The sequence below is a fragment of the Hansschlegelia sp. KR7-227 genome (genome assembly GCF_049446035.1).
Taxonomy (GTDB): Bacteria; Pseudomonadota; Alphaproteobacteria; order Rhizobiales; family Methylopilaceae; genus Methylopila.
The window spans coordinates 2,246,587-2,302,165 of the sequence record NZ_JBMSEA010000001.1 but is presented as its reverse complement, the minus strand read 5'-3'; the positions used below and the strand labels follow the sequence as shown (position 1 = coordinate 2,302,165).

Below are 55,579 nucleotides of genomic sequence, written 5' to 3'. Positions count from 1 at the left end.
CGCCTGGCGCTCGGCGCGACTTCGGAGGGCTTCGTGACATGCGAAGCGCTCGAGCAGGCCTTTGGTCCGCAAGAAATATCCGCATCCGTGCTCGAAGATGCGCTGGCCTATCTGAACGACCGAGGTCTTCGCGTCCTGAGCGAAAGCGAAATTGACGCGACGCCGCCTCCGCGCGGAACCGCGCTTCGAGTGGTCGGTTCGCATCCGCCGTCAAAGCCTTGGCCAGATCCGGCCTGACGCGGGTGGAAGACCAAGGACATGCTGTCAGCTCCAGCGCCAAGAAACTCGGGTTCTTCTGAGGCGTTCCTCCACAGGCGACTTCAGGGCGGCCTCCGGGCCGCCCTTTTTTCTGCGGGGATAGCGGTATCGCGGATGCGTCGCTGTCGCGGAGATGCGGCCCGCGCCGTATATCCTCGCTATGCCCTTCGCATTCGCGCCGTCGCGCCGCCTGATCTTCCGCTCCGCGCTGGTCGGACTGATCGCGTGCATCGGGCTCGCGCTTGGCGTCGTTGCGGTCGCCCTTCGCCTGTTTTCGCCCGAACCGGCCCACATCGGTGCGCCGCCCGCCGATCTCGCAGGCGCGGAGACGGTCGCGATTCCGTCTCGCTCTGGTTCCTCTCTGCGCGGCTGGTGGCTTTCCGGCCGAAAGGGGGCTGGCGCGGTCGTGCTCATGCACGGCGTTCGATCGAACCGGTTAAGTCTCGTGGCGCGCGCCCGGGTCCTGAGCCAAGCCGGCTACGGGGTCCTGCTCTTCGACTTCCAGGCGCACGGCGAAAGTCCGGGTCAGCACGTGACTTTCGGCCGCCTGGAATCGCTCGACGCGGCCGCTGCGGTCGGTTTCGTCCGGTCTCGGCTGCCGGATGAACGGGTCGCCGCCATCGGCCTGTCGCTGGGCGGCGCCGCGGCGTTGCTTGGACCGACGCCTCTCGCGGTCGACGCCCTCGTGCTCGAAGCGGTGTATCCCGACATCGGCGCCGCGGTGGCGAACCGTCTGGCCGCTCATCTCGGGCGGCCGGCCGGAATGGTCGTATCGGCTGTGGCGGCCCCGATCTGGCCGCTGGCGCTTGCAGTCTTTGTCGGCGTGCCGCCGGACGCGCTGCGGCCGATCGATCGCATTGGCGGCGTCGAGGTCCCGATCCTGATCGCTTCAGGCGTCGCCGACGACCGGACCACCATCGCCGAGACCCGCGCCCTGTTCGACCGCGCGACGGAGCCCAAGCGGCTTTGGGAAGTGGACGGCGCCGGCCATGTCGATCTGGAGCGACGCGATCCCGAAGCTTATTGGCGGATGGTTCTCCCCTTCCTGAGCGCGGCTCTGCGGCCGAATGCGCCGCCCCTCCAATCCTCCCGCTGATCCGTCAACGCAGTCTCCGTCAACCGCTCTTCACGAAATCCACGAACGCCCTGAGCGGCGGCGGCATGTGGCGGCGGCTCTGGTAGTAGAGCAGGGGGCCGGAGAACTCCTGCCACCAGTCTTCAAGCACCGGGACCAGCGCGCCGCTTGCGAGGTCGCGCGCCAGCGCCTCCTCGAAATGGCCGATGATCCCGAGCCCCGCGATCGCGGCCGCGATCTGCATCTCGAAGGTTGAGGCGACCAGCGGCCCCTCAGGCGGCACGCGGATGACCGCGCCGTCACGCTCGAACTCCCAGATCGCGAGCGCCTTGCTGCCGACGAAGCGGTGGCCGATCCGCGCGTGACGCAGCAGGTCGTGCGGGTGCGCGGGCGTCCCGCGCTCCGCGACGTAGGACGGCGCCGCCGCCATCACGAAGCGCTGGCGACGCGGGCCGATCGGGACCGCGATCATGTCGAGCGCCAGGCGCTCCTCGTAACGGACCCCGGCGTCGCAGCCCTCCGCCAGGACGTCGACGAAGCTGTCCTGCGCCGTCACGTCCATTCGCACGCCGGGATGACGCTTCAGGAACGCCGTCGCGATCGGCGGCAGGACGTGCCGCGCCACAAAGGTCGGCACGTTCAGGCGCAGCGTGCCCGTCGGCCGCGCAGGGTCCCCCGACGCCCCGTCAAGCGCGGCCGCGATCTCGGCGAGCGCGGGGCGCACGCGGTCGACCAGACGCGCGCCAGCCTCAGTCAGCGCGACGCTCCGCGTGGTGCGGTTGAGCAGGCGGGCGCCGACCGCCTCCTCGAGCCGCCGGACGGCCTCGCTCAGGGCCGACGCGGAGACGGTGCGTCGCTGCGCGGCCGCCCGGAAGCCCCCGGCATCCGCCACGGCGACGAGATGGGCGGCGTCGTTGAGGTTGAACTCCGACATTGTTCCGAATCCCGCACGGTCCGTACGTTGAAAGCGGGATTATCGCACAGCCGGCCCCGGCCCACATCGGCTCCAGACCACACGCAGGAGGATTGGATGAACACGCGCAAGCTCGGACGGACCGGACCGGGGACCTCGGCGCTCGGCCTCGGCTGCATGGGAATGTCGGGCGCCTACGGCCCGTCCGACCGGGCGGAGAGCGTGGCCACGATCCACGCCGCCCTCGACGCCGGCGTCACGCTGCTCGACACCGGCGACTTCTACGGCATGGGCCACAACGAGCTGCTGCTCGCCGAGGCGCTGAAGGGCCGGCCGCGCGACAGCTACCAGCTCAGCGTCAAGTTCGGCGCGCTGCGCGGGCCGGACCAGTCGTGGCTCGGCTTCGACGGCCGCCCGGAGGCGGTGAAGACCTTCCTGGCCTATTCGCTGAACCGGCTCGGGGTCGACCATCTCGACGTCTACCGCCCGGCGCGGCTCGATCCGAACGTGCCGATCGAGGACACGGTGGGCGCGATCGCGGACATGGTGAAGGCCGGCTATGTCCGCCACATCGGCCTGTCGGAGGTCGGCGCCGACACGCTGCGGCGCGCGGCGGCCGTGCACCCGATCGCGGATCTCCAGATCGAATATTCCCTGATCTCGCGGGGACCTGAGGACAAGATCCTGCCCGCGGCCCGCGAGCTCGGCGTGGCGATCACGGCCTATGGCGTGCTGTCGCGCGGCCTGCTCAGCGGAAACTGGGACCGGTCGAAGACGGGAGAGGGGGATTGGCGCAGCCACAGTCCGCGCTTCCAGGGCGCCAATCTCGACGCCAACCTTGCGCTGGCCGACGCGCTGAAGGTCGTCGCGGACGCGAAGGGGGCGAGCGTCGCCCAGGTCGCGATCGCCTGGGTCGCGGCGCAAGGGGACGACATCGTGCCGGTCATCGGCGCGCGCCGGCGCGACCGGCTGGCCGAAGCCCTCGGCGCGGGCGATCTTGCTCTCGGACCCGACGATCTCGCGGCGATCGAGCGCGCCGTCCCGAAGGGCGCCGCCGCCGGCGATCGCTACGCAACGGCGCAGATGGCCATGCTCGACAGCGAAAAGCCCTGAAGGCGGGGCCGATGACCTAAGGCTCTTCGGCCGCTTGAGCCGCGGGCGCGACGGTCGGCTGGACCGGCGACAGCCGGCCGGCGATCCCGCATTCGATGCTGACCGTCCCGGACGAACCGTTCGACGCGTAAAGCACGATCCTCGGCCGGCCCAGAGCGGAGATCGCGACCGGGCCGGAGCCGAGCTGGGCGGTGAACGTCCGGCCGTTCGGGTTGCTGATCGGGGTGAGGCCGAGAAAGAAGATCCCGTCGTTCTTGTCCGACTGAAGCTGAACGTGGCTCACGGTGGCGGTGCGGGACGAAAGGTACACCCGGCACGAGGCGTGGTTGACGGTCAGCGTCCGGTCGGCGCCGACCCGCGGGAACGCCGCCTCGCAGACGAGCCCCCCGCTGCAGGCCTTGTAGACGCTGCGCTGGTAGTACTGGCTCGGCAGCGCCGCCGCGGGCTGCGCCGTGACGGCGGCGACGAGCAGAAGGCCTGAGATCGCGCCGCGCATGCCGTTGCCTCCACGCCGTTTCGAGGATCATGATCCAAGGCCGGGCGCGCGCCAAGAGCGTCGGGAGGTAGACCTGCGCAGGGCTTTCCAACGCAGCCGGGGCGCGCCACCTTCCGAGGCGGAGGATTGAACCCATGACGTCAAACGTTCCGCTCCGCGTCGTCGCCACGCAGAAGGCGCTCGACCTGATCAAGACGCTGCAGGAGGAGCACGGCGAGATCCTGTTCCACCAGTCCGGCGGCTGCTGCGACGGCTCCTCGCCGATGTGCTACGGCCGCGGCGAGTACATGGTCGGCGACGACGACGTGAAGCTCGGCGAGGTCGGCGGCGTGCCGTTCTACATGAGCCCGTCGCAGTTCGAGTACTGGCGCCACACCCATCTCACGCTCGACGTCGTGCCCGGCCGCGGCGGCATGTTCAGCCTCGAGAACGGCCGCGAGGTGCGCTTCCACATCCGCTCGCGCATCTTCTCGGACGCCGAGGTGAAGGCGCTGGAAGCGGCTGAAGCCATGGCTGCGGCCTGAGCCGCCTCATCGGGCGCCAGCCTCCGTTCTTCGAGACGACGGCTGGCGCGCCCCCATAGTGAAGCTCGTCATGGTCCGGCTCGACCGGACCATCCACGCCGGGCGTCGTGCTCGACGCCGGCCATGGATCCTCCGGTCAAGCCGGAGGACGACGGAGGGGTCGGCCCGCTGAGCGCCGCGCGGCCTTGCGGCCCTGCAAGGCGACGGCGCTGGAAATCCGGCGGCGCGCGTACGATCTTCCGGCGGTCTTGAACGGCCGCGAGGAGCGCCAGACGCCATGAACATCGATCTCACCGGCAAGACCGCAATCGTCACGGGCTCCACCATCGGCATCGGGCACGCCATCGCGATCGGCCTCGCCAAGGCCGGCGCGTCGGTCGTCGTCAACGGACGCAAGCAGGACGCCGTCGACGCGGCGGTCGCGGCGATCCGAGAGGCCGCGCCGGGGGCGACCGTCAAGGGCGTCGCCGCCGATCTCGGCGCGAGCGAGGGCGCGGCCGCGCTGGTCGCCGCCGTGCCTCAGCCCGACATTCTCGTGAACAATGTCGGCGTCTTCAAACCGATGGACTTCTTCGACATCCCGGACGAGGAGTGGAGCCGGGTCTTCGAAATCAACGTCATGTCCGGCGTCCGCCTCTCGCGCGCCTATGCGCAGGGCATGGCGGAGCGCGGCTGGGGCCGCATCGTGTTCATCTCCTCGGAGAGCGCGATCAACATCCCCGTCGAGATGATCCAGTACGGTTTCTCGAAGACCGCCCAGCTCGCGGTCGCCCGCGGCCTGGCCAAGCGGATGGCCGGCACCGGCGTGACCGTGAATTCCGTCCTGCCCGGGCCGACCTTGTCGGAGGGCGTCGCCGAGATGCTGAAGGACGAGGTCGCCAAGACCGGCCAGAGCCTCGAGGAGGTGGGCGCCGCGTTCGTCAAGGCGCATCGGCCGTCGTCGATCATCCAGCGCGCCGCGACGGTCGACGAGGTCGCCAATATGGTGGTCTATGTCTGCTCGAAGGAGGCGTCCGCCACCACCGGCGCGGCGCTGCGCGTCGACGGCGGCACGGTCGACACGATCTAGCGGCGTCGCCGCCCCCGAACGCTGACGCCAAGACCACCAGCACAGGATGTGACCTTGCCCGGACCTCACCGCGCTCCGCTCGACGACGCCGCGCTCGACACGCTGTTCCGCACGGCGCGGACGCACAATTCGTTCCGCGACGAGCCCGTCTCGGAGACGACGCTGCGCGCGCTGTTCGAACTTGTGAAGATGGGGCCGACGAGCGCGAACGGCCTGCCCGGACGTTTCGTGTTCGTGACGTCGCATGAGGCCAAGGCGAAGCTGAAGCCCGCGCTCTCGGCGAACAACGCCGAGAAGACCATGAAGGCGCCGGTCACCGTCATCATCGCCCATGACCTCGCCTGGCACGAGAATCTGCCGCGCTTCTTCCCGCATGCCGACGCCAAGAGCTGGTTTGCGGGCAATGACGCGGCGATCGCGGAGACGGCTTTCCGCAACGGCACCCTCATGGGGGCCTATCTGATCCTGGCGGCGCGCGCCCTGGGCCTCGACACGGGCGCGATGTCGGGCTTCGACAAGGCCAAGGTCGACGCGGCGTTCTTCCCCGACGGCCAGTTCAAGACGAACTTCCTCCTGAACCTCGGCTATGGCGACGGCCAGAAGCTGTTCGAGCGGCTGCCGCGGCCGGACTTCGACGAGTTCTGCCGCATCGCCTGAGCCTGTCCGCGCGCGCCGGCGTTTTCCCGCCTGACGGCTGACGGGGGTCGACCGTCGCGTGGCGCGGCGGCGCCCTTGTCTGCTACTCAAGCGGCATGCGCGTTCTCGCCATCGACACCGCCCTCGGCGGCTGCTCGGTCGCCGTCGTCGACACCGACGACGAGGGCGCGGCGCTTTACGCGGTCTCGATCGAGATGGCGCGCGGCCACGCCGAGGCGCTGATGCCGGAAGTGGCGCGCGCGCTCGACGCCGCGGGCGGCCTCGCGCGGATCGAGCGCCTCGCCGTCACGGTCGGGCCGGGCAGTTTCACCGGGCTCCGGGTCGGGCTCGCCGCGGCGCGCGCGCTCGGCCTCGGCGCCGGCCTGCCGGTCGCCGGCGTCTCGACCCTTGTCGCGCTCGCGGCGCCGATCCTCGACGCCGGCGACGGCTCGGTTCCGGTCGCCGCCGCGATCGACGCGCGGCACGGCCGCGCCTTCTTCCAGTGCTTCGCAGGCGACGGGCGGGATCTGGTCTCCGCCCGGCTGATCGAGGCGCGGGACGCCGCGCGCGCGATGGGGGGCGGGCCGGTCCTCATCGTCGGCTCCGGCGCCGACCTCGTGCTCGCGGAAGCGGACGATCCTTCGATCGTGAAGGCCGATGCTCCGCACCACGCGCCGGACATCGTCTGGGTGGCGCGGCTCGGCGCGGCAGCCGACCCTTCGGCGGCCCCGCCGCGCCCGCTCTACCTCAAGGCCGCCGACGCGCACCCCCAGACGGGCGGGCGCATCGCGCGCCGGTAGGGCGAAAGCCGCATTGCGGTGACGGATGAGATTTCCTGCAATCCTCCGGCCCCGGCGCGCCGCGACAGCCGCGGCGACGTTTCGGCCGGCGCGACGAAGAGGCCTCATGTTCTGGCTGTGGTTCTGGGACGCCTATCTCGACCGGCGGATGGCCTGGGCGGTCGAACCCGCGAGGGCGGACGACATCGAGGATCTCGTCGCGATCCACGGCTCGGCCTTCGCGCGCGGCTGGAGCGCGCAGGAGATCGACCAGCTGGTGGCCGACCGCGCCGTGATCGCCTGCGTTCTCCGCCGCGAAGGCCGGTCGCGGCCGCAGGGCTTCGCGCTGTCGCGGGTCGCGGAGGACGAGGCCGAAGTGCTGTCGATCGCGGTCGCCGAGGCGCGGCGCGGCACGGGCGGCGGACAGGCGCTGCTCGGCCGTCATCTCGGCCGGCTCGCGGGCCACGGCGTGCGCCGGGTCGTGCTCGAGGTCGACGAGGACAACACGCCGGCGCTCAGCCTCTACGAACGCTTCGGCTTCGAGAAGGTCGGGCGCCGCCCGGCCTACTACGCCCGCGCGGACGGAACGCGCGGCGCGGCCGCCGTGCTCGCCCTCGAACTGCCGTGACGGGCGCCGGAAGCGGCCGCGGTTTACGAGTCTTGCCGCCGATCCTATAAGCGACCCTCAGAGCGCGCCGCGCCGCGCCATCGGCCGCGAGACCACGGGACTGACGCCGACGTGTCCACGCCGAAACCTGAATCGATCGAAATCCTGTGCGCCCTGAAGGGCATGCGCATGACGGAGCAGCGCCGCGTGATCGCGCGCGTCGTCGAGGACGCCGTCGACCATCCGGACGTCGAGGAGCTCTACCGCCGCTCAGCCGCCATCGATCCGCGGATTTCGATCTCCACCGTCTACCGCACGGTCAAGCTGTTCGAGGACGCCGGCATCATCGCCCGGCTCGACATCCGCGACGGCCGATCCCGCTACGAGCCGGCGCCGGATGAGCACCACGACCATCTGATCGATCTGCGCTCGGGCAAGATCGTCGAGTTCCGCGACGAGGAGATCGAGGCGCTGCAGGCGGCGATCGCGAAGCGGCTCGGCTATCGGCTCGTCGACCATCGGCTCGAGCTCTACGCCGTGCCGCTCGACGACGAGAGCTGACGGCCATGGTCCGCCGCCGCATCCGGGCCGTCGTCTCGGCCCTCGTGCTGATCCCCGTCGTCGTCGTCCTCGGCCCGGCGCAACTGCTCCTGATCCGGCTCGGGTCGCCGCTCGCGCAGACCATCCCCCTGATCTTTCACCGCCTCGCAATGAAGGTCGTCGGGGTTCGCGTTCGGATGATCGGCGAACCCTCCCGGCTGAGGCCTCTGCTGATCGCCTCGAATCACTCGTCCTGGCTCGACATTCCCGTCCTGGGGTCGGTGTCGAGGATGTCGTTCGTCGCGAAGTCGGAGATCGCTGACTGGCCGGTGTTCGGCACGTTGGCGCGTCTGCAGCGCACGATCTTCGTCGACCGCGCGCGCCGTTCGGCGACGGCGTCGGTCAACCGCGAGATGGCGGACCGGATGGTGTCCGGCGTGCCCGTCATCCTGTTCGCCGAAGGCACGTCGAGCGACGGCAACCGGGTGCTCGCCTTCCGCACCTCGCTGCTCGGCGCGGCGCGCGCGGCGCTCGCGAACGGCGGCGGCGAGACGGTGGCGGTGCAGCCTGTATCGGTCGCCTACACGCACCGCAACGGCCTGCCGCTCGGGCGGCTCGGCCGCCCTTTCGTCGCCTGGTACGGCGACATGACCTTCCTGAACCACCTCTGGTCGATCCTGCGGGACGGCGCGATCGACGCGACCGTCACCTTCGGCGATCCGATCCTGGCCGACGCGGCCACCGACCGGAAGCGGCTCGCCGCCGAGGTCGAGCGGACCGTGCGCCGCATGACGACCGACGCGCTGCTGGGCCGGCCCAAGGGCGAACGCGCGGTCGACGCCGCCGGCGCGCCGCCGGTCGAAGCCGCCGTCGTGGCCTGAGCGCAGCCCATGATCGACGCAGTCCTCAAGGCGGCGCGGCAGACGCTGTCGCCGCCCTTCCGGGCGGTGCTCCTGAAGTCGCTCGCGATCACGGTCGCGACGCTGATCGCGGCGTGGTTCGCGCTCGATTTCGCCGCGGACCGGCTGCTGACGCTGCAGAACGCCACGCTCAACCAGATCGCCCACATCGTGGCGGGCTTCGGCGTCGCGTTCGGGCTGCTGTTCCTGATCGCGCCGGTGACGGCCGCGGTCGCCGGCCTGTTCCTGGACGACGTCGCCGAGATTGTCGAGCGCACGCACTATCCCGGCGAGCCGGCCGGAGCGCCCCTGCCGCTCGCCCGCAGCCTGTGGCTGTCGCTGCGCTTCGCGCTCGTCGTGCTCGGCCTCAACCTGCTGATGCTGCCTTTGCTGTTCCTGCCCGGGATCAATCTGGCGGCTTGGCTCGGCGTGAACGGCTATCTGCTCAGCCGGGAGTATTTCTCGATGGCCGCGCTGCGCTTCCGGTCCGAAGCCGACGTGACGGCGTTGCGACGGCGCAACAGGCTTAAAGTCTTCTTAGGAGGGCTCGTGGTGGCGGGGCTGGCGGTGGTGCCCTTCGCGAACCTCCTGACCCCGCTGTTCGCCACGGCCTTCTTCGTCCATCTGCACAAAAGGGTGAGCGCGGACGAGGCGACGCGGTTGCGGTCCCGCGGTCCTGCGAACCTGCCGCGACCGTAACGCCCCTTAAACCTGCCGCAATCAAAGTCCACCCGGGGTGGTAGGGGACGGTCGATCCGCGAGGCGGCCGCAAGCGTGCGTGACGAGGTTTCGGATCGATGGCGATCGGACGGCGTTCCGAGCGGGACGAACGGCGCGAGCCGCGCTTCGACGCGAGCTCGGGGCCGGCGACCGATCTTCGGCTGACGCCGGAGGATCGGCCGGCCGGCGGCTTCTTCCGTCGCGGCAAGGCGTCGAACGGAGAACGCTTCGATCCGCCGGAGGACGACCTCAGGGCGGACGGCCGGCGCGAACCGAATTTCGGCGGCCCGAGCGACCGCGCGGCGCCGGCCGGCGACCGCGAAAAGCTGTCCTACTGGGCCTGGGTCATGGGTCGTAGCCGCCCCGCCCGCAAGCGCGGCGGATCCGGGGGCGGGTCCGGCGGACGCCGGAAGCCGCGGCGCAGCCTGCTCGGCCGGCTCGTCGCGCTGGTCTTCGTGCTTGGAATCTTCGGCGCGGCGGCCGGCGGCGGGATCGTCGCCTATTACGCGTCGAGGCTGCCGCCGATCCAGGATCTCGAGATCCCGAAACGGCCGCCAAACGTCGTCATCGCCGGACTGGACGGCAAGCCGATCGCCAATCGCGGCGAAACCGGCGGCGCCTCCGTGCCGCTGTCGGAGATGCCGAAATTCGTCCCGCAGGCGTTCATCGCGATCGAGGACCGGCGCTTCTACGACCATTGGGGCGTCGACGTGTTCGGCCTCGCCCGCGCGGTCAAGGCCAACATCGAGCGCGGCGGCGTCGCGCAGGGCGGCTCGACGCTCACCCAGCAGCTCGCCAAGAACCTGTTCCTGACGCCGGCGCGCTCGCTCGAGCGCAAGGTGCAGGAAGCCGTGCTCGCCTTCTGGCTCGAACGCAAGTTCGGCAAGCAGAAGATCCTCGAACTGTACCTCAACCGCGTCTATTTCGGCGCGGGCGCCTATGGCGTCGAGGCGGCGTCGCAACGCTATTTCGGCAAGTCCATCCGTCAGGTGAACGTCTCGGAGGCCGCGACGCTCGCGGGCCTCGTCAAGGCCCCGTCGCGGCTGTCGCCGTCGAACGATCCGGACGCCGCGCGGGCGCGCGCCGACGTCGTGCTGCAGGCGATGGCGGAGGAGGGCTACCTCACCCGCGACCAGGCCAACCGCGCCTTCAAGGTCTCGCCGCCGTCGCCGGCCCCGAAGCCCGAGGGCGCCGTCGGCTACGTCGCCGACTGGGTGATGGAGCAGCTCGACGGGCTGATCGGCCTGTACGACGAGGACCTGGTCGTCGAGACCACGATCGATCCGGCGCTCGAGGCCGAGGCGGAGAAGGACCTCTCGGAGGCGATCTCCAAGCGCGGCGCGAAGCTCGGGGTCAGCCAGGGCGTGCTCGTCGCCCTCGAGCCCGACGGCGCGGTGCGGGCGCTGGTCGGCGGCCGCTCCTACGCGCAGAGCCAGTTCAATCGGGCCGTGACCGCGAAGCGCCAGCCCGGCTCGGCCTTCAAGCCCTTCGTCTATCTGACGGCGCTTGAGCTCGGCATGACGCCGTCCACCGTGCAGGTCGACGCGCCGGTCAAGCTCAAAGGCTGGAGCCCGGAAAACTACACCCGCCGCTACGCGGGCCCGATGACGCTGACCAGCGCGCTGTCGCGCTCGATCAACACGGTCGCGGTCCGGCTCGGCATGGAGGTCGGGCCGGAGAACGTCGCCCACACGGCGGCCCGGCTCGGAATCACCTCGCCGATGGCGCCGAACGCGTCGATCTCGCTCGGCACCTCGGAGGTCACGCCGCTCGAACTCGCAGCCGCCTACGCGCCGTTCGCGAATGGCGGCATGGAGGCGAAGCCCTATGTCGTCACGTCGGTGAAGACGGCGGACGGCGAGACGCTGTTCCGGCGCAAGCCGGAGCCGCCGAAGGAAGTGGTCGACCTCGAGCGCGTCGGCATGATGAACGCGATGCTGGGCGAGACCCTGCGCACCGGCACGGCCCGTTCGGCGAAGCTCGCGGGCTGGCCGGCCGCCGGCAAGACCGGGACCAGCCAGGATTTCCGCGACGCCTGGTTCATCGGCTACACCTCGCGGATGGTGACGGCCGTGTGGTTCGGCAACGACGACAACTCCCCGACCAAGCACGCCTCGGGCGGCGGCCTGCCCGTCGAGGTGTGGAGCCGCTTCATGACGCGCGCGCATGAGAACGCGCAGGTGGCGGAGCTGCCGGGCGACTGGGCGCCGCAGGTCGCGGGCTATCAGGAACCCGGCGACGTCTACCAGACCGGCCCGGGCGGCGGCGGCCAGCCCGCGCCCGAGGACTACCCGCCCGAGGGCCGCATCGTGCGCGAACGCGCGCCCCGCGGCGACGGCGGTCCCTTGCGCGAACCTCTCGGCTTCCTGAAGAAGCTGTTCGGCGGCTGACGCTGGCGCTAACGTCTCGCCCGGCCTGCGAGGCCGCGCGGAGCCCAGCCATGAGCGATCCCGAGACCCGAGCGCCGAACGTGTTCCCGGCGTTCAAATACGCCGACGCCCCGGCCGCGATCGAGTGGCTCGAAAAGGCGTTCGGCCTGACCCGCGGGCTGGTCGTGCCGGCGCCGGACGGCGGGATCGCCCATGCCGAGATGTCGATCGGCGCCGGCGGCGTGATGCTCGGCTCGCTGCGCGAGCCTTCCACCGAAGACCCTTGGGCCGACGCGCCGTTCGGCCTCTATGTCGTGGTCGACGACATCGAGGCCCATTACGAGCGGGCGAAGGCCGCGGGCGCGGAAATCGTCGAGGAGATCAACGACACCGACTTCGGCTCGCGGCAGTACTCCGCCCGCGATCCCGGCGGCGTCATCTGGTGCTTCGGGACCTATCGTCCGGGCGACGAGGGGGCGTGAGGCGGTCGGCCGGCTTGCGCCGCGCGTCGCGCCGACTAGAGTGCGCCGCCATCGCCCTCCCCGTGATTTTCTGGACACCCCGATGCCTGAGCCCAAGAGCGTGAAGAAGGTCGTCCTCGCCTATTCCGGCGGCCTCGACACCTCCGTGATCCTGAAATGGCTGCAGACGACCTACCAGTGCGAGGTCGTCACCTTCACCGCTGACCTCGGGCAGGGCGAGGAGCTGGAGCCCGCGCGCAAGAAGGCGGAGCTGCTGGGCGTCAAGCCGGACAACATCTTCGTCGACGACCTGCGCGAGGAGTTCGTCCGGGACTACGTTTTCCCGATGTTCCGGGCGAACACGGTCTATGAGGGCCAGTATCTGCTCGGCACCTCGATCGCCCGGCCGCTGATCGCCAAGCGCCAGATCGAGATTCTCAGGGCGACCGGCGCCGACGCCGTCTGCCATGGCGCGACCGGCAAGGGCAACGACCAGGTCCGCTTCGAGCTCGCCTATTACGCGCTGGAGCCCGACGTCACCGTCATCGCGCCGTGGCGCGAATGGGATCTGACGTCCCGCACGAGGCTGATCGAGTTCGCGGAAGCGCACCAGATCCCGATCGCCAAGGACAAGCGCGGCGAGGCGCCGTTCTCGGTCGACGCCAACCTGCTGCACTCCTCCTCCGAGGGGAAGGTGCTGGAAGATCCGGAGCTCGCGGCGCCGGAGGACGTCCACATGCGGACGATCTCCCCGGAGGACGCGCCGGACCAGCCGACGCTGATGCAGATCGCCTTCGAAAAAGGCGACCCCGTCGCGATCGACGGCGAGGCGCTGTCGCCCGCCGAGATCCTCACGCGCCTCAACGAACTCGGCAAGGCGAACGGGATCGGCCGGCTCGACCTGGTCGAGAACCGCTTCGTCGGCATGAAGTCGCGCGGCGTCTACGAGACGCCGGGCGGCACGATCCTGCTCGCGGCCCACCGCGCGATCGAGTCCATCACGCTCGACCGCGGCGCGGCGCATCTCAAGGACGAGCTGATGCCGCGCTACGCGGAGCTCATTTACAACGGCTTCTGGTTCTCGCCGGAGCGCGAGATGCTGCAGGCGGCGATCGATCATTCCCAGACCGAGGTCTCCGGCGTGGTGCGGCTCAAGCTCTACAAGGGCAACGTCATCGTGCAGGGCCGGTCCAGCCCGAACTCGCTCTACGACCAGGATCTGGTGACCTTCGAGGAAGGCGCCGTCGCCTACGACCATCGCGACGCTGCGGGCTTCATCAAGCTCAACGCCCTGCGGCTGAGGACGCTCGCCGCCCGCCGCCTCAAGCGGGGCGGTTGAAAGCGGAGGGCCCGCGGACCGAGAGGCGATCGGGGAGGGCGAAATGACGTTCTCGCTGAAATCCCTCGGCCGGCTCGCAGGCCTCGGTCGCCGACCGGCGCAGGCGAAGCGCGATCTGCCGGCCGCCCAGGACGTCGACTTCATCCCCGCGGCCGATCTGCGCGTCGAGGTCTGCCCGCTCTGCGGCGATCGGTCGGCGGGCCGGCTCTCCGTCTATCCCGCGCTTGACGGCCGGTTCCGCGGCCGCATCGTCTGGTGGTGCGAGTCCTGCGGCTCGGGCTTCGTTCCGAACGCACGGGCGCTGATCGCGGATTACTACGCCGCCGCCTACGCCGCCGAGATCAAGCGGGATCGGGCGCTGTCGCCGGAGGCCTACGCCGATCCCGCGACGCGGGCGGCGTCGCCCGCGATCGCCCGCCACCTCGCGCGCGTCGACCAGCAGATTGCGGCGCTGCGGCGGCTCGGCGGGGCCTTCGACGCCGTACTCGATTACGGCTCCGGCCCCGGCTACTTCCTCCGGGCGCTCGACCCGACCGTAAAGCTCGCCGTCGAGCCGGACGCCGCCTCGCGCCCGCATCTCGACGCCATCGGCGCGCGGGTCACGACGCTCGACGCCGTCGAGCCCAGCTCGCTCGACCTGATCATGGCGTCCCATGCGCTCGAACATCTCTGCGCCGAAGACCTCATGGCGACGCTGCGCGCGATGAAAGCCGCCTTGAAGCCGGACGGCCTGCTCTATGTCGAGGTTCCCCAGGGCGCGCTCTCCGCGCTCCGGCTGGCCTACCGCCACGAGCCCCACACGATTTTCTTCTCTCCGCCCGGCCTCGAGCAGGCGGTGCGGCGAGCGGGCCTGACGATCGTCGAGCGCTTCTACCGCTCCCCCGGCCGCGGCCGGCGCCGCGCCAACGCGATGTGGGCGCCGGACCGGCAGGATCCGTTCCAGGCCGAGATGGGCGGCGGCATGACGGTCGTCGCCCGGCGGCCACCCGGGCGCGCGGCGCCATGATCCAGGGCCTCATCCGGCGGCTGACCGGCCGGTCGCGCGCTCGCGTCCTCTATCTCCATGTCGGCCCGCACAAGACCGGCACGACCTCGATCCAGGCCTGCCTGCGCCGCAACGCCGCCCGGCTCGCGAAAGAGGGGTACGTCTACCCCGTCACGCCCCGCGCCGACGGAATCATTCTTCGGAACCACTCCCCCCTCGCCAGTCTCGGCGCGTCCAGCGCCGCCCCGCTCGGCTCGGACGGGCCGTGGCGGTCCATCGCGGAACTTCTCGCCCGGCATGACGGCCCCGTGGTGCTGTCGACCGAACTGTTCGCCGGCGCCTTCCGCGCGCCGCGCGCGCTCGGGCGGGTGGTCGATCTCGCGGAACGTCACGGCTACCGCGTCGAGGCGCTCGCCTATGTCCGCGACCAGCCGGCCTGGCTCAACTCCTGGTACGCCCAGATCCAGAAGCGCCTTGAGGCGTCGATCGGCTTGCGGGGCTTCGTCGAGTCCGCCGCCCGCCGCGGGCTGGTCGACCCCTGGGCCTATCTGAAGCCCTATCTGGACGAGCCGCGCATGACGCTGCAGGTCGTCTCCTTCGAGCGCGCGATCGAGGCGGGCCTGGAGCGCGACTTCCTCGCCCGCATCGGCCTGCCGCGGCCGGAGGACGTTCCCGTCATCCGCCACGCCAATCCGAACCCAGGCGCCAAGACGGTCTTCGCCGCCCAGCGGATCATGGCGCGCTCGCCCGTAGCGCCGGTGCGCCTGCCCCATCATGCGAGCGCCGAGCGCGCCTTTCGATCGGCCTATGAGGGGCTGGACTGGGCCGCGCGACCCTATGTCGGGTTCGACGCCGCGACGGCCGACGCGATCCGGGCCCGCTACGCGGAGGGCAATGAGCGCCTCGCCGATCGCTTCTTCTCCGCGACCTGGCGCGAACTCGCGCCGGCGAAGACGACGGAGCGCAGCGTGTACGACCCGCGCGCGGCCACTCCGGCCGAGCGGCGCGAGATGCGCGACGTGGTGGAGAAGGTGAGGGCCCTTCTCGGCGCCGAGACCCTGTCGGAAGCCCCGGCTCCGCAAAAGGCGCGGGCCTGATCCGTCCGCTCGCCGGCGCCTTTGTGTTCGGAACGGGCGTTTCATTGGCCGTGCGGCGCGCGCGGTCTTGCGTTTTCGGGCTGTCTCCCGCATCTGTGGCGCCGCACAAATCTCAGACACCGACAGAACGCCCGCAAAACGCCGCCGCGGGCTCCAAGGCTTTCGTCCCATGAAACTCCACAACATCGCGATCATCGCGCACGTCGACCACGGCAAGACCACGCTGGTCGACAAGATGCTGCAGCAGTCCGGCTCGTTCCGCGAGAACCAGCGCGTCGCCGAGCGCGTGATGGACTCGAACGATCTTGAGAAGGAGCGCGGCATCACCATCCTCGCCAAGGCGACCTCGGTCGTCTGGAAGGACACGCGGATCAACATCGTGGACACGCCGGGCCACGCCGATTTCGGCGGCGAGGTCGAGCGCATCCTGTCGATGGTCGACGGCGTGATCGTGCTGGTGGACGCCGCCGAAGGGCCGATGCCGCAGACCAAGTTCGTGGTGTCGAAGGCGCTGAAGATCGGCCTGAAGCCGATCGTCGCCGTCAACAAGGTCGACCGGCCGGACGCCCGGGCCTCGGAAGTGATCAACGAGGTGTTCGACCTGTTCGCGGCGCTCGACGCGACCGACGAGCAGCTCGACTTCCCGATCCTCTACGGCTCCGGCCGCGACGGCTGGCTGGCGCCGACGCCGGAGGGCCCCAAGGACCAGGGCCTCGCGCCGCTGTTCGATCTCGTGCTCCGCCACGTGCCGCAGGCGAGGACCGAAGAGGGCGCCTTCCGCATGCTCGGCACGCTGCTCGAGGCGAACCAGTTCCTCGGCCGCATCATCACCGGCCGGATCATCTCCGGCACGGTGAAGCCGAACCAGACCGTCAAGGTGCTGTCGCGCGACGGGGCCGTGGTCGAGAACGGCCGGGTCTCCAAGATTCTCGCCTTCCGCGGCATCGAGCGGACCGCGATCGACATCGGCGAGGCTGGCGACATCGTCTCGATCGCAGGACTCGTGAAGGCTTCGGTCGCCGACACTTTCTGCGATCCGTCGATCGACACGCCGATCCAGGCGCAGCCGATTGATCCGCCGACCGTGTCGATGACCTTTCTCGTCAATGACAGCCCGCTCGCCGGCACCGAGGGCGACAAGGTGACGAGCCGCGTGATCCGCGACCGCCTGCTCAAGGAAGCCGAGGGCAACGTCGCGCTCAAGGTGGAGGAGTCCAAGGACAAGGACTCGTTCATCGTCTCCGGCCGCGGCGAGCTGCAGCTCGCCATCCTGATCGAGACCATGCGTCGCGAGGGCTTCGAGCTCGGCGTGTCGCGTCCGCGCGTCGTCCTGCAGAAGGACGAGGCCACCGGCGAACTCGTCGAGCCGATCGAGGAAGTGGTGATCGACGTCGACGAGGAGCATTCCGGCGTCGTCGTGCAGAAGATGTCGGAGCGCAAGGCCGACATGCTGGAGATGCGGCCGTCCGGCGGCAACCGCCTGCGGCTGGTGTTCCACGCGCCCACCCGCGGTCTGATCGGCTACCAGGGCGAGCTGCTGACCGACACCAAGGGCACGGCGATCATGAACCGCCTGTTCCATTCCTACGGCCCCTTCAAGGGCGAGATCGCCGGCCGCAACAACGGCGTGCTGATCGCGAACGAGGCCGGCGAGGCGGTCGCCTACGCGCTCTGGAACCTCGAGGACCGCGGCCCGATGATCATCGAGCCGGGCTGGAAGGTCTATCAGGGCATGCTGATCGGCATCCACAGCCGCGACAACGACCTCGAGGTCAACGTCCTCAAGGGCAAGAAGCTGACGAACATCCGCACCCAGTCGAAGGACGAGGCGGTGCGGCTGACGCCGCCGATCCGCATGACGCTCGAGCGTTCGCTCGCCTGGATCCAGGACGACGAGCTGGTCGAGGTCACGCCGAAGTCGATCCGCCTGCGCAAGCGCCTGCTCGACCCGAACGAGCGCAAGCGCGAAAGCCGTAAGGCCGAAGTCGAAGTCGCCTGATCCGACGGCCCGAAGCGCCGCCCGCCCGCGGCTTGACCGCGCGCGGGCGGTTGCTGCACCGGCCGGGCACTTTCCCCGCGCGCAGGACATCCAGCATGCACACGACGTCGCTCGAACACATGACGCGCTGCATCGAGCGCTTCATGTCGAAGGATCGCGACTACGTGGTGGTGGATTTCGGCTCGCGTCAGGGCCAGCCGCACAAGCCGACCCACAAGACGCTGTTCGAGGGCTACCGGCACAGATATGTCGGCGTCGACATCGCCGCGGGCGACAATGTCGACGTGGTGATGGCCAAGCCCTATTCGATCCCTTTGAAGAGTCGGAGCGCGGACATCGTCATTACCGGCCAGGTGTTCGAGCACGTGCCGTTCATCTGGGCGTCGTTCCTGGAGCTCGTGCGGATCCTGAAGCCCGGCGGCTACATCTTCATGACGGTGCCCTCGCGCGGCCACCGTCATGCCGTCCCCTATGACTGTTGGCGCTACTATCCCGACGCCATGCGCGCTTTGGCGGCCTTCGGGCAGGTCGAGCTCTGCGTCGCGACGACCGACTTCCCGCCGGTCGCGCCGGGCGGCAAGCGCAGCGATTACCGTCGGATTCCCGCCCGCGAGTATTGGGGCGATACGGTCGGCGTGTTCCGGAAGACGGCCGACCATCCGCGGCTGCGCGTCGCTTTGGTGCGCGAGGTCGTGAAATGGTGGGCGAACCGCACGGCGGAGCTGAAGCCGATCCCGCGCGGCCCCCGGCCTGTCGCGACGGCGGCGCCCGGCGCGCCCAAGCCGGCTGACGAGCCGGGCTAGCCGTCCTTTCCCGATTGTCAGAACCGGTCCAGCGGGGCGCGCTCGCCAGGCGGCTGTCCCGACAAGGGCGCCTGAACCCCACAGGTCCGGTTCGGCAGCCGCGCCAAGAGCTGTGCGGCGACGCGGCGCTTCGCCGCCACGCGGTCCGCGTCGGCGGCGGTCATCCGTCCGTCCGGCTCGGCGAACGCGCCGAGCGCGCCGTGTTCGACCGGCCGGAACGGCGAGCCGAGCCCGAGCACGAGGTCGTGCTTCGCGCGGTAGAAGGCCGAGCGGGCGGCGTAGCGCCCGGTCATGCCCACGCGCGCGGCGATGAGATGGGGGTGGAAGCGGCAGGTCAGCATGGCGTCCTGCGGGGCGACCGGGATGCTCTGGTTCAGCAGGCGATGGGTCCCGTAGCGCTGGATCTCGGGAAACTCGGCCGACAGTTCGGCGAACAGCTCCGCGTCCACCCGCGAGCACGTCCAGAACACCACCTTGTCGAAGGCGGCGAACAGGTCGCGGATCGCTTGGCTCCCGGCGCCGCCGAACAGGGCGGTCCGCTGCCAGCCCGACAGATGCAGCCAGCGCGACGCACGGTTTTGGGGAACGACCGGCTGCAGGAAGGCGTCGTCGAGCCCCGCGATCAGCTCCGGGCGCGCGCCCACAAGCGTCTGCATCGCGTCGAACGACAGCGCGTCGCGGCATTCGAGAAGGTCGAAATCGTCGACGATCGAGCGAAAAGCCGCAGCGTCGGCGGCGTTCATGTCCACGAAGGGGCCGAGACCGAGGCCCGTGCCCACAAGCGGGACGCCCAGGAGCCGCTTCAGCTCCGACGCCGCCGCAAGCAGCCGCGTCGCGTTCCGCCAGACGCCCGAAGCGTAGCCGCCGCCGCAGACATGGATCATGGACACCTTGGCGAAGCCGTCCTCGTTCGCCCGCGCGAAGCCGCGGCCGAGCCGGGCGAAGTCGGCATAGCCCCGGTCGAGGCCCTCGCCGTGACGCGGGATGCGGGAGACGAAGGCGACGTCCCCGAAGCCCGTGAGCAGCCTCTCGCTCGGCCCCGCGCCGCGCCCGTCGATGGTGATCGGGCCGTCGTAGCCCGCCGCGCGGTAAAACCGCAGCCAATGCGCGACGATCAGTTCGTCGCCAAAATTCGGTCCGCCGTTTCCGGCGATCAGATACAGCATGAGGCCGCCTCGAGACGCCGCCCTATTAATCTATAGAAATGATATATTGAATGGTATGGTGGCGCAAGCGAGCTTGAGCCGGCGCCATCGGGCGCCAGCTGAAGGCTCGGGACAGGATCGTAGGGAGAGCGGGATGGCCCTCAGACGCGGCGCAGGCTCGGCGACGCGTCCTGCGCCGCCGGAAGGCTCACCAGTTCACGCCGAACGTGTAGGCGACGCCGAGACCCACGGTGAGCGCGTTCTTCGACCCGAGGGTCTTGGCGACGGGGCTCTTCGCGGCGTCGCCGGTCAGCCGGTCGTAGCCGCCGAACAGGGTGGAGCTCCAGTGCTCGGTCCAGTCATAGGTGACGGCCGATGCGAAGCCGACCGACTTGATCCCGCCATCCGCCTTGTAGGGAGACACCCGGCCGTTGCGCAGCGCTTCCGGCCCGTTGACGCCGTAGTAGGTGTCCATGAACTTGCCGTCGCCGATCTCCATGCGGGGGCCGACGGAGATCACGAGGCGGTCGAAGCGCTCGATCCAGTCGGCCGAGACGTTGCCGACGAAGCCGCTGTGTCCCCAGACGCCGTGGCGAAGCTCGCCGCGCACGCGGATCTTCTCGTAAGGGTAGAACTCGACGAACAGGCCGGGCTCGATCGCCCAGTCGATGTCGCGCATGCCGCGGAACTTGTGGTCGTCGCTGGAGTCGCGCTCGCCGCGGATCCGCGCGACCGGCCCGGCCTGGAACCACGCGGTGTCGAGCACGGGGAAGCCGAAACCATCGTCCGGCGCGCCGAATTTCCAGGGCTGGTTGGGGCGGCGGACGCTGAGGCCGGGCATGCCGGAGACGCCGTATTTGCCCGAGCCTTCGAATTTCGGGCTGATCGTGCCCGTCGCCTTCAGCGTAACAAGCCAGCCATCCTGCTGGATCGCTTCGACCGCGACCGGCGTTTCGATTGCGATGTCGGCGGCGAATGCCGGGGCGGCGCCGACCAGAAGGGGCGCGGCGACGAAGGCGGCGGCGGGGAGAAGACGCATCGTGACGGAACCTGTGGCGTGACGGCGGGCTGGGGGCGACCCGCACCGAGATATGGCCGGAGCTTCGGCGTTCGTCAGTCGAAAACAAAAGCTGCCGGCAGAATGCCGGACAAGCGTTGCCGAACAGTCACCGCTTGGGGTGATGCGGCGGCGGCGCGTTCTGCGCTATATCCGCGCCGATGAACGCGCCGATGACACCGCCGCGAAACCCTTCGCGGCCCCCAAAACGCTACGGGCCCGGCGGCGACGCGCCTTATGACCTCGCCATCATCGGCGCAGGGGTGAACGGCTGCGGCATCGCGCGCGACGCCGCCGGCCGCGGACTCTCGGTTCATATCTGCGACAAGGGCGACATCGGCGGCGCGACGTCCTCGGCGTCGACCAAGCTGATCCATGGCGGGCTGCGCTACCTCGAGCGCTTCGCCTTCCGGCTGGTCAGGGAGTCGCTGCGCGAGCGCGAGACGCTGCTCAGGATCGCGCCGCATCTCGTCCGCCCCATGCGCTTCGTGCTGCCGCACCATGCGGGCCTGCGTCCCTGGCCGGTGCTCCGGCTTGGCCTGTTTGTCTACGACCGGCTCGGGGGACGCCGCCGGCTGCCGGCGAGCCGCGCGATCGATCTTGCGCAGGACGTCGCGGGCGCGGCGCTGAAGCCCGGCTTCTCGCGGGCCGTCGAATATTCCGACTGCTGGGTCGACGACGCCCGCCTCGTCGTGCTCAACGCGCTCGACGCCGCCGAACGCGGCGCGGTCGTCGCGCCCCGAACCCGCTGCGTGTCGGCCGAGCGCGTGGGCGGTCTGTGGCGGGTGACGCTCGACGGACCGGACGGCGTCGAGATCATCCGCGCGCGGGGGCTCGTCAATGCGGCGGGTCCCTGGGCGGCCGAGGTGCTGGCCGGCCCGATCGGCTCGAACGCCCCGTCCAAGATCCGGCTGGTCCGCGGCAGCCACATCGTGGTCCCGCGGCTGGTCGACCATGACCGGGCCTATCTGTTCCAGCAGGCGGACGGGCGTGTGGTGTTCGCCATTCCCTACGAACGGGACTTCACGCTGATCGGCACCACGGACGTCGACCATGTCGGCTCGGCCGACGACGTCGCGATCTCCGAGGAGGAGATCGCCTATCTCTGCGCGGCGGCCACCCGCGCGTTCCGGCGGCCGGTCGAGCGGGAGACCATCGTCTGGACCTATTCCGGCGTGCGGCCGCTCTATGCCGACGGCGCGGTGGCGGCGCAGGAGGCGACGCGCGACTACGTCCTGGAGCTCGAGACCGGCGGAGGACGGCCGCCTCTGCTCTCGGTGTTCGGCGGCAAGCTCACGACCTATCGCAGGCTCGCCGAAGCGGCGCTCGGGAAGCTCGCGGGCGTGATGGCGATCCCGAAGGACGACTGGACCGCGGGATCGCCGCTGCCCGGCGGCGACCTGCGCAAGGCCGGCCTGCGCGGTCTGAGGGCCCGGCTGCTGCGCGATCATCCCTATCTGGACGAGGCGCACGCCGAGCGGCTCGCCCGCGCCTATGGAACGCGCGCCCGTCAGATCCTGCGCGGCGCGACATCCGCCGACGACCTCGGGCGCAGCTTCGGCGCGGATCTCACCGAGCGCGAGGTGCGCTACATGGTCGAGCGGGAATGGGCGATGACCGCCGACGACGTGCTCTGGCGGCGCAGCAAGCTCGGCCTCAGAATGACCGCCGAAGAGCGCGCCGCGCTCTCCGTCTATATGGGCGAGCTCGTGTCCGTCCCGGTCTGAGGCGAGCCGCGTGCGCGCGTCGCGCGCGTCGCCGGTTGCGCGCATGTCCGGAGGCTTGAATGCCGACCCATCTGCTTGCGATCGACCAGGGCACCACCTCGACGCGCGCCATCGTCTTCGACGGCGAACTCGTCCCTGTCGCGAGCGCGCAGCGCGAGTTCCGGCAGATCTATCCCAGGCCGGGCTGGGTGGAGCACGATCCCGAGGACATCTGGGCCTCGACCGTCGCGACGGTGTCGGAGGCGCTGGCGCGGGCGAAGCTGCGCGCCGCCGACGTCGCGGCGCTCGGCCTCGCCAACCAGCGCGAGACCGTCGTCGTCTGGGAGCGCGCGACGGGCGCGCCGATCCACAACGCCGTCGTCTGGCAGGACCGGCGCACCGACGCGGTCTGCGCCAGCCTCAAGGCGGAGGGGCTGGAGTCCGAGATCACGCGCCGCACCGGCCTGCTGCTCGACCCGTATTTCTCGGCGACGAAGCTCGGATGGATTCTCGACCACGTCGAAGGCGCGCGGGCGAAGGCGGAGGCCGGCGAGCTGCTGTTCGGCACGATCGACGCCTTCCTGATCTGGCGGATGACCGGCGGCCGCCGGCACGTCACCGACGCCACCAACGCATGCCGCACGCTGCTCTACGATCTCGCGACCGGCGGCTTCGACGACGGCCTCGCCGCGACCTTCGGGGTCCCCATGGCGATGCTGCCCGAGATCGCCGACAGCGCCGGCGATTTCGGCGAGACGCTTCCCGAACTGTTCGGGGGCGCGATCCGGATCGCGGGCGTGGCGGGCGACCAGCAGGCCGCGACCGTCGGCCAGGCCTGCTTCGCGCCCGGCATGGCGAAGATCACCTACGGCACCGGCGCCTTCGCGCTGCTCCACACCGGCGACGCGCCTGTGGCCTCGCGCAACAAGCTGCTCACGACCGTCGCGCTCCAGCTCGGCGGCCGCCGAACCTTCGCGCTCGAAGGCGCGATCTTCGTCGCCGGCGCCGCGGTGCAGTGGCTGCGCGACGGGCTGAAGCTGGTGCGCGAGGCGGCGGAGACCGACGCGCTCGCGCGCGCCGCCGACCCCGGCCAGGACGTCTATCTCGTGCCGGCCTTCGTGGGCCTCGGCGCGCCCCACTGGGACGCCGGCGCCCGCGCCGCCCTCATCGGGCTGACGCGCGGAACGGGCGCCGCCGAGATCGCCCGCGCCACGCTGGAGAGCGTGGGCTACCAGACCCGCGACCTGATCGAAGCGATGCGCGCCGACTGGCCGGACGCCGGTCAGGTCGTGCTTCGCGTCGACGGCGGCATGGCGGCGAGCGACTGGACCCTGCAATTCGTGGCCGACGCGCTCGACGCCCCCGTGGATCGCCCCGCCATCAGCGAGACGACGGCGCTGGGAGCGGCCTATCTCGCAGGGCTCGCCGCGGGACTTTGTCCCGAACCGGATGAGTTTTCGAAGAGCTGGCGGCTCGATCGGCGTTTCAAACCGGCGATGGACGCCGCGACGCGCGAGCGGAAGCTCGCGGGCTGGGCCGACGCCGTGGAGCGCGTGAAGACGCGCTGAGGCGCGAGCGCCGCCGACAGGTTCGCGGCCGCCGCGCGGCGAGGTCAGTCGAGGGCGTAGCTGCGGCCGCGGTAGATCAGGGGCCGGACGGCCGGCGCGGCGATCCGAACGGCGTCGATCTCGACGAACAGGGCGGCGTGCGTGCCGACCACGGTTTCCTGCGCGATGCGCCCGTCGAACACGGCGAGCGCGTCGCGCAGCGTCGGCGCGCCCGTCGCGAGCGTCCCCCAGTCGCCCTCGCCGAACCGTCCGTCGTCGCGGCCGTGCGACGCCCGCGCGAAGGTCCGGGCCAGCGCCTCATGCCGCGCGGCGAGCGCGTTCACCGCCATCACGCCGTTCGCGACCGCGAGCCTGTGCGCGCGGCTTCCGGTCTTGAGGCACACGATCAGCGTCGGCGGCTCGTCGGTCAGGCTCGCGACCGAGGTGGCGGTCGCGCCATGGCGGCCGGCCGGGCCGTCGGTCGTCACGACATGGACGGTCGCCGCCAGGCGAGACATCGCCTCGCGGAACCGCAGCGCGTCTTGCGGGAGATCGGTCAATCCAGCTCTTTCCGGAGGCTTCGCGCACCCGCTGAGGGGTCGTTCCCGCATCTAGCGCATTTTCGGTCGCGCGCGCGACTGGCGGCCGTCCTTTGGTCGGCCTAGTTTCCGGACCCCAGCCTCAGGACGCCCCTCAGGACAGCTGTCGATGCAGACCTTCTACGTTCAGATCAAATGCGAGCTCGGCCGGACCTATGAGGTGGCGGAGACGCTCGCCGATCAGGAGCGCCACTCCGAGATCTACTCGACCGCGGGCGATTACGACCTGATCGTCAAATACCACGTGGAGGACGGCGTCGACGTCGGCCATTTCATCGGCGAGCAGGTCCACGCCGTGCCGGGAATCCGCGACACCTACACTCTGATCACGTTCAAGGCGTTCTGACGAAAGGAAACGGGCCGCGTCCTCGGCGACGCGGCCCGTGTCTCGTCGGCGCTGGGGCGGGTGTCAGCGGGTGATCTTGTGGCCCCAGACGTTCAGCATCTGGCCCGTGACCACGTAGCGCGACGAGGCCGCGTCATGACCGAAGATGGTCGGCTCGCTGGCGCCGCGGCGCATGTCGGCGCTGCGGGACGTGTCCACCATCCGGGCTTGGACGCGATCGAACGTGGCGCTCGCGGCGGGCTGGTTCTCCGCGAAGGCGGCGCCGGAGGAGGCGGCCAAGGCGACGGCGGCAAGAGCGATCTTGAGCGTATTCATGACGTAGTTCTCCTGTTGCCGCCCGCGTTCTGCGCGGGCGAGCGTTAAGTGGACGAAAATGTCGAAGACCTTTCTTATAGAACGACAGATCAAACAGTTCGGGGGTCGGATTGTCTTGGGGGTTTGGCTCCCGGTGCGTCGTCTCTGCATGCTCTACTGCAGGAGTCTTCGCAGCCTGTAGGCGGGGTGTTACGGGCCAAGGTGATCACGTGACCGTGAGTCGTCGACCCGCAAGCTCTAAAGCTTGAGCGTCACCGACCGCACCTGCGGGTCGTCGGGATCGGGAGCGATCTCGAAGCCGAGCTCCCGGCAAAGCGCCAGCATGGACGCGTTTTCGGTCAGCACCTGACCGGTCACGGTCGTCAGGCCTTCACGGCGGGCGAGGCGGACCAGGGTGCGCATCAGCCGCCAGCCGAGGCCGCGGCCCTTGAGGTCGGAACGCAGCAGGATGGCGTATTCCCCGGTCTCCACGTCCGGGTCGGATTCGAGCTGCACGACGCCGAGCATGGCGTCCGCGGCGTCGAGCGCGATCAGCGCCATGGTGCGGGCGTAGTCGATCTGGGTGAGCCTGGCGATGAAGGCGCGGGGGACTTGCCGCACCGGCGTGAAGAAGCGCTGACGCAGATCCTCCGGATCCATGGCGCGGAAGAAGGCCGCGACCTTGGGCTCGTCTTCCGGCCGGATCGGCCGCACGAACACCTCGGTCCCGTCGCCGAGCGTGAAGGTCGACTCGAACTCCTTCGGATAGGGCCGGATCGCAAGTCGCGCGTTCGCAGGGCCCGGGCCCGTGTTGCGCTGGGCCTTGGCGACGCGGATGCGGGCGTCGAGCGCCATCGCCCCGCGCGGCGTCGCGACCAGCGGGTTGACGTCGAGCTCAAGGATTTCCGGCATGTCGGCCGCGAGCTGGGCGAGCTTGACCAGCACCAGCGCGACGGCGTCGCGGTCGATCGGCGCCCGGTCGGCATAGGCCGAAAACAGCAGGCCGGCGCGGGTGCGGCCGATGAGCTCGCGGGCGAGCCCCATGTGGAGCGGCGGCAACCCGAGCGCGACGTCGCGCAGCGTCTCCACCGCGCCGCCTCCGGAGCCGAAGGCGAGCACCGGCCCGAAGACCGGATCGTCGGCGAAGCCCGCGAACACCTCCTGCCCGTCGGCGGGGCGGAGCATGGGCTGCACCATCAGGCCCTCGATGCGGGCGTTCGGCGACCGCTGCGCGACCTGAGCCAGCATGAAGCGGGCCGCCTCTTCGACCGCCTCCGGGCTTTCGAGGCCGAGCCGGACGCCGCCGAGACCCGACTTCCGCGTGATGTCGGGCGAGACGATCTTGAGGACCGCGCCGCCCGGGCCGATCAGCCCGCGTGCGACCTCCGCCGCCTCCTCGGGCGTCGCCACCACGGCGTGCGGCAACAGCGGGACGCCATAGGCGCCGAGCACCTCCGCCACGTCGGTCGGCGACAGCCAGGCGCGGCCGCGGGCGATGGTCTCGTCGATCGCCGCGCGCGCGCGCTCGACGTCGGGCGAGAACTCCTCCGGCGCCGACGGCGGCGTCTCGGTCAGCGCGGCCTGCGCCTCGACATGGGCGACGAGGTGCATCAGCCCTTCGACGGCCGCTTCCGGCGTGCGGAAGAACGGCACATGCGCGTCCTCGAGGATCCTTCGCGGCGTCGGCTGTGAGCCGAGGAAGGCGGCGAACACCGGCTTCGGCGGGTAGCGGCGCGCGCGAGCGCGCTTCGTGGCCGCGACGACGGCCTCGGCGCAGGCGTCGGCGGGCGAGATCGCGCTCGGCGCGTGAATGGCGAGCGCCGCGTCGACCCCCTCGTCGGCGAGCGCGGCGTCGAGCGCCTTCTCGTAGCGTTCCGGGCCGGCGTCGCCGCAGAGATCCGTAGGGTTCGCGGGAGACCCGTCGGAGGGCAACGTCGCCGCCAGGCTGGCGACCGTCGCCTCGCTGAGCGTCGCCGGCGCGCCGCCGAGATCGACGAGCCGGTCGACCGCAAGAACGCCGAGGCCGCCGCCATTCGCCAGGATGGCGATGCGCTTTCCCGGCAGCGGCGCGACGCGGGCGAGGGTCTCGGCTGCGGCGAACAGTTCGGCGAGGCTCGACACGCGCAGCAGGCCGGCGCGGCGGAAGGCGGCGGAGTAGACCGCGTCGGGCGTCATCAGGGCGCGGACATGGCTTGCGGCCGCCCGCGCGCCGGCCTCATGACGTCCGCCCTTCACCACCACCACGGGCTTGATGCGCGCGGCCGCGCGGGCCGCGGACATGAAGCGCGGCGCGTCGACGATCGCCTCGAGATAGAGCAGGATCGCGCGCGTCCGCCGGTCGGTGGCGAAGTGGTCAATCAGATCGTCCACGTCGACGTCGACCATGTCGCCGAGCGCGACCACGCCGGAGAACCCGACGCCGCGGGCGTTCGCCCATTCGACGGTCGAGGTCATCACTCCGCCGGACTGCGAGAGCAAAGCGAGGTCGCCGGGGCGGGCGCGCGCCGCCGTGCTGGCGTTCAGGCCGACATGGGGCGCGAGCAGGCCGAGGCAGGCCGGCCCCACCAGGCGAAGGCCCGCGCGGCGCGCAGTCTCCTGCGCCGCCTTTCGAAGCGCGCCGTCGTCGCCTCGCATGCGCGTCACCACCACCGCCGCCCGCGCCCCCGCCGCGCCCGCGGCGTCGAGGATGCCCGGGACGACGCCGGCCGGCGCGGTCACGACGACGAGGTCGGGGGGAGAGGGAAGGTCTGCGAAGCGCGCGACGGAGGCGAGCCCGTCGATCTCGGCATGCTCGGGATTGACCAGGCTCACGGGTCCGCCGAACCCGCCCTCACGCAGATTCTTGAGGATCGCCCGGCCGACGCTGCCCGCGCGCGGACTGCCCCCAGCGAGGGCGACCGAACGCGGGGCGAACACGGCGTCGAGGTTGCGGGAGGTCATGGCGCCTCATGTCGGCCGGTCGCCGAGCGAGGCGACCCAGCCCACCATAGCGCGAAGCGGCGCGCGGCGTCGGCCGACGACCCGTTTGCCCCGAGGGACGGTTAAGGCTGCGTCGACGCCGGCGGATCGCTTGCGGGGAACGAGTCGTCGAGCTCCTCGTCGAGCTTGTCGTCGTCGTCCTCCTCCTGGGGCGTCTTGGCGGGCGTGTCCGACGGGGGCTTGTCCGGTTTGCGCTCGTCGGGCCGCTCGTCTCCGCCTTCCGGCGTGTCAGCGTCGACATTGAGCGTCGAGCGGACTTCGACGGGGGAGGGCGTCGAGCCGGCGGGCGCCGCCGCGGCGGTCCCGTCCGCTTCAGCGGAGCGAGCCGCCGGGTCGATCAGCACGATGTGAAGTCTGCGCGGTCCGTGCGCGCCCATCAGCAGGATCTGCTCGATGTCCGCGGAGCGCGAGGGGCCCGTGATCCAGTTCACCGCGCGCGGCATCAGCCCGTCTCCGTAGCGGGCGCGCAACCGCGTCCAGACATCCTCATAGGTCGCCGCGACGTCGGCGGCGTCGAGCACGACGATGTGGTTGTCGGGAAGAAAGTTGAGCGTGGTCGGGTTGTCCGGTCCCGACGCCAGCACGAGGGTGCCGGTCTCGGCGACGCCGCCGAAGGCGGCGCTTACGGCCGATTCGTCGTCGCCGAAGGAGCGCCCGGTCGAAACGCCGAGCGCCGTCTTCGCCCATGGCAGGCCGCTGAGCCGCGGGTCGTCGCCGCGTCGCACGGTCGGAGCCAGATTGTGGCCGCGCAGATAGTCGGCGACGGCCGCGGGAACGTCGTGGGGGCCAGCGACGACGCTGAGCGTCGCCGCCGAGGCTTCGGCCATCGCGATGAAGAGCTCGACCCGCTGCGCCGCCGACTTGCCCTGGGCGCGGGCCGGCAGAACGCCCGGAGCGCGCCTTGCGAGCCGCTCGGCGACGATCGCCGCGCGCGGGGCCTCAAGCCCGTTGACGCCGAGCGAGCGGCGGATCGTGGAGAAAACCTGTTCGCGCGGCGTCATCTGGTCGTCCTCTGTGCGTTCCAGCGCGCCTGGAAGGTCCCGCCCTGCGGCGCGGCGAGGTCCCGGCTGTCCGTCCAGCCGCCGGCCAGCGGCAGCGACCGGAACCGTCCCTTGCGTCGTCCGAGCAGCGACAGCGCTCCCATGCCGATCCGGCTCGCCATCCGGTAGAGCGCCGGGCGGCGCGCGAAGAACGCCCAGAGCTTCAAACCGGAACGCACGGGGGCCGGTGAAAGGTTCCGCTCGAACTCGCGCTCCCGCCAGTGCCGCATCAGCTTGGGCAGCGGGATCCGCACCGGGCACACGCTCTCGCACCGCCCGCAGAAGGTCGAGGCGTTCGGCAGATGGCCCGCTTTGTCGACGCCGATCAGCGAGGGCGACAGCACCGCGCCCATCGGCCCGGGATAGACCCAGCCGTAAGCGTGGCCGCCGACCGCGTGGTAGACGGGGCAGTGGTTCATGCAGGCCGCGCAGCGGATGCAGCGCAGCATCTCGCGGAATTCGCCGCCGAGCATCGACGACCGGCCGTTGTCGAGCAGAACGACATGATACTCCTGCGGCCCGTCGACGTCCTCGGCGCGGCGGGGGCCGGTGGAGAAGGTCGTGTAGACCGTGATCTCCTGGCCCGTGGCCGAGCGGGCGAGCACGCGCAGCAGCTGGCTGACGTCCTCCAGCGTGGGCACGAGCTTTTCGATCGACGCCAGCACGATGTGGACCTTGGGCAGCGTCTGGCTGAGATCGCCATTGCCCTCATTGGTCACGATGATCGAGGTGCCGGTCTCCGCGACCAGGAAGTTCGCGCCGGTGATCCCGACATCGGCCGCGAGGAACTTCGCCCGCAGCATGGCGCGCGCTTCCGCCAGCAGCGATTCCGGCGCGTCGAGGTCGCGGTCGGCCGGCAGCTCGGTGTGCGCCGCCCGGAAGTTCGCCTCGATCTGGTCCCGGTTGAGGTGGATGACCGGGGCCACGATGTGGCTCGGCCGCTCCCCCCGCAGCTGGATGATGTACTCGCCGAGGTCGGTCTCGACCGGCTGGATCTCGGCGGCTTCCAGATGGGCGTTGAGGTCGATCTCCTCGGAGATCATCGACTTGCCCTTGGCGACCGTCCGCGCTCCGGCGCGCCGGCAGATGTCGACCACGATCTTCGACGCGTCGGCGGCCGTCGGCGCGAAATGCACGTGGCCGCCGGCCGCCTGCACCTTGGCCTCATAGGCCTCGAGGTAGAGGTCGAGATGGGCGAGCGTGTGGTTCTTGATGTCGCGCGCGGAGTCCCGCAGCGCCTCGAATTCGGGAAGCTTGTCGGCGGCCTTGCGGCGCTTGCCGATGAAGCCGGTCTCGACATTGCCGAGCGCGCGCTGCAGCGCCTCGTCGCGCAGGGCGTGGTGAGCGTTGTCCTTGAAGGCGGGCGATGTCGGGACGTGGATGGTCATCAGTCGGGCAGATACTCGTCGTCACGCAGCTGAGCGAGGGTGAAAGGGCATTCGGCGGGGAAGGACTTCAGGGGAAGCTCGGTTTCGGCCGCGGCCTCGCGACGCGCGCGCCGGTAGGCTTTCGTCACGAGAACGCTCGCCTCCGCCGCGAGCGACGGGTTCTCGTCCTCCAGGTCTTCTATATCGCCGCGTTCGCGAACGATCGTGACGGCCCATGATCGACTGCGATGCGTCGGTTGATGACGCCATTTCAAGAGATGGAGGATCAGCACCCGATAACTCGACTGAAGCGCCCGCCGTCTTTCACGGCCCATGGACTCGACCTCTTCGATGAGGTGGGGGAGATCGAGCTCCGTGAAGCGCGCCTCGCGCAGCAAGGAGGACTGTCGCTCCGTCCACAAGGCGAAGTCTTCGTCGTAGCCGGCGGACATCGCGCGGACGGGACGTTCTTTGACCTCGGCCATAGGCGCCTCCCTGAACGAGCGCACCGATCCTACCACGTCACCGCCGCGCCGGCTCGCCGATGGCGGGCTCGTCGCCCATGCCGGCGAGCACCTCGGCGACGTGGCGCGCCTGCACCGGGCGGCCGAGGCGCTGGAGCTTGCCCGCCATGTTCATGAGGCAGCCGAGATCGCCGGCGAGCAGCGTGCCGGCGCCGGAGTGGCTCACATTGTCCGCCTTCTTCGAAACGATCGCGTCGGAGATCTCGCCGTATTTCACGGCGAAGGTGCCGCCGAAGCCGCAACAGACGTCCGGGTCCTTCATCTCCGCGATCGTCAGCCCGTCGACGCTCTCCAGCAGCTTGCGCGGCTGGCCCTTGATCCCGAGCTCGCGCAGGCCCGAGCAGCTGTCGTGATAGGTCACGGCGCCGTCGAAGCGCGCCGCGACCTTCGTCACGCCGCGGACGTCAACCAGGAAGCTGATCAGCTCATGCGTCTTGGCCGCGAAGGCGTCGGCGCGACGGGCGAGGTCGGGTTCGTCTGCGAACAGTTCCGGAAAATGCTTCTTCAGCTGGCCGGCGCAGGAGCCCGACGGCGCGACGACGTAGTCGACGCCCTGGAACGCGTCCATCACCTGCAAGGCGAGAGCGCGGGCGGTGCGGCGGTCGCCCGAATTGAACGCGGGCTGGCCGCAGCAGGTCTGCGACGGGACCACCACCTCGCAGCCGGCGTCCTCGATGAGCTTGGCCGCGGCGAAGCCCACCGAGGGGCGGATGAGGTCGACGAGGCAGGTCGCGAACAGACCGACCCGGGGACGGGCCTCATGCGATTGAACCACTTGAAACGGCTCCAGACACGCGGACAAATGCAAGACGGACGAAGCGGATGGCGACCATGGCCTCGCGCGGCGGCCGAGCGCAAGAGCGGGGCCGCTCTGCCCGATTCGGCTATCTCTGGCGCTCTCGGTGATATATCAGTGCCGCGCGTCCGCCCCGCCTGCGAAGGCGACGAGAAGAACAGGACGAAGGAGGAGACGATGACCGGCATCGCGATGCCCGACCCCGATCCGCGCATTCTCGCCCGCCGCGACGCCATCGTCGCGGGCCTGCAGGCGATCGTGCCGGGCGAGGGGGTGATCTCCTCGCTGGACGAGCGCCGCGCCTTCGAGACCGACGCGCTCACCGCGTACCGCCGGACGCCGCTCGCCGTCGTGCTGCCCTCCACGACCCGGCAGGTCGCCGAGGTGCTGGCCTTCCTCGACAAGGAGGGCGTTCCCGTCATTCCCCGCGGCGCCGGCACCTCGCTCGCCGGCGGCGCGCTGCCCCAGGAGGACGCGGTCGTGATCGGCGTCGGCAAGATGGCGGCGGTGCTCGACGTCGACCTCGCGAGCCGCACCATGCGGGTGCAGACCGGCATCACCAATCTCGGCGTTTCGGCTGCGATCGCGCATGAGGGCTTCTTCTATGCGCCCGACCCCTCCTCGCAGCTCGCCTGCACCATCGCGGGCAACATCGCGATGAATTCGGGCGGCGCGCATTGCCTGAAATACGGCGTCACCACCAACAATCTGATGGGCGTGACCTTCGTCACGCTGAAGGGCGAGATCGTCGAGATCGGCGGCGACGCGATGGACGCGCCCGGCCTCGACCTGCTCGGCGTGATCTGCGGTTCGGAAGGCCAGTTCGGCATCGCGACCGAGGCGACCCTGCGGATCCTGCCGATGGCCGAGGGCGCCCGGCCGATCCTGTTCGGCTTCGACACCAGCGAGGCGGCGGGGGCCGCGACCGCGGCGGTGCTCGCCGCCGGCATCGTGCCGGTCGCGATCGAATTCATGGACAAGATCGCGATCGACATCTGCGAGGACTTCGCCCATGCCGGCTACCCGATGGACGCCGGCGCCCTGCTGATCGTCGAGGTCGAAGGCTCGCCCGCTGAGATCGACGAGCAACTCGCCCGCATCGGCGAGATCGCCGCCCAGCACGGCGCGACCTCGTCCCGTCAGGCCAAGACGCCGGCCGAGGCCGCCGCGATCTGGAAGGGCCGCAAGTCCGCCTTCGGCGCCATGGGACGCATCTCCGACTACATCTGCATGGACGGCACCATCCCGACCGGCCGGCTGCCGGAGGTGCTGACCCGAATCAGCGCGATCTGCGACGCAGCGGGGCTCAAGGTCGCGAACATCTTCCACGCCGGCGACGGCAATCTGCACCCGCTGGTGCTGTACGACATGAACGATCCGGTCTCGCTCGCCAAGGCCGAGCGCGCCGGCGAGGACATCCTGATCGCCTGCGTCGAGGTCGGCGGCTGCCTCACCGGCGAGCACGGCGTCGGCATCGAGAAGCGCGAGCTCATGACGACGCAGTTCACCCACGCCGAACTGGTCCAGCAGATGCGAGTGAAGTCCGCCTTCGATCCGAAATGGCTGCTCAACCCGGCGAAAGTCTTTCCGCTCGCGCTCAGCGCCGATCTAAGGACGGCAGCATGATGGGCTTCGGCGGGACGGCGCCGTCCGGGGAGCGTCCATGACCGACGTCGTCGCTCCCCTCGACGAGGCGGGGATCGAAGCCGCGATCCACGACGCGGCCGCGCAGAAGGCGCCGATCGTGATCAGGGGCGCCGGCACCCGCTCGGGGCTCGGCCGCCCGGTCCAGGCGGCGACGACCCTGACGACCGAGCGTCTCACCGGGATCACCTTAATCGAGCCGTCCGAGCTCGTGGTGGCGGCGCGCGCCGGCACGCCGGTGGCGGAGGTCGAGGCGGCGCTGGCCGAGAAGGGGCAGCGGCTCGCCTTCGAGCCGTCCGATCTCCGCGCGCTCTACGGGACCTCCGGCGAGCCCACGGTCGGCGGGCTCGTGGCGACCAACGCGTCGGGCCCGCGCCGCGTCTACGCGGGCGCTGCGCGCGACGCGCTGATCGGCGTGCGGCTCACGACCGGCCGGGGCGAGACCATCCGCTCGGGCGGGCGGGTGATGAAGAACGTCACCGGTTACGACCTCGTGAAGCTCGCGGCCGGCTCGCACGGCACGATCGGCGTGGTCACCGAGGCGACCTTCAAGACGCTTCCGATCCCCGAGACCGAGACCACGCTCGTGCTGGAGGGCCTGGATGACAGCCGGGCGGTCGAGGCGCTGTGCGGCGGGATGGGCTCGCCCTTCGAGGTCACCGGCGCCGCGCATCTCCCGGCGACGGCGGACGCGGCGGCCCGCACCCTGTTCCGGCTGGAGAACTTCGAGAGTCAGGTGCGCTATCGCGCCGGCGCGCTGGAGGCGCTGCTGAAACCTTATGGAGCCGCGAGCCGCCTTGATCGCGACGCGTCCCGGACGCTCTGGCGGCAGGTGAGCGACGCCGCGTCGCTCCTCGGCGATCCCGGGCATGCGGTGTGGCGGGTCTCGGTCGCGCCTCCGCAGGCGGCCGAGGTCGTCGCCCGTCTGGGCTCTCTGGTCGCGGCGCATCTCTACGACTGGAGCGGGGGGCTGATCTGGGTCGCGGTCGCGCCCGGCGACGACGCCGGGTCCGCGCGGCTTCGGCCGATCGTCGCGGCGGCGCGCGGCCACGCCACGCTCGTGCGGGCCTCCGACGCCATCCGGGCGGCGATCGACGTGTTCGAGCCGCAGCCGGCTGCGCTCGCGCGGCTGACGCGCGAGGTCACGGCCGCCTTCGATCCGGCCGGCGTGCTCAATCCGGGACGTATGCATGCGCTCCGGACTTAGCCTCCCGGCGCCCGCGCCCTTGCGCGTCTTTGACGGCCTGATCGCGCTGCTGGTCATCGCGGCCTTCGCTTTGGCGTTGATGGCGATGGGCCGGCCGGCGATCTGCGTTTGCGGCCATGTGGAGCTCTGGCACGGCGCGGCGAACGACGCGGGCACGTCCCAGCACGTCTCCGACTGGTACTCGCTCTCGCACGTGATCCACGGCTTTCTGTTCTACGGCGGCGCGGTGCTCGTGTGGCGGCGGCTCGGAAAGCCGCTGCCGCTCGCCGCCGCGCTGTTCCTCGCGATCGCGATCGAAGGCGGCTGGGAGCTCGTGGAGAACAGTCCCGCCGTGATCGAGCGCTACCGCGCCACGACGGCTTCGAACGCCTACGCCGGCGACAGCGTCCTGAACTCGGTCACGGACATCGGCTTCATGGTGGTCGGCTTCTGGCTGGCGCGCGTGTCGCCGACATGGCTGATCGTGACCGCGGCCGTCGCTATGGAGTTGCTCGCGCTCTATGTCATCCGCGACAATCTCACCTTGAACGTCCTCATGATCGTCTGGCCGCTGGACGCGATCCGCGACTGGCAGGCGGCAGCGCGATGAACAAGGACACGTCTGCGTGGAGACGGACGAGCGGCGATGGGCGCACCCAGCCGGATCCTGACCGGCCTTGCGCTCGCTCTCGCGCTGACGGGCGCGGCGCGCGCCCAGTCCTGTCCGCCGATCGACGGGACGATCGGGCAGGTCCTGGCGGAGACCGCGAGCGCGCGCGCCGACGTTACCGACCGCTTCGCCTGTCATTTCCCGGCCGGTCAGACGTTCAACGAAACCGCCGTCCTGCTCGATCGCAACGGGTTCGATCTGCTGAACCCGACGGAGCCCAGCTTCTTCCGCTGGCGCGCGGGGGGCGAAGAGTTCACCTCGCGCCGCTTCGTCGGCGCCGCCGAATTCCGTGTGACGCTGCAGTTCGTCGACAAGAAGATCGCGCGCGTCTCGGCGCAGTATTTTTCGGCCCGACGGTGATCCGCCGCGGCCTCAAGCCCGGCTGAAGTCCCATGCAGACCACCTTCGCCCCCGAACGTCTCGCAGCCGATCCGCAGCTTGCGACCTCCGAGAAGATCCTGAGGACCTGCGTGCATTGCGGGTTCTGCACCGCGACGTGTCCGACCTATCTCCTGCTCGGCGACGAGCTCGACAGCCCGCGCGGACGCATCTACCTGATCAAGGAGATGCTGGAGGAGGACAAGCCGGCGACGCCGCAGATCGTCAAGCACATCGACCGCTGCCTCTCCTGCCTCTCCTGCATGACGACCTGTCCGTCGGGCGTGCATTACATGCACCTCGTCGACCATGCCCGCGCCCATATCGAAAAGACCTATGAGCGCCCGTTGGCCGACCGGCTGATGCGCCGGCTGCTGGCCTTCGTGCTGCCTTATCCCGGACGGTTCCGGCTGGCGCTCGCGGCGGCGTTCTTCGCGAAGCCTCTCGCGCCCTTCCTGAAGGGTCCGCCAGCGCTCGCGCGGCTCGGCGCCATGCTGAGGCTCGCCCCGTCGCGTCCCGCGCTGAGGTCCGGAAACGAGGGGCCGGGCGTGTTTCCCGCGCTCGGACAGCGCAGGGCGCGCGTCGCGCTGCTGCAGGGCTGCGCGCAGCCGGTGCTGGAGCCCTCGATCAACGAGGCGACGGTCCGCCTCCTGACCCGCCATGGGGTCGAGGTCGTTCAGGCCAGGGGGGAGGGGTGCTGCGGCGCGCTCGTCCATCACATGGGCCGCGAGGACCAGAGCCATGCGCAGGCCAGGCGCAACGTCGACGCCTGGACGCGCGAGATCGAGGAGGGCGGGCTCGACGCCATCGTCATCACCACCTCCGGCTGCGGCACGACGATCAAGGACTACGGCTTCATGCTGCGCGAGGATCCGGCCTATGCGGCGAAGGCCGCGCGGGTCTCGGCGCTCGCCAAGGATTTTTCGGAGTTCGCGGCGACGCTCGACCTGCGCCCGGCGCGCGAGACCGGCCAGACGATCGCCTATCACTCCGCCTGTTCGCTCCAGCATGGCCAGCAGGTCAAGGACGAGCCGAAGGCGTTGCTCAAGGCCGCAGGCTTCCGCGTCAAGGAGCCGACCGAAGGGCACATCTGCTGCGGGTCCGCCGGCACCTACAACATCATGCAGCCCGAGATCGCGGCGCGCTTGCGCGACCGCAAGGTGGCGAATCTGGAGCGCGCCCAGCCGGAGGCGATCGCCGCCGGAAACATCGGCTGCCTGACCCAGATCCGGTCGGGAACCGGCGTCCCTTGCGTCCACACGGCCGAACTCCTGGACTGGGCGACGGGCGGCCCGCTGCCGGAGGCGCTCGAGGGCCGTGGTTTCGAACGCCTGCCCCAGGCGGCGGAATAGGCCGAAAACGCCCCGATTCCGCCGCCGCGTCGCCTTCAAAGGCCCTTGCGGCCTTCCGAGCCTCTGCACATGTCGACGGGAGACGCTTCGTCGAAGGGCTTTGGAGCTCGCGCCATGAACGACCAGGAACGCAACCTCATCGCCGGCCTGTTCGCGCGCCTGCGCAGCGCGCAGAACGCCTATCGCGACCCCGCCGCGGAGGCCTACATCGCCGAACAGGTGGCGCAGCAGCCCTACGCCCCCTACGCCATGGCGCAGACCCTGCTGGTGCAGAACCAGTCGCTCGAGGCCGCCAACGCCCGGATCGCCGAGCTCGAGCAGGAGCTCGAGGGCGCGCGGGACGCGGGCGGAGACGATCGCGCGTCGCCCTGGGGGCCGCGCGCCGGCGAGGCGATGGGCCGGCCCATGGACGCCCCGTTCGGCGGCGGCGGCCAGCCGATGGGCGCGCCCGGCAGGTTCGGCGGTCTGTTCGGCGGCCAGGACAATCAGCGCCAAGGCTATGGCGGGCCGTCGTCGCAGCCTTACGGCGCACAGCAGCAGCCCGACGGCTCGCCGAACCAGAGCTACGGCGCCCCGCAGGCGACCCCGTCGGGCGGCGGCTTCCTGTCGGGCGCGCTGCAGACGGCGGCCGGCGTGGCCGGCGGCGCGCTGCTCTATCACAGCCTGAGCTCGCTGTTTGGCGGGGGAGGCGAGGCGAAGGCCGCCGAGGCCGCGCCGGCCGCGAACGACGCCGCATCCCCTCTCGCCGACGCCTCCGCTTCGGCGCCCGATGCGGGCGCCGGCGAAGGGGGATGGTTCTCCGGCCTGCTGGACGGCGTGGGCTCGCCCTCGGACGGAGACGACGGCGGGGACGACGGGTCTGCGGACGACGGCGGCGACGGCGACGGCTGGCTTTAGTCGCCGGCAGTCGCAACCGAACGCCGCCTCGATCGTTGAGGCGGATCGAAGGGGCATGACACGCCGGCGCGCCCGCGCGCCGGTCTTCGAGACAATGGAGTCAGGGCATGGCCGCTGACCGCACGCGTGAACGAAACGACACCCCGCCCGCCGCGCCGGAGCTGTCCGCCGCGCAGGACGGGTTCGACCGGGCCCTCGGCGCCCCCGCCGAGGACGAGATGGACGACGGCGATACGACGTCGGAGGATTCCGGGGTGAGCTTTCTCGACCGCTTCATCACTCCTGAGCGCACCTGGCGCTGAGGCGACCGCTCAGCCTGAGAGCAGCCTTTCGATCGCGCGCTTCGCCTCGTCTTTTGTGTCCGCGCTGAGGCGCAGCGCCGAGGCGACCTTCAGGAAGTCGAGCAGGGTGATCCTGTCCACCTTCGGGCGGATCAGGACGTCCGGCCCGCCTTGGGCGACCTTCCCGGCCACGATGGTCGACTGCATGATCTGGATCGCGCCCAGCATGCAGACGAAGGCGTTCGGCGGCGTGGGCCCCGACATCACCGGCCCGCCGGTGACGTCGACGGCGATCACGGCGTCGACGCCTTTGAGCGCGTCGAAAGGCAGCGGATTCGTCATCGCGCCGTCGATCAGCGTGCGCCCGCGGTGGAGGACCGGCTTGAACAGGCCCGGGATCGCCGCCGAAGCCGCGATCGCCGGCAGCAGCGGGCCGTCGCGGAGGACGACCTCCGCCCGTCCGAAGAAGTCCGTGGCGATCGCCTGGAAGGGGATCGCCAGATCTTCGAAGCGCTCGGGGACGCCCGGCGGCAGGAACTGCGGGATCAGCGCCTCCGCGTCGAGCAGCATCGGGTTGAGCGAACCTGTCCCGAACAGGTCCGAGATCCGGCCGACACGCGCCTTCATCACCTTGGCGAGCGTCTGTCCGCGATTGGAGAGCTGCGCGAGCGTGTGCTCCCGCAGGTCGCGGCCGCTCAGGCCCGCGGCATAGCAGGCGCCCATCAGCGCGCCGATCGACGCGCCGGCGATGGCCGCGGGCCGCACGCCGAGCTCGTCGAAGGCTTCGAGCACATGCAGATGGGCAAGGCCCCGGGCGCCGCCGCCGCCAAGGGCGAGGCCGATCCGGCGTTCGCTCGGCGACGTCATGCGAACAGGTCGTCCTGCGCCGTCCCGGGCTCCGACCGCGGCTTCGGGGGCCGGCGCCCCGTCGGACGCGCGGCGGCGCCGTCGCCCGGGCTCGCCCCGGCGCGTTCGCCGTCGGCGGTCGCGGCGATCGCGCCGTCGGCGAAGCGCAGCGACAGGGCCATGCCCGGCGCGACGCGGGCGGCGAGCGGCACGACGTGGCCTTCCGGACCGAGAACCAGCGCGTAGCCCCGCTCCAGAACGGCCTGCGGCCCGAGGCTCGCGGCGAGCTTGGCTGCGGCCCCCAGTCGGTCCCGGCGACGCTCCAGCCCGGCCCTGAAGGCGCGGTCGAGGCGGGCGGCGAGCCCCGTCGCGCGCTCCTGCGACAGCGCGATCCTGTGGCGGAGCGCCGCCGGCGACAGCCGGGCGCCGGCCGCCGCGAAGCGGGCGTGGTGACGACCGGCGTTGGCGACCAGCGCGGGGGCGAGACGGGCCGCCGCGTGGTCGAGCCGCTGGCGCGGCGGCTGGAGCAGCGTTTCGAGCGACGGCAGCGCCCGGGCCGCCGAACGCAGCTCGGAACGGCGGAACTCGAGCGCGCGGAGCGTGCCCGCCCGCAGCCGCGCGCCGCGCTCTGCGACGCCCGCGATCAGTTCGGCGCGGACCGGGACGGCGATTTCGGCGGCGGCCGTCGGCGTCGGCGCGCGGCGGTCCGAGGCGAAGTCGATCAGCGTGGTGTCCGTCTCGTGGCCGACCGCGGAGATCAGCGGGATCGCGCTTTCGGCGGCGGCCCTGACCACGATCTCCTCGTTGAATCCCCAGAGATCTTCGAGGCTGCCGCCGCCGCGCGCGACGATCAGCACGTCCGGCCGGGGGATCGCTCCGCCGGGGGTCAGCGCGTTGAAGCCGCGGATCGCGGCCGCGACCTCCGTCGCCGCGGTTTCCCCCTGAACGCGCACCGGCCAGACCAGCACCCGCCGCGGGAACCGCTCAGCGAGCCGATGGAGGATGTCCCGGATGACGGCGCCGGTCGGCGAGGTGACGACGCCGACCACCTGCGGAAGGTAGGGCAGAGCTCGCTTGCGGGCGGGATCGAACAGACCTTCCGCCGTCAGCCGCTTCCGGCGCTCCTCGAGCTGGGCGAGCAGCGCGCCGACGCCCGCCGGCTCGAGCCTGTCGACCACGATCTGATAGGCGGATTTGTTGGGATAGGTGGTGAGCCGCCCGGTGGCGATCACCTCCATGCCCTCCTCGGGCCGGAATTTGAGCTTGCCCATCGTGCCGCGCCAGACGACGGCGTCGATCTTCGCGCCTTCGTCCTTCAGCGCGAAATAGGCGTGGCCGGACGAATGCGGGCCGCGATAGCCGGAGATCTCGCCGCGCACCCGGACATAGCCGAACCGGTCCTCCACGGTCCGCTTGAGCTGCTGGGACAGCTCCGAAACGGAGATCTCGGGGGCGTTCGAAAGGGCGTCTTCGGCGACGGTCATGCAGCTTCGCGATCCGGCTTCATCCCGTCACCTTTATCGCCGCCCGCGGCCTTGCGCGAGCGGCGGCGAGGTCGCGGGCCGAACCGGTGATGCGGACAACCGGTCGAGCCATGCTGCATCGCAGCATAGCGCTTAATCGTTCGAACTATAATTGTCTCACGATCTCGTCAGGCAGCGCCGCTCTGCTTGCGACGCCAGTCGCCGCCGCCTAGTTATGCCGATCGTCGGGGCGTCGTCTCGATGTCTGCTTCCGCTTTTCGGCAGTTTCGAAGTGGAGCTGAGAGTCGAATACGTGTCGTGCGCGCTCTGATCGCAACAGGGCTTCATTGCACTTGCAGTGATTGACCTAGCGTGGGTCGCCTGGTCGCAGCGCGCATGAGAGTTTGTCCAGAGGATTCCCACATGAAGACCGCCGCCCTCATCGCCTCCGCCCGTCTCGACCGCAGGACCGTTCTCGCCGGCGGCGCCACGCTCGCCGCAGCGCTCATCCTTCCCAGCGTCGCGCGCGCCGACCCGTTCGAGGTCGTCGAGGGCGCGCCCGAAGGCGGCAAGGCGATCACGATCGACAAGATGGCCTTCCAGACCCCGGAGATCACCGTGAAGGTCGGCGAGCCCATCACCTGGACGAACGAAGACGGCATGGCCCACAACGTCCATCTGCGCCAGGGCCCGGCGAAGGGCCATCCCAAGGCGCAGGGCAAGATGCTGAACAAGGGCGACAAATACACCCTCAAGTTCAACGAGCCCGGCACGTACAAATACGTCTGCACGCCGCATCCGATGATGAAGGGCACGATCATCGTCGAGGCCTGACGGCCGATTGATCGCGCCCCGGCTTGCGCCGGGGCCGCATGCCGATAGAAGGGGCGTCGTCCTCAGGTCCAAGGCGGCGCCCCTTCCATGATCGTTCTCCTGCTCGGCTCCGGCGGCCGCGAACACGCGCTCGCCGCAGCGCTCGCGAAGAGCCCGGCGCTGACCCGGCTGATCGCAGCCCCCGGCAACCCCGGAATCGCCAAGCTCGCCGAATGCCGCGCGGTCGCGATCGACGACCTCGACGGGATCGTGGCGCTCGCCCAAGCGGAGAAGGTCGACCTCGTCGTGGTCGGTCCGGAAGCGCCGCTGGTGGACGGCGTCGTCGACCGCCTCAACGAGGTCGGGATCAGAGCGTTCGGCCCCACGGCGGCCGCGGCGCGGCTCGAAGGCTCGAAGGCGTTCACCAAGGAGTTCTGCGCCCGCCACGGCATACCGACCGCGGGGTTCCGCCGCTGCCGGTCGGCGGAGGAGGGCCATGCCGCCGTCGACGCCTTTGGCGTCCCGGTCGTGGTGAAGGCTGACGGGCTGGCGGCCGGCAAAGGGGTGATCGTCGCGGAAACCCTGGCCGAGGCGCACGCCGCGGTCGACCACATGTTCGGCGGCGCGCTCGGGGCTGCGGGCGCCGAGGCCGTCGTCGAGGAGTTCCTGGACGGCGAGGAGGCGAGCCTGTTCGCCCTCGTCGACGGCAAGACCGCCCTGTTCCTCGGCGACGCCCAGGACCACAAGCGCGCCTATGATGGCGACGAGGGTCCCAACACCGGCGGCATGGGAGCGTACTCGCCGGCGCCGGTGCTGAGCCCCGCGCTCATCGATCAGGCGATGAACGAGATCGTGCGGCCGACCGTCGCCGGGATGGCCGAGGAGGGCGCGCCCTTCGTCGGCTTTCTCTACGCCGGGCTCATGGTCGGCCCCGACGGCCCCAAGCTCATCGAATACAATGTCCGTTTCGGCGATCCGGAGGCTCAGGTCGTGCTGCCGCGGCTGAAGGACGACCTGCTCGAACTGATGGCGGCCGCGGTCGACGGCGCGCTTGAAGGCCGCAAGCTGAAGTTCCGGCCCGAGACCGCGCTGTCCGTGGTGCTCGCCGCCAAGGGCTATCCCGGCGACTACGTGAAGGGCACGGAGATACGCGGCGTCGAGACCGCCGAGAAGCGCGGGCAGGTCACCGTGTTTCACGCCGGCACGGCGCTCGACGGCGGCAGGCTTGTGTCGGCGGGCGGGCGGGTGCTCGCGGTGACGGCGCTCGGCGCCGACGCCGCGGAGGCGCAGATGAAGGCCTACGCGGCCGTCGATCTGATCGACTGGCCGGAAGGCTTCTGCCGTCGCGACATCGGCTGGCGCGCCGCTGCGGCGGCCGAGGAGGGCTGAGCCCCCGGCCGGCCGCCGGTCACGGCCGCGGCGGAACGCCCGGGACGGTCATCCCTTGATGAAGGCGAGCAGGTCGGCGTTGAACTCGTCCTGCTGGACCTGCGCGAGGCCGTGGCTCCCGCCCGGATAGACCTTGAGCGTCGCGTTCGGGATGATCTTGGCGGACAGCAGTCCGGCGGCGCCGATCGGCACGATCTGGTCGTCGTCGCCATGGATGACGAGCGCCGGCACGTCGATCTTCTTCAGATCCTCCGTGTAGTCGACCTCCGAAAACTCGCGGATGCAGTCGTAGAGGCCCTTGATGCCGCCGGCCATGCCCTGCAGCCAGAACGCGTCGCGCAGCCCCTCGGAGACCTTCGCGCCGTCGCGGTTGAAGCCGTAGAAGGGCGTCGTCAGGTCCTTGAAGAACTGGGAGCGGTCGTCGAACACGCCCTTGCGGATGCCGTCGAACACGTCGATCGGCAGGCCGCCGGGATTGGCGTCGGTCTTCAGCATCAGCGGCGGCACGGCGCCGACGAGCACGACCTTGGCGACCCGGCTCGTGCCGTGGCGGCCGACGTAATGCGCGACCTCGCCGCCGCCGGTCGAATGGCCGACCATGACGGCGTCCTTGAGGTCGAGCTGCTCGAAAAGCTCGGCCAGATCGTCGGCGTACTGGTCCATGTTGTTGCCGTCCCAGGTCTGGGACGAGCGGCCGTGGCTGCGACGGTCATGGGCGATGACGCGGTAGCCGCGCTCGGCGAGGAACAGCATCTGCCCGTCCCAGGCGTCGGCCGTGAGCGGCCAGCCGTGGGAGAACACGACCGGCTGGCCCGTGCCCCAGTCCTTGTAGAAGATGCTCGCGCCGTCCTTGGTGGTGATGGTGCTCATGACTGCTCTCTCCGGGGTCGGGCCGCTTGCGGCCGATGGGACATGAAGGCGTCGCCGTCTTCGTAAGGGGAGAGATAGACGCCCGCCGTGACGTTTCGGATTGGCGGAACCGACAGAGTTCGGGCTAAAACCGACAGATGAGCGCAACCGCCCTCCCGCCGGAAATCGGCGTTCTGGCCTATCCCGACGCCCAGCTCGGCGCGATCTTCGGGCTGACCGACCTGTTCGCGGTGGCGAACCGCATGGTCGCGGAGCGATTGGGCGCCGACGCTCCGGAGCTCAGGGTCAGCCATTGGCGCGCGACGCCCGGCGATCCCGCCGGCGAGGTGACGCGCAGCTTCGACACCCATCCCGGCCTGCCCGGGACACCGACGTTCCTCATTCTGCCGCCCGCCATCACGGCGCCGATCACCCCTGAGACCGCGGCGCCGCTCGCGGCTTGGCTCCGCGACCGCCATGCGGAAGGCGCGACGCTGTGCTCAGTCTGCGCCGGCGCCTTCCTGCTCGGCGAAGCGGGCGTGGTCGCGGGGCGCTCGGTGACCACGCACTGGTATTACGCCGAGGCCTTCGCGGAGCGCTTTCCGGACGCCCAGGTCGACGCCGACAGGCTCGTGATCGACGACGGCGACGTGATCACGGCCGGCGGTCTGATGGCGTGGACCGATCTGGGGCTGAAGCTCGTCGACCGCCTGCTCGGCCCTGCGATCATGCTCGCGACCGCACGCTTCCTGCTGGTCGATCCGCCCGGCCGCGAGCAGCGCTACTACAGCCTGTTCTCGCCGCGCCTTCATCATGGCGACGCGTCCATTCTGAAGGTTCAGCACTGGCTGCAGACCTCCGCCGCGCGCGACGCCGCCGTGCCGGAGATGGCGGCGCGCGCGGGGCTGGAGGAGCGCACCTTTCTCCGGCGCTTCCGCAAGGCGACGGGCATGACGCCGATCGAGTACTGCCAGCATCTGCGGGTCGGGAAGGCGCGGGACCTGCTGGAGACCAGCAACGCCACCGTCGATCAGATCGCATGGTCCGTCGGCTATGAGGATCCCGGCGCGTTCCGCCGGGTGTTCCACAAGATCACCGGCCTCACGCCGCGCGACCACCGCCAGCGCTTCGGCGCGCAGGACGCGTCGCCGCGTCTCTCGGCGGCGGAGTGAGCCGTACGATGTCGCGCTCTGGAGCCGCTCCGCTCCAATTCGTCGGCGCCGGCCGTGCTGCGCTGCGGGACAGATCGCCGCTTCGCCGTTAAGCTTTCGTCCTGTCGGCGTCGCGCGGGGCGGGGCCTGGACGGGGCGACGCAGTTGAGAAAAATTCCTCCCGGCGTCGGGCCGAGATATCCGCAGGTCGTGGTGCTGTTCGGCGCGACGGGCGACCTCGCCCACAGGAAGCTGCTGCCCGGCTTGTTTCACCTCGTGCGGACGGGCTTCATCCCCGCCTGCCGGATCGTCGGGGTGTCGCTCGAAGACATCGACGCCGAAGGCTTCCGCGCGGTGGCGCGCCGCGCGCTCGACCAGTTCGGCACGCGGAAAGCCGGCGAGGCCGACGCGGCCGCCTTCGCCGACATTCTCGATTACGTCCCGCTTTCGGGCGGCCCGGAGGTTCTCAAGGCCGCCGTGGCCCGGGCGGAAGCCGCGCTCGGCGGCGAGAGCCGGCGGTTGCACTACCTGTCGGTCCCTCCGAACGCGGCTTTGTCGGCGGTCCGGCTGCTCGGCGAGGCCGGTCTCGTCGAGGGCTCGCGCATCGTCATGGAGAAGCCCTTCGGGGTCGATCTCGAAAGCGCCGTCGCGCTCAACGCCAAGCTTCACGATGTCTTCGACGAGAAGCAGATCTTCCGGATCGACCATTTCCTCGGCAAGGAGCCGGCTCAGAATATCCTGGCCTTCCGCTTCGCCAACGGCCTGTTCGAGCCCATCTGGAACCGCAATTTCATCGACCACGTGCAGATCGACGTGCCCGAGACGCTCGGCCTCGGAAAGCGCGCCGGCTTCTACGAGTCGACCGGCGCCTACCGCGACATGGTGGTGACCCACCTGTTTCAGATCCTCGCCTTCATGGCGATGGAGGCGCCGACCTCGCTGGAGCCGAAGCCGATCAGCGAGGAGAAGAACAAGGTCTTCCGCTCGATGACGCCGCTCGACCCGAAGGACGTCGTCCGCGGACAATATGTCGGCTACCGGCAGGAGGAAGGGGTCGACGCGGAGTCCGACGTCGAGACCTTCATCGCGCTCAAATGCTGGATCGACAACTGGCGCTGGGCGGGGGTGCCGTTCTTCCTGCGCACGGGCAAGCGGCTGGCGGAGGGCCAGCGCATCATCTCGATCGCCTTCCGAGAGCCGCCGAAGAGCATGTTCCCGGCGGGCTCCGGCGTGGGAGCGCAGGGGCCGGACCACCTGACCTTCGACCTCGCCGACGCCTCCAAGGTGTCGCTGTCGTTCTACGGCAAGCGGCCGGGACCGGGCATGCGGCTCGACAAGCTCAGCCTGCAGTTCGCGATGCACGACACCGGCCTCGCCGGCGAGGTGCTGGAGGCCTATGAGCGCCTCATCCTCGACGCCATGCGCGGCGACCACACGCTGTTCACGACCGCCGAGGGCATCGAGCGGCTGTGGGAGACCTCCGCGCCGCTTCTGGAGGCGCCGCCGCCGGTCCGGCTCTACCAGCCGGGCTCGTGGGGGCCGAAATCGGTCCACCAGCTGATCGCGCCGCACGCCTGGCGCCTCCCCTTCGAGCGCGCCTGGCGCGCGCCGAACCCGTCGGGCGGTTGAGCCGCCAGTCTCACAGGGCGAAGTCGTCCCTCGCGAAGGCGATCGCCTGGTCGAAGGCGATCGCGAGATCGGCGACCTTGTCGCCGTCGATGTCGGCGAACAACGTGGTCCTGCCCCCGCCCGTCACGGCGCGGAGCTGGCCTCCGGCGCCGGTGAAGGCGGCCTTGCCGAGAAAGACGAAGCCCTGGTCGCCCGCGCGCGACGGGTCGGCGTCGATCGCCGCAAAGTCGATCATGTCGCCCTGCGCCTGTGAGAAGTCGGTGATGACGTCCGGCGCGAGCACGCGGGCGGGATCGTAGATCGAGCCCGTGCCAGGTTCCGACGTGTCCTCGGCGGTCGTGTAGACGAACACGTCGGCCCCCTTGCCGCCGGTCAGCACGTCGCCGCCGCGTCCGCCCTGGATGTGGTTCTTTCCGCCGTCGCCGACGATCGTGTCCGCGCCGCCCGAGCCGATGACGTTCTCGAAATTGCGGAATGCGTCGACGTAGAAATCGCTGACGACCTGGGAGAAGGCGGCGCCTTTGAGCACGATCTCGACGCCGTCCACGCCGGTGAAATCGACCGTGTCGATTCCGGCCCCGCCGTCCAGCGTGTCGTCGCCGGAGTCGCCGTTGATGACGTTCGCCTTGGCGTCGCCCGTCAGCCTGTCGCGGCCGAAGCCGCCGACGAGGTTCTCGATCCCCGTCAACTGATCGGTCTCGAATCCCGAGCCGTCCGTCGCCGTGACCGTGCGGCCGCTGACGAGCGTGACGACCACGGCGGACGACACGCCGGCGAACGACGCCGTGTCGAAGCCCGCGCCGCCAATGATCGCGTCGGACCCGTCGCCCCCGATCAGCAGGTCGTCGCCCGCGCCGCCGCTCAACGTGTCGCCGCCGTCGTCGCCGCGCAGTTCGTCGTCGCCGGAGAGGCCTTCGATCCGATCGTCCTCGATCCCGCCATAGATCGTCGCGGATTCGACCGATTTCGCTTGGACGATGACTTTCCCGCCGGACGAGATCGTGAGGTTCACGCCGCCGGTCGCCTTGGCGATGATCGCCAGATCGAGCGGTTCGGGTCCGAAGACGCCGGACTCTCCGGTGAAGGACAGCGCGTCGTCGCCGGCGCCTCCGTCGACGGAGTCGCGCAGGAGGTCGCCGACGACGGACAAGAGGTCGCCGCCGGCGCCGCCGATCAACGTGTTCGCCCCTTTGCCGGCGGCGAGATCGTCGGAGAAGGCGCCTCCGGCGAGCCGGTCATCGCCCGCGCCGGTCTCCGCCACGATGCGCTCGGCGCCCTTCACGGTCGCCGCCTTCACGCCGCCCTTGGTGATGGAGAGGGCGCCGATGGCGCCCGACATGACGATGGCCTCGTCGGACGCCGACTGGATCTCGAACGTGTCGAGGCCGCCCGCGCCGAGGTCGATCTGGTCGAGCAGCACGTCCTCGAACCGATGCGCGAACAGATCGTCGCCGGCTCCGGCTCTTACAGTGTCGGCGCCCCGGCCGGCGCGGAACGTGTCGGCCGCCCCGGCGCCGAGGAGGCTGTCGCCGCCTGCGCTGTCGATGACGTCGACGGCCTCGATTCCCTTCAGGGTCCCGACTGTGTTTCCGCCGGACTTGACCGTCGCGCCCTTCTGGAGATCGCCGCTCATCACGATCGGCAGCTCGGAGCGCGTGGCGACGAGCTGAAGTCGGTCGAAGCCCGCGCCCCCGTCCACCACGGAAAGCTCAGCGTTCACGCCCGTCGACAGCGAATCGTCGCCGTCGCCCCCGCGCAAGGTGTCGCCTTCGCCGCCCTCCAGCGTGTCGTCGCCGTCGCCGCCGGACAGAAGGTCGTCCTTGCCGAAGGAGCTTCCGACCGCGAGGTCGTCGCCCCCCGTTCCGGTGAAGCGATAGGAGTTCGACGGCCCCTCCCGGATTTCGACCGATTCGAAGCCCTTCGTCTGCGCGACGACCCGCGAGCCGATTTTGAGATTCGCGCCGTCGAAGACGAGGCTCGTCTGCTCCACGCCGTAGAGCCCGATGACGAGCCGGTCGGTCCCCGCCCCGCCGTCATAGGCGCCGATTCCGGCCGCGGGCGCGGCCGAGGTCCAGCGCGTCAGGGTCAGTTCGTCGTTTCCGGTCGACAGCGAGACGCGGTCCTTGCCGCCGGCGGCCAGCGTGACGTCGTCGTCCCCCGCGCCCCCCAGGACGCTGTCGGAGCCTTCGGCTGCGCCCAGCGTGTCGTCGCCGCCGAGCCCGATCAGCGTGTCGTTTCCGGTTCCGCCGATCACCCGGTCAGCGAGCGCGCCGCCCGTCACGGCGTAACGGCCGGTTCCAATCGCGGGATAGTAGGCCTGGTCGGAGCCGAGCTCGAGATCGAGACGCTCGAACGACGTCGCGCGCGCCACAGTGACCGACCCGATCTTGACTTGGGTGGTCGCGCCGAGCTTCACCGTCACGGTCTGGCCGCCGATGACCTCGGAGATCGCCATGGCGAGCGTGTCCTCGCCGGCGCCGCCCGCGAGAACGTCCAGGGTCCGGTCGAGCTTGTCGTCGTCGCCGAACGGGAAGAACTCGATCCGGTCGTCGCCGTCCCCGCCGTCCAGCGTGTCGCGCCCGGCGCCGCCGATCAGCGTGTCGGAGCCGGCGCCGCCGGTCAGCCTGTCGTTGTCGGGGCCTTCGAAATACCGGTCGTCGCCCTCGAGGCGATCGTCGCCCGCGCCGCCGTCGAGCACGTCGGAGCCGGCCTCGCCCTCGATGTCGTCGTCGCCGCCGGCCCCCTTGAGCGTGTCGTTTCCGCCGGCGCCTTCGATGTCGTTGTCGTCGCCGTAGCCGTCGACCTTCTCGCTCGTGTCGTCCCCGTAATAGGACGACCCGCTCCAGTATCCCGCCACGCCGCTTCCCCGCTCAAGATCCGGATGCGCGGAAGCTAAAGGGGGAGCCTGTCATCGCCCATCCGTAGGAGTACGTAGCGACCACCTTCGGACGCTACGATCATCCGCCGGCCGAGGCGCCCGTCACACCTTTCCGTCGAGACCCATCTGATAATATTTGTGGGTGATCTGATCCTGGTTCTCGAGCAGCCAGTCGATCGTGGGCTCGGACGCCATCGCCTTGCGGATCGCCTCGAGCATGCCCTTGCGGTGGATGTCGAACAGCACCTTGTGGTCGAGATTCTCGATGTCGACGATCGTCGGCGCGAGCCAGACCGAGCAGATGATGCCGAGCTCGTTCGCCTTTTCCTTCGGGATGTAGCCGGCGCGGACCGCGTCCAGCACGCCGTTCGCGATCGCGAACTGCACCGTGCCCATGAGGATGTTGGTGTAGCGCGGGTTCTCGACGGTTACCTTCGAGACGCAGAGCGTCACCGGGCGCACCATCACGTCGGTGTTGAGCAGCGCGAAGACGCGGGTGTGGCCTTTGACCTGGTCGCCGGTCAGCGTGGCGATCGCGGTCCCGACGGGGCCGTCGAGTTCGCCGATCACGACCTCCGGCTCGGCCGCCGTGCCGGGAGGGCCTCCTGCGACCAGCGCTTCGCCGGCCTTCAGCACGATGCGGTTGCTCATGGGATCGTCTCCTTCAGTGCAGTTCGATGCGGCCGGCACACTCGGCCCATCGCGCGCGATTGGTCGATATAAGAAAAACTTTGTCGGGGGCGCCTCACCAGACGAGCTGCGGCATCACCGCGACGGGGGAATAGCCGTGCTCGGCGAACAGGGCCGAGAGCTTCTCCGGGTCGGGAGCGCCGCGGCCGAGCTCTTCGGCGTGGATGCCGTCCGCCACGAAGACGCAGTCGAGCCCCGCCGCGGTCGCGCCTGCGAGGTCGGTGCGCACCGCGTCGCCGATCGCGATCACGCGCGACCGCTCCATTGTCCGGCCGAGCACGTCCTCGGCGAGCCGCAGCGCGGCGTCGTAGATCGCGGGATAGGGCTTGCCGGCGAACAGAACCTCGCCGCCGAGCGTCTGGTAGAGATCGGCGATCGCCCCGGCGCACCACAATTGCCGATCGCCGACGCCGACCACGAGGTCGGGATTGGCGCAGATCAGCGGCAGCCCGCGCGCCTTCAGCGCGAGGAGCCGGTCGCGATAGTCCTCGGGAACCTCGGAATCCTCGTCGACCAGCCCGGTGACCACGGCGACGGACGCCTCCTCCGGCCCCACGCGCGACAGGCGGTCGTCGCCGAGCAGCGGCAGGTCGCGTTCGGGCCCGATGTGATGGACCGACCACACGCCGCGCTCGGCGAGCATGCGGCGCGAGACGTCGCCGGACGTTACGATCGCGTCCCACGCGCTGCGCGGCACGCCCTTCTCGTCGAGGCTCTGGACGACCCAGTCGGACGCGCGCGGCGCGTTCGAGACCAGCACGACGGCGCCGCCGCCGGCGCGGAACCGCGTCAGCGCGTCGGAGGCCGCTTCATGGGCGCGCAGACCGTCATGCAGCACCCCCCAGACGTCGCACAGCGCGACGTCGTAGGCGGAAGCGAGCGGCGCGAAGCGCGGGAAGCTCGGCGCGACGGGAGCCGGATCGCCGGTTTCGGCGCCCGAGCTGCGTTCGTTGGAGATGGCCATGCCGCTCCGCTAAGGGGCGCGCCGCCCGAGGTCAAGCGCGCCGCGCCGGCGGGGGCCCGGCGTTCACCCGGATACGACGGTCGGGATCGGTCTCAGCTGCGTCGGTTGCTGCGGGGGCTCCGGCGCGTCCGGCCGCGACGGCCGCACGGGGCGGGGCAGACCGAACAGGAAGCCCTGGGCGGCCTTCACGTCCATGTCGAGCAGTTCGGGAACCGTGCGCTCCTCCTCGACATGGGTCGCGATCAGATCGACGCCCTGGCGGGCGAGCAGGCTCGACAGGTCCGCCGGGTGGATCGCCGAGCCTCGGGCCGCGTCCGGGTCGAGCAGACGGTCGGCTGCGACCTTGACGAAGCGCACGCCGAGCCGGGACAGCTCGCGCGGCTCGAGCCGAAGGTCGCTCGTGCGGTCCATCGAGAGCCGCGCTCCGCGCTCGACCAGCGCCGCCACGGCGTCGCGTTCGACCGGGCCGAAGCCCGCGAAGGCGGCCTGCGACAGCTCGAGCACCACCAGGCGGCCGAGATCGGGCGTCCGTTCGAACAGCGCGACGAGGTCGCGAAAGCCGCGCGCGTCGGCCAGCGTCTCGGCGGCGACGTTGACGAACACCGCCGCGGTGCGGCCGCGCGCGACGAGCCGCCGGGCGACGTCCGCCGCGGTCTCGATCGCCCGCCGATCGATCTCGGCGGTCCGGCCCGCCGCCGCCGCGGCCGATAAAAAAGCGTCCGGCGACATGAGGCCGTCGGGTTCGGCGATGCGCGACAAGGCTTCGTAATGGATGCGGCGACGGCTCGGCAGGGCGACGATCGGCTGCAGGTGGATCTCGAGCCGGTCGTCGCGCAGCGCGAGCTCGAGCCGCGCCGCCAGTCCGCGATCGGCGTTTCCTGCGGCCAGGGGCGCGGGTTCGTCGGGTTCGTCCGGATCGAAGGGGTGCGGGTCCGCGCGCGGCGGTTCGTCGGCGGGCGGTCGAGGCGCGGCGCGCGCCGCCGGCCGAGCCGGCGCCGCGTCGGCGGGCGGCGGAGGCGCCGCCGGAACGGGCGCATCCAGGTTCACGAGGCCTGCGAGCCGCGTGATCTGGGCGTCGTGGCTCGCGACCTCCTTGGCGACGGACGTCACGAGCCCGCCGAGCGCCGCGATCTCCTCGACCAGCGGCCGGGTGGCGGCGCGGGCGCGTTCGGACGCCGCGCCGTCGAGCGTCGAAAGCCGCGCCTCCATGGTCTCCAACCGGCTCTGCAGCTGGGTGACGACGCGGTCGAGATCGTCGAGCCGGCCGAGATCGGCCCCGGGCGAGCGGATGAAGGCGAGGTGGACGACCGCCATCGCGGCGAGCGCGCCGAAGGCTGCGAGCAGCGAGGCGCCGATCCCGAGGTCGAGCCCGAAGGCGGCGATCACGCCGACGCAGGCTGCGGTCACCGTCATGGCGACGGCGACGAACAGCGCGGCGGGCTTCGGCATGGGGGCAGTGTCCGGATGATGATCCCGACGACCATCGCAGATTCGCGATTTGCGGGCCAATCTCTGGCGCCGCGGCCGCGGGCCCTCCACATATTCGCCCGCGGCGCGTGACGTCGCGGACACGCCCGGAGGAGGCGGCATGATCAGTCTCGACGTCGACGGCATGACCTGTGACGGCTGCGCTCGCGCCGTGGAGCGCGCCCTTGTCGCGCGCGATCCGGCCGCGAAGGTCGCCGTGTCGCGGACCGCCGGACGCGTCGACATCGCCACCACCCTGTCGGTCGAAGACGCGGTTGAGGCCGTCGAGCGGGCCGGATACGACGCCAAGCCGTCCGCCGCCTGACCGGGCGATCACCTTTCATTTACCCTGTTCGGCGACCTTGGGCCATCGCGCTTCGCGGACTCATCCGCGAGCCGCGCTCACCGAGGGTCGCACTTGACGCCGCAACCGCTGACGCCGGACGCTGTCGGCATGGTCTCGCCCACCCGGGCGCAGGTCCTGCTGATCGACGGCGACCCGGCCGCGCTGCGCGTCGCGACCACCGCCGTGGCGAACGCCGGCGGCGAGGTGGCGACGACCATCGATCCCATGACGGTCAAGCGCGCCGGGTGCGCGCATGGCGCGGCCTTCGCCGTGGTCGACGTGCCGAACCGCGAGGCGCTGGAGCTCGTCGAAGCGCTGGTGGAGCAGGGGCTTGTGGTGGTCGCGACGAGCGGGGCAGGCTCGGTCGCGCTCGCCGTCGAGGCGATGCGCCGCGGCGCGGTCGACTTCGTCCTGAAGCCCTATTCGCCGGACGCGCTCGCGCGGCGCCTGGCGCCGCGTTTCGCCGAACGCGCGCCGGCCGCCCCGAAGCCCACTCGCGTCCTCGCGCAGCCGGCGCCCGACGCTCTTGATTTCGGCGGCTTCGTCGGCCGCTCCGCGCCGATGCGCGCGCTCTACGCCGAGATCGAGCGCATCGCGCCGTCCCGCGCGCCGGTGTTCGTGACGGGAGAGAGCGGGTCCGGCAAGGAGCTCTGCGCGGAGGCGGTCCACGCACTGTCCGGGCGGGCGCAGAAGCCTTTCGTCGCGCTGAACTGCGGCGCGATCCCGCGCGAGCTGATGGAATCGGAAGTGTTCGGCCATGTCCGGGGCGCCTTCACGGGGGCGAGCGACGACCGGGCGGGCGCCGTGGAGGCGGCGCAAGGCGGCACCCTGTTCCTGGATGAGATCGGCGAGATGGAGCTCGCCCTGCAGGCCAAGCTTCTCCGGGTGCTGCAGACCGGCGAGTTCCGGCGGGTCGGCGAGGCGCGCGCGCGGAACGCCGACATCCGCATCGTGTGCGCCACCCATCGCGACCCTGCGACCGAAGTCGCCGCGGGCCGTTTCCGGCAGGATCTGTACTACCGCCTGCACGTTCTCCCGATCCGGCTGCCGCCGCTGCGCGAGCGCGGAGAGGACATCACGGCGCTCGCGCAGGCCTTTCTGCGGCGCTTCGCCGACGAGGAGGGGCGGAGCTTCCGGCGCTTCTCCGACGGCGCGCTTGAGCGGATCCGCGCCCATGACTGGCCCGGCAATGTGCGCGAGCTGCAGAACGTGGTGCGCCGCGCCGTCGTCCTCGGAGACGGCGACGAGGTGACGGCGGACATGCTGCCGCTCGCCGCGCCCGCCGCGTCGCCGGCCGTCCCGAGCGGGGCCGGCGGCTCCGTCTCCGACGCGATCGAGCCCTTCTGGCTGCAGGAGAGGCGCATCATCGAGACCGCGGTCGCGGCCTTCGGCGGCAACACCGCGCGCGCGGCCGCAGCGCTCGAAATCAGCCCCTCGACGATTTATCGCAAACGGGAGCGCTGGGCGGAGCTCGGCGCCTGACCGCGGCGCCTCGCCAAGCCTGACATATTGACGTCGCGCGTCTGATAGGGTGAGCGTCCGCGCCAATTCGATTGAGGCTCAGCGGATGTCCGACAGATTTGATCTCGCCGTCGTGGGCGGCGGAATCCTCGGGCTCGCCCACGCGCTCGCGGCGGCGCGCGGCGGCCGGCGCGTCGTCGTGCTCGATCGCGAGGCGCGCGCCTGCGGGGCCTCGGTGAGGATGTCCGGGCTCATCACGGTCGCGGGCCACGCTCCGGGGGTCCAGTGGCGGCGCGCCAAGCGGTCGCGCGAGATCTGGGCCGACGTCTGCCAGCACGCCGGCGTCAGGATCGAGCATGAGGGCCTCGCCATCGTCGCGCGCCGGGCGGAAGCCGCGGCGCCGCTCGAGGCGTTCGCCGCGAGCGAGGCGGGGTCGGGCTGCAACTTCTATCGGATCGAGGACGCCCACGCGCTGTTTCCACAGTTCAAGGGCGACATCGCCGGCCTGCTCTGGAGCCCGGACGAACTGCGCGTCGAGGCCAAGTCGGCATTGCCCAAGATCGCCCACTGGCTGGAGGACGCCCACGACGTCGCGTTCCGCTGGGAGACGGCTGTGACCGCCGTCGGAGACGGGGTGATCGAAACCTCGCGTGGGCCGATCGCCGCGGACGCCGCCGTGGTCTGCGCCGGCGACGACTTCCGCACGCTGTTCGGCGAGAGGCTCGCGGCGACCGGTCTCACGCGCGCCAAGTCGCATATGCTGCGCGTGCGCTATGATGACGGCTTCGAGCTTCCCGGCGCGGTCGCGAGCGATCTCGCGGTGCTGCGTCTGCCGGGCTTCGCCGAGCTCGACGGCGTCGACGCCTTGCGGGAGCGGCTCGAGGCCGAGCAACCCGACCATCTGCAATACGGCGTCAATCTGCTGGTGTCGCAATCGTCCGACGGCTCGCTGATCGTCGGCATGAGCCGCCAGGTCGACCCCTCGCCCGATCCGTTCCAGCCGCAGGCGATCGACGATCTGATCCTCGACGAACTCGCGCAGATCTTCGGCAAGCGGCCGAAACACGTCCTGTCGCGCTGGACCGGAACCTACGCCTATTCTCCGGAGCGGCCGGTCGTGGTCGAGGCGCCGAACGAGCGGAC

Annotated in this window: 53 protein-coding genes (2 of these 53 running past the window's edge); 35 read left to right on the top strand and 18 right to left on the bottom strand. The window is 70.6% G+C overall.

Features of this window, described 5'->3' with window-relative positions; all coding sequences use genetic code 11:
• A protein-coding gene (locus tag ACO2RJ_RS10780) for an RNA polymerase sigma factor region1.1 domain-containing protein (RefSeq protein WP_423268008.1) crosses the window boundary here: on the top strand, positions 1–237 show its 3' portion. It extends 81 nt beyond the left edge of the window; only the last 237 of its 318 coding nucleotides appear in the window; the start codon falls outside the window, past its left edge; it ends in the stop codon at positions 235–237.
• Between the two features lie 181 nt (positions 238–418).
• Complete coding sequence (locus ACO2RJ_RS10775) at positions 419–1,354, top strand: alpha/beta hydrolase (protein ID WP_423268007.1); 936 nt, start codon at positions 419–421, stop codon at positions 1,352–1,354.
• Positions 1,355–1,373: 19 nt separating this feature from the next.
• Here the strand turns inward: ACO2RJ_RS10775 and ACO2RJ_RS10770 are convergent, their stop codons facing one another.
• A complete protein-coding gene (locus ACO2RJ_RS10770) occupies positions 1,374–2,267 on the bottom strand; it encodes a LysR family transcriptional regulator (protein WP_423268006.1) in 894 nt (297 codons plus the stop codon).
• Between the two features lie 96 nt (positions 2,268–2,363).
• Between ACO2RJ_RS10770 and ACO2RJ_RS10765 the strand changes: the two genes are divergently transcribed.
• On the top strand, positions 2,364–3,359 hold the full coding sequence (locus ACO2RJ_RS10765; protein ID WP_423268005.1) for an aldo/keto reductase: 996 nt from the start codon (positions 2,364–2,366) through the stop codon (positions 3,357–3,359).
• A 16-nt stretch (positions 3,360–3,375) separates the two neighbouring features.
• Here ACO2RJ_RS10765 and ACO2RJ_RS10760 read toward each other — a convergent pair whose 3' ends face one another.
• Complete coding sequence (locus ACO2RJ_RS10760; protein WP_423268004.1) at positions 3,376–3,855, bottom strand: hypothetical protein; 480 nt, start codon at positions 3,853–3,855, stop codon at positions 3,376–3,378.
• A gap of 134 nt (positions 3,856–3,989) precedes the next feature.
• On the opposite strand from ACO2RJ_RS10760, the gene ACO2RJ_RS10755 reads away from it, so the two are divergent.
• The 15 genes from ACO2RJ_RS10755 (at position 3,990) to ACO2RJ_RS10685 (ending at position 18,682) form a co-directional block, all read left to right on the top strand.
• Positions 3,990–4,379 carry a DUF779 domain-containing protein gene (locus tag ACO2RJ_RS10755; RefSeq protein ID WP_423268002.1) on the top strand — a complete coding sequence of 130 codons (390 nt, stop codon included), beginning with the start codon at positions 3,990–3,992 and terminating at the stop codon, positions 4,377–4,379.
• 277 nt (positions 4,380–4,656) lie between these two features.
• The gene (locus ACO2RJ_RS10750) at positions 4,657–5,448 is read left to right on the top strand and encodes an SDR family NAD(P)-dependent oxidoreductase (RefSeq protein ID WP_423268001.1); all 792 of its coding nucleotides are present in this window, start codon (positions 4,657–4,659) and stop codon (positions 5,446–5,448) included.
• Positions 5,449–5,502: 54 nt separating this feature from the next.
• On the top strand, positions 5,503–6,105 hold the full coding sequence (locus tag ACO2RJ_RS10745) for a malonic semialdehyde reductase (protein ID WP_423268000.1): 603 nt from the start codon (positions 5,503–5,505) through the stop codon (positions 6,103–6,105).
• A gap of 95 nt (positions 6,106–6,200) precedes the next feature.
• On the top strand, positions 6,201–6,884 hold the full coding sequence (gene tsaB, locus ACO2RJ_RS10740; protein ID WP_423267999.1) for a tRNA (adenosine(37)-N6)-threonylcarbamoyltransferase complex dimerization subunit type 1 TsaB: 684 nt from the start codon (positions 6,201–6,203) through the stop codon (positions 6,882–6,884).
• A gap of 106 nt (positions 6,885–6,990) precedes the next feature.
• Positions 6,991–7,491, top strand: coding sequence for a GNAT family N-acetyltransferase (locus ACO2RJ_RS10735; RefSeq protein ID WP_423267998.1), 501 nt, complete (start codon positions 6,991–6,993; stop codon positions 7,489–7,491).
• Between the two features lie 162 nt (positions 7,492–7,653).
• Positions 7,654–8,031 carry a Fur family transcriptional regulator gene (locus tag ACO2RJ_RS10730; RefSeq protein WP_423268957.1) on the top strand — a complete coding sequence of 126 codons (378 nt, stop codon included), beginning with the start codon at positions 7,654–7,656 and terminating at the stop codon, positions 8,029–8,031.
• A gap of 5 nt (positions 8,032–8,036) precedes the next feature.
• A complete protein-coding gene (locus ACO2RJ_RS10725; protein WP_423267997.1) occupies positions 8,037–8,891 on the top strand; it encodes a lysophospholipid acyltransferase family protein in 855 nt (284 codons plus the stop codon).
• A gap of 9 nt (positions 8,892–8,900) precedes the next feature.
• Entirely contained in the window at positions 8,901–9,608 is a 708-nt protein-coding gene (locus tag ACO2RJ_RS10720; protein ID WP_423267996.1) for a sulfate transporter family protein, read from the top strand.
• Between the two features lie 98 nt (positions 9,609–9,706).
• Complete coding sequence (locus ACO2RJ_RS10715) at positions 9,707–12,019, top strand: transglycosylase domain-containing protein (protein ID WP_423267995.1); 2,313 nt, start codon at positions 9,707–9,709, stop codon at positions 12,017–12,019.
• A 50-nt stretch (positions 12,020–12,069) separates the two neighbouring features.
• Positions 12,070–12,480: a VOC family protein gene (locus ACO2RJ_RS10710; RefSeq protein WP_423267994.1), complete on the top strand. Its 411-nt coding sequence runs from the start codon at positions 12,070–12,072 to the stop codon at positions 12,478–12,480.
• 82 nt (positions 12,481–12,562) lie between these two features.
• The gene (locus ACO2RJ_RS10705) at positions 12,563–13,798 is read left to right on the top strand and encodes an argininosuccinate synthase (protein WP_423267992.1); all 1,236 of its coding nucleotides are present in this window, start codon (positions 12,563–12,565) and stop codon (positions 13,796–13,798) included.
• Between the two features lie 43 nt (positions 13,799–13,841).
• Positions 13,842–14,804, top strand: a complete 963-nt coding sequence (locus tag ACO2RJ_RS10700) for a class I SAM-dependent methyltransferase (protein WP_423267991.1) — start codon at positions 13,842–13,844, stop codon at positions 14,802–14,804.
• The gene (locus ACO2RJ_RS10695) at positions 14,801–15,880 is read left to right on the top strand and encodes a hypothetical protein (protein WP_423267989.1); all 1,080 of its coding nucleotides are present in this window, start codon (positions 14,801–14,803) and stop codon (positions 15,878–15,880) included. Before ACO2RJ_RS10700 ends, ACO2RJ_RS10695 begins: the two co-directional genes overlap by 4 nt.
• Positions 15,881–16,049: 169 nt before the next feature.
• Entirely contained in the window at positions 16,050–17,879 is a 1,830-nt protein-coding gene (typA, locus tag ACO2RJ_RS10690; RefSeq protein WP_423267988.1) for a translational GTPase TypA, read from the top strand.
• 95 nt (positions 17,880–17,974) lie between these two features.
• A complete protein-coding gene (locus ACO2RJ_RS10685; RefSeq protein ID WP_423267987.1) occupies positions 17,975–18,682 on the top strand; it encodes a methyltransferase domain-containing protein in 708 nt (235 codons plus the stop codon).
• 17 nt (positions 18,683–18,699) lie between these two features.
• Here ACO2RJ_RS10685 and ACO2RJ_RS10680 read toward each other — a convergent pair whose 3' ends face one another.
• Both ACO2RJ_RS10680 and ACO2RJ_RS10675 read right to left on the bottom strand, forming a co-directional pair.
• Positions 18,700–19,848, bottom strand: a complete 1,149-nt coding sequence (locus ACO2RJ_RS10680) for a polysaccharide pyruvyl transferase family protein (RefSeq protein WP_423267986.1) — start codon at positions 19,846–19,848, stop codon at positions 18,700–18,702.
• A gap of 187 nt (positions 19,849–20,035) precedes the next feature.
• A complete protein-coding gene (locus ACO2RJ_RS10675) occupies positions 20,036–20,866 on the bottom strand; it encodes a MipA/OmpV family protein (protein WP_423267984.1) in 831 nt (276 codons plus the stop codon).
• Between the two features lie 191 nt (positions 20,867–21,057).
• Here ACO2RJ_RS10675 and glpD point away from each other — a divergent pair, with 191 nt between their 5' ends.
• Together glpD and glpK are read left to right on the top strand one after the other, a co-directional pair.
• A complete protein-coding gene (glpD, locus tag ACO2RJ_RS10670; protein ID WP_423267983.1) occupies positions 21,058–22,611 on the top strand; it encodes a glycerol-3-phosphate dehydrogenase in 1,554 nt (517 codons plus the stop codon).
• Positions 22,612–22,670: 59 nt separating this feature from the next.
• Positions 22,671–24,158 (top strand): glycerol kinase GlpK, encoded by a 1,488-nt coding sequence (gene glpK / locus ACO2RJ_RS10665; protein ID WP_423267982.1) that lies wholly within the window; start codon positions 22,671–22,673, stop codon positions 24,156–24,158.
• Between the two features lie 44 nt (positions 24,159–24,202).
• Here glpK and ACO2RJ_RS10660 read toward each other — a convergent pair whose 3' ends face one another.
• Positions 24,203–24,697: a flavin reductase family protein gene (locus ACO2RJ_RS10660; RefSeq protein ID WP_423267981.1), complete on the bottom strand. Its 495-nt coding sequence runs from the start codon at positions 24,695–24,697 to the stop codon at positions 24,203–24,205.
• A 148-nt stretch (positions 24,698–24,845) separates the two neighbouring features.
• Here ACO2RJ_RS10660 and ACO2RJ_RS10655 point away from each other — a divergent pair, with 148 nt between their 5' ends.
• On the top strand, positions 24,846–25,082 hold the full coding sequence (locus ACO2RJ_RS10655) for an Lrp/AsnC ligand binding domain-containing protein (protein ID WP_423267980.1): 237 nt from the start codon (positions 24,846–24,848) through the stop codon (positions 25,080–25,082).
• A 63-nt stretch (positions 25,083–25,145) separates the two neighbouring features.
• Here ACO2RJ_RS10655 and ACO2RJ_RS10650 read toward each other — a convergent pair whose 3' ends face one another.
• The 6 genes from ACO2RJ_RS10650 to ACO2RJ_RS10625 form a co-directional block, all read right to left on the bottom strand.
• On the bottom strand, positions 25,146–25,397 hold the full coding sequence (locus ACO2RJ_RS10650) for a hypothetical protein (protein ID WP_423267979.1): 252 nt from the start codon (positions 25,395–25,397) through the stop codon (positions 25,146–25,148).
• A 237-nt stretch (positions 25,398–25,634) separates the two neighbouring features.
• Positions 25,635–28,316: a bifunctional acetate--CoA ligase family protein/GNAT family N-acetyltransferase gene (locus ACO2RJ_RS10645; protein WP_423267978.1), complete on the bottom strand. Its 2,682-nt coding sequence runs from the start codon at positions 28,314–28,316 to the stop codon at positions 25,635–25,637.
• A gap of 101 nt (positions 28,317–28,417) precedes the next feature.
• Complete coding sequence (locus ACO2RJ_RS10640) at positions 28,418–29,356, bottom strand: LutC/YkgG family protein (RefSeq protein ID WP_423267977.1); 939 nt, start codon at positions 29,354–29,356, stop codon at positions 28,418–28,420.
• Positions 29,353–30,783 carry a LutB/LldF family L-lactate oxidation iron-sulfur protein gene (locus tag ACO2RJ_RS10635; protein WP_423267976.1) on the bottom strand — a complete coding sequence of 477 codons (1,431 nt, stop codon included), beginning with the start codon at positions 30,781–30,783 and terminating at the stop codon, positions 29,353–29,355. Before ACO2RJ_RS10635 ends, ACO2RJ_RS10640 begins: the two co-directional genes overlap by 4 nt.
• Positions 30,783–31,214: a DUF29 domain-containing protein gene (locus ACO2RJ_RS10630; RefSeq protein WP_423268956.1), complete on the bottom strand. Its 432-nt coding sequence runs from the start codon at positions 31,212–31,214 to the stop codon at positions 30,783–30,785. Before ACO2RJ_RS10630 ends, ACO2RJ_RS10635 begins: the two co-directional genes overlap by 1 nt.
• Before the next feature lie 70 nt (positions 31,215–31,284).
• Positions 31,285–32,061, bottom strand: coding sequence for a (Fe-S)-binding protein (locus tag ACO2RJ_RS10625; RefSeq protein WP_423267975.1), 777 nt, complete (start codon positions 32,059–32,061; stop codon positions 31,285–31,287).
• 198 nt (positions 32,062–32,259) lie between these two features.
• Here ACO2RJ_RS10625 and ACO2RJ_RS10620 point away from each other — a divergent pair, with 198 nt between their 5' ends.
• The 7 genes from ACO2RJ_RS10620 (at position 32,260) to ACO2RJ_RS10590 (ending at position 38,511) form a co-directional block, all read left to right on the top strand.
• Positions 32,260–33,708, top strand: coding sequence for an FAD-linked oxidase C-terminal domain-containing protein (locus tag ACO2RJ_RS10620; protein WP_423267974.1), 1,449 nt, complete (start codon positions 32,260–32,262; stop codon positions 33,706–33,708).
• Between the two features lie 37 nt (positions 33,709–33,745).
• A complete protein-coding gene (locus ACO2RJ_RS10615; protein ID WP_423267973.1) occupies positions 33,746–34,933 on the top strand; it encodes an FAD-binding protein in 1,188 nt (395 codons plus the stop codon).
• Positions 34,917–35,522 carry a DUF2585 family protein gene (locus ACO2RJ_RS10610; RefSeq protein ID WP_423267972.1) on the top strand — a complete coding sequence of 202 codons (606 nt, stop codon included), beginning with the start codon at positions 34,917–34,919 and terminating at the stop codon, positions 35,520–35,522. The genes ACO2RJ_RS10615 and ACO2RJ_RS10610 overlap by 17 nt, the downstream gene beginning before the upstream one ends.
• A gap of 36 nt (positions 35,523–35,558) precedes the next feature.
• The gene (locus ACO2RJ_RS10605; RefSeq protein WP_423267971.1) at positions 35,559–35,942 is read left to right on the top strand and encodes a hypothetical protein; all 384 of its coding nucleotides are present in this window, start codon (positions 35,559–35,561) and stop codon (positions 35,940–35,942) included.
• A 32-nt stretch (positions 35,943–35,974) separates the two neighbouring features.
• Complete coding sequence (gene glcF / locus ACO2RJ_RS10600) at positions 35,975–37,312, top strand: glycolate oxidase subunit GlcF (protein WP_423267970.1); 1,338 nt, start codon at positions 35,975–35,977, stop codon at positions 37,310–37,312.
• Positions 37,313–37,426: 114 nt separating this feature from the next.
• Positions 37,427–38,209: a DUF2076 domain-containing protein gene (locus ACO2RJ_RS10595; protein WP_423267969.1), complete on the top strand. Its 783-nt coding sequence runs from the start codon at positions 37,427–37,429 to the stop codon at positions 38,207–38,209.
• 107 nt (positions 38,210–38,316) lie between these two features.
• A complete protein-coding gene (locus tag ACO2RJ_RS10590; RefSeq protein ID WP_423267968.1) occupies positions 38,317–38,511 on the top strand; it encodes a hypothetical protein in 195 nt (64 codons plus the stop codon).
• Between the two features lie 9 nt (positions 38,512–38,520).
• Here the strand turns inward: ACO2RJ_RS10590 and ACO2RJ_RS10585 are convergent, their stop codons facing one another.
• A complete protein-coding gene (locus tag ACO2RJ_RS10585; RefSeq protein ID WP_423267967.1) occupies positions 38,521–39,357 on the bottom strand; it encodes a patatin-like phospholipase family protein in 837 nt (278 codons plus the stop codon).
• The gene (gene xseA, locus ACO2RJ_RS10580; protein WP_423267966.1) at positions 39,354–40,820 is read right to left on the bottom strand and encodes an exodeoxyribonuclease VII large subunit; all 1,467 of its coding nucleotides are present in this window, start codon (positions 40,818–40,820) and stop codon (positions 39,354–39,356) included. Before xseA ends, ACO2RJ_RS10585 begins: the two co-directional genes overlap by 4 nt.
• Before the next feature lie 402 nt (positions 40,821–41,222).
• Here xseA and ACO2RJ_RS10575 point away from each other — a divergent pair, with 402 nt between their 5' ends.
• Together ACO2RJ_RS10575 and purD are read left to right on the top strand one after the other, a co-directional pair.
• The gene (locus ACO2RJ_RS10575; protein ID WP_423267965.1) at positions 41,223–41,633 is read left to right on the top strand and encodes a cupredoxin domain-containing protein; all 411 of its coding nucleotides are present in this window, start codon (positions 41,223–41,225) and stop codon (positions 41,631–41,633) included.
• Positions 41,634–41,720: 87 nt separating this feature from the next.
• Positions 41,721–43,001 carry a phosphoribosylamine--glycine ligase gene (gene purD, locus ACO2RJ_RS10570; protein ID WP_423267964.1) on the top strand — a complete coding sequence of 427 codons (1,281 nt, stop codon included), beginning with the start codon at positions 41,721–41,723 and terminating at the stop codon, positions 42,999–43,001.
• A 48-nt stretch (positions 43,002–43,049) separates the two neighbouring features.
• Here purD and ACO2RJ_RS10565 read toward each other — a convergent pair whose 3' ends face one another.
• Positions 43,050–43,871 carry an alpha/beta fold hydrolase gene (locus ACO2RJ_RS10565; protein WP_423267963.1) on the bottom strand — a complete coding sequence of 274 codons (822 nt, stop codon included), beginning with the start codon at positions 43,869–43,871 and terminating at the stop codon, positions 43,050–43,052.
• A gap of 137 nt (positions 43,872–44,008) precedes the next feature.
• Between ACO2RJ_RS10565 and ACO2RJ_RS10560 the strand changes: the two genes are divergently transcribed.
• Positions 44,009–45,022, top strand: a complete 1,014-nt coding sequence (locus ACO2RJ_RS10560; RefSeq protein ID WP_423267962.1) for a GlxA family transcriptional regulator — start codon at positions 44,009–44,011, stop codon at positions 45,020–45,022.
• A gap of 144 nt (positions 45,023–45,166) precedes the next feature.
• A complete protein-coding gene (gene zwf / locus ACO2RJ_RS10555; RefSeq protein WP_423267961.1) occupies positions 45,167–46,630 on the top strand; it encodes a glucose-6-phosphate dehydrogenase in 1,464 nt (487 codons plus the stop codon).
• 10 nt (positions 46,631–46,640) lie between these two features.
• Here zwf and ACO2RJ_RS10550 read toward each other — a convergent pair whose 3' ends face one another.
• From ACO2RJ_RS10550 to ACO2RJ_RS10535, 4 genes are all read right to left on the bottom strand, one after another.
• Positions 46,641–49,487: a hypothetical protein gene (locus tag ACO2RJ_RS10550; RefSeq protein ID WP_423267960.1), complete on the bottom strand. Its 2,847-nt coding sequence runs from the start codon at positions 49,485–49,487 to the stop codon at positions 46,641–46,643.
• Positions 49,488–49,610: 123 nt separating this feature from the next.
• The gene (locus ACO2RJ_RS10545) at positions 49,611–50,159 is read right to left on the bottom strand and encodes a formaldehyde-activating enzyme (RefSeq protein WP_423267959.1); all 549 of its coding nucleotides are present in this window, start codon (positions 50,157–50,159) and stop codon (positions 49,611–49,613) included.
• Between the two features lie 94 nt (positions 50,160–50,253).
• On the bottom strand, positions 50,254–51,162 hold the full coding sequence (locus ACO2RJ_RS10540) for a TIGR01459 family HAD-type hydrolase (RefSeq protein WP_423267958.1): 909 nt from the start codon (positions 51,160–51,162) through the stop codon (positions 50,254–50,256).
• 63 nt (positions 51,163–51,225) lie between these two features.
• Entirely contained in the window at positions 51,226–52,611 is a 1,386-nt protein-coding gene (locus ACO2RJ_RS10535) for an EAL domain-containing protein (RefSeq protein ID WP_423267957.1), read from the bottom strand.
• Positions 52,612–52,750: 139 nt separating this feature from the next.
• Between ACO2RJ_RS10535 and ACO2RJ_RS10530 the strand changes: the two genes are divergently transcribed.
• The 3 genes from ACO2RJ_RS10530 to ACO2RJ_RS10520 form a co-directional block, all read left to right on the top strand.
• On the top strand, positions 52,751–52,954 hold the full coding sequence (locus ACO2RJ_RS10530) for a heavy-metal-associated domain-containing protein (RefSeq protein ID WP_423267956.1): 204 nt from the start codon (positions 52,751–52,753) through the stop codon (positions 52,952–52,954).
• Positions 52,955–53,047: 93 nt separating this feature from the next.
• Positions 53,048–54,457: a sigma-54-dependent transcriptional regulator gene (locus ACO2RJ_RS10525; RefSeq protein WP_423267955.1), complete on the top strand. Its 1,410-nt coding sequence runs from the start codon at positions 53,048–53,050 to the stop codon at positions 54,455–54,457.
• Positions 54,458–54,542: 85 nt separating this feature from the next.
• Positions 54,543–55,579 carry the 5' portion of a TIGR03364 family FAD-dependent oxidoreductase gene (locus ACO2RJ_RS10520; RefSeq protein WP_423267954.1) on the top strand. Its footprint extends 94 nt past the window's final position, so 1,037 of the gene's 1,131 nt are visible here — the first part of the coding sequence; its start codon is at positions 54,543–54,545; its stop codon lies off the right edge, out of view.

Bases quoted from the DNA above. Each gene is read 5' to 3' on its own strand.
- ACO2RJ_RS10610 (WP_423267972.1), top strand. From the start codon at position 34,917: ATGCGCTCCGGACTTAGCCTCCCGGCGCCCGCGCCCTTGCGCGTCTTT.
- ACO2RJ_RS10530 (WP_423267956.1), top strand. From the start codon at position 52,751: ATGATCAGTCTCGACGTCGACGGCATGACCTGTGACGGCTGCGCTCGC.
- ACO2RJ_RS10685 (WP_423267987.1), top strand. From the start codon at position 17,975: ATGCACACGACGTCGCTCGAACACATGACGCGCTGCATCGAGCGCTTC.
- ACO2RJ_RS10560 (WP_423267962.1), top strand. From the start codon at position 44,009: ATGAGCGCAACCGCCCTCCCGCCGGAAATCGGCGTTCTGGCCTATCCC.
- ACO2RJ_RS10775 (WP_423268007.1), top strand. From the start codon at position 419: ATGCCCTTCGCATTCGCGCCGTCGCGCCGCCTGATCTTCCGCTCCGCG.
- ACO2RJ_RS10705 (WP_423267992.1), top strand. From the start codon at position 12,563: ATGCCTGAGCCCAAGAGCGTGAAGAAGGTCGTCCTCGCCTATTCCGGC.
- ACO2RJ_RS10630 (WP_423268956.1), bottom strand. From the start codon at position 31,214: ATGTCCGCCGGCTACGACGAAGACTTCGCCTTGTGGACGGAGCGACAG.
- ACO2RJ_RS10640 (WP_423267977.1), bottom strand. From the start codon at position 29,356: ATGACGCCGCGCGAACAGGTTTTCTCCACGATCCGCCGCTCGCTCGGC.
- ACO2RJ_RS10655 (WP_423267980.1), top strand. From the start codon at position 24,846: ATGCAGACCTTCTACGTTCAGATCAAATGCGAGCTCGGCCGGACCTAT.
- glpK (WP_423267982.1), top strand. From the start codon at position 22,671: ATGCCGACCCATCTGCTTGCGATCGACCAGGGCACCACCTCGACGCGC.
- ACO2RJ_RS10585 (WP_423267967.1), bottom strand. From the start codon at position 39,357: ATGACGTCGCCGAGCGAACGCCGGATCGGCCTCGCCCTTGGCGGCGGC.
- ACO2RJ_RS10545 (WP_423267959.1), bottom strand. From the start codon at position 50,159: ATGAGCAACCGCATCGTGCTGAAGGCCGGCGAAGCGCTGGTCGCAGGA.
- ACO2RJ_RS10725 (WP_423267997.1), top strand. From the start codon at position 8,037: ATGGTCCGCCGCCGCATCCGGGCCGTCGTCTCGGCCCTCGTGCTGATC.
- ACO2RJ_RS10680 (WP_423267986.1), bottom strand. From the start codon at position 19,848: ATGCTGTATCTGATCGCCGGAAACGGCGGACCGAATTTTGGCGACGAA.
- ACO2RJ_RS10645 (WP_423267978.1), bottom strand. From the start codon at position 28,316: ATGACCTCCCGCAACCTCGACGCCGTGTTCGCCCCGCGTTCGGTCGCC.
- ACO2RJ_RS10765 (WP_423268005.1), top strand. From the start codon at position 2,364: ATGAACACGCGCAAGCTCGGACGGACCGGACCGGGGACCTCGGCGCTC.
- ACO2RJ_RS10590 (WP_423267968.1), top strand. From the start codon at position 38,317: ATGGCCGCTGACCGCACGCGTGAACGAAACGACACCCCGCCCGCCGCG.
- ACO2RJ_RS10730 (WP_423268957.1), top strand. From the start codon at position 7,654: ATGCGCATGACGGAGCAGCGCCGCGTGATCGCGCGCGTCGTCGAGGAC.
- typA (WP_423267988.1), top strand. From the start codon at position 16,050: ATGAAACTCCACAACATCGCGATCATCGCGCACGTCGACCACGGCAAG.
- glpD (WP_423267983.1), top strand. From the start codon at position 21,058: ATGACACCGCCGCGAAACCCTTCGCGGCCCCCAAAACGCTACGGGCCC.
- ACO2RJ_RS10700 (WP_423267991.1), top strand. From the start codon at position 13,842: ATGACGTTCTCGCTGAAATCCCTCGGCCGGCTCGCAGGCCTCGGTCGC.
- ACO2RJ_RS10575 (WP_423267965.1), top strand. From the start codon at position 41,223: ATGAAGACCGCCGCCCTCATCGCCTCCGCCCGTCTCGACCGCAGGACC.
- ACO2RJ_RS10770 (WP_423268006.1), bottom strand. From the start codon at position 2,267: ATGTCGGAGTTCAACCTCAACGACGCCGCCCATCTCGTCGCCGTGGCG.
- ACO2RJ_RS10750 (WP_423268001.1), top strand. From the start codon at position 4,657: ATGAACATCGATCTCACCGGCAAGACCGCAATCGTCACGGGCTCCACC.
- ACO2RJ_RS10540 (WP_423267958.1), bottom strand. From the start codon at position 51,162: ATGGCCATCTCCAACGAACGCAGCTCGGGCGCCGAAACCGGCGATCCG.
- glcF (WP_423267970.1), top strand. From the start codon at position 35,975: ATGCAGACCACCTTCGCCCCCGAACGTCTCGCAGCCGATCCGCAGCTT.
- xseA (WP_423267966.1), bottom strand. From the start codon at position 40,820: ATGACCGTCGCCGAAGACGCCCTTTCGAACGCCCCCGAGATCTCCGTT.
- ACO2RJ_RS10635 (WP_423267976.1), bottom strand. From the start codon at position 30,783: ATGACCATCCACGTCCCGACATCGCCCGCCTTCAAGGACAACGCTCAC.
- ACO2RJ_RS10760 (WP_423268004.1), bottom strand. From the start codon at position 3,855: ATGCGCGGCGCGATCTCAGGCCTTCTGCTCGTCGCCGCCGTCACGGCG.
- ACO2RJ_RS10735 (WP_423267998.1), top strand. From the start codon at position 6,991: ATGTTCTGGCTGTGGTTCTGGGACGCCTATCTCGACCGGCGGATGGCC.
- ACO2RJ_RS10595 (WP_423267969.1), top strand. From the start codon at position 37,427: ATGAACGACCAGGAACGCAACCTCATCGCCGGCCTGTTCGCGCGCCTG.
- ACO2RJ_RS10615 (WP_423267973.1), top strand. From the start codon at position 33,746: ATGACCGACGTCGTCGCTCCCCTCGACGAGGCGGGGATCGAAGCCGCG.
- ACO2RJ_RS10695 (WP_423267989.1), top strand. From the start codon at position 14,801: ATGATCCAGGGCCTCATCCGGCGGCTGACCGGCCGGTCGCGCGCTCGC.
- ACO2RJ_RS10720 (WP_423267996.1), top strand. From the start codon at position 8,901: ATGATCGACGCAGTCCTCAAGGCGGCGCGGCAGACGCTGTCGCCGCCC.
- ACO2RJ_RS10755 (WP_423268002.1), top strand. From the start codon at position 3,990: ATGACGTCAAACGTTCCGCTCCGCGTCGTCGCCACGCAGAAGGCGCTC.
- ACO2RJ_RS10710 (WP_423267994.1), top strand. From the start codon at position 12,070: ATGAGCGATCCCGAGACCCGAGCGCCGAACGTGTTCCCGGCGTTCAAA.
- ACO2RJ_RS10535 (WP_423267957.1), bottom strand. From the start codon at position 52,611: ATGCCGAAGCCCGCCGCGCTGTTCGTCGCCGTCGCCATGACGGTGACC.
- ACO2RJ_RS10565 (WP_423267963.1), bottom strand. From the start codon at position 43,871: ATGAGCACCATCACCACCAAGGACGGCGCGAGCATCTTCTACAAGGAC.
- tsaB (WP_423267999.1), top strand. From the start codon at position 6,201: ATGCGCGTTCTCGCCATCGACACCGCCCTCGGCGGCTGCTCGGTCGCC.
- ACO2RJ_RS10650 (WP_423267979.1), bottom strand. From the start codon at position 25,397: ATGAATACGCTCAAGATCGCTCTTGCCGCCGTCGCCTTGGCCGCCTCC.
- ACO2RJ_RS10605 (WP_423267971.1), top strand. From the start codon at position 35,559: ATGGGCGCACCCAGCCGGATCCTGACCGGCCTTGCGCTCGCTCTCGCG.
- ACO2RJ_RS10675 (WP_423267984.1), bottom strand. From the start codon at position 20,866: ATGCGTCTTCTCCCCGCCGCCGCCTTCGTCGCCGCGCCCCTTCTGGTC.
- ACO2RJ_RS10715 (WP_423267995.1), top strand. From the start codon at position 9,707: ATGGCGATCGGACGGCGTTCCGAGCGGGACGAACGGCGCGAGCCGCGC.
- purD (WP_423267964.1), top strand. From the start codon at position 41,721: ATGATCGTTCTCCTGCTCGGCTCCGGCGGCCGCGAACACGCGCTCGCC.
- ACO2RJ_RS10620 (WP_423267974.1), top strand. From the start codon at position 32,260: ATGACCGGCATCGCGATGCCCGACCCCGATCCGCGCATTCTCGCCCGC.